The 57,234-nt window shown below is 56.6% G+C and carries 53 protein-coding genes and 4 pseudogenes (2 of these 57 running past the window's edge); 31 read left to right on the forward strand and 26 right to left on the reverse strand.

Translation table 11 applies throughout. The features are described from left to right. The 3 genes and pseudogenes from C2E16_RS12300 to C2E16_RS12310 all read left to right on the forward strand — a co-directional run. On the forward strand, positions 1–345 hold the 3' portion of the coding sequence (locus tag C2E16_RS12300) for a phage tail protein I (protein WP_084970514.1). 264 nt of this gene lie to the left of the window's left edge; 345 of the gene's 609 nt are visible here — the last part of the coding sequence; its start codon lies beyond the left edge, outside the window; its stop codon occupies positions 343–345. Beyond that, positions 342–1,291, forward strand: a pseudogene (locus C2E16_RS12305) (phage tail protein); the annotation flags it as partial. The gene C2E16_RS12300 and the pseudogene C2E16_RS12305, both read left to right, overlap by 4 nt. A 403-nt stretch (positions 1,292–1,694) precedes the next feature. Beyond that, positions 1,695–2,069 carry a tail fiber assembly protein gene (locus tag C2E16_RS12310; protein ID WP_257152220.1) on the forward strand — a complete coding sequence of 125 codons (375 nt, stop codon included), beginning with the start codon at positions 1,695–1,697 and terminating at the stop codon, positions 2,067–2,069. Positions 2,070–2,600: 531 nt separating this feature from the next. Here C2E16_RS12310 and C2E16_RS20575 read toward each other — a convergent pair. After that, complete coding sequence (locus C2E16_RS20575) at positions 2,601–3,002, reverse strand: gp53-like domain-containing protein (protein ID WP_146107478.1); 402 nt, start codon at positions 3,000–3,002, stop codon at positions 2,601–2,603. A gap of 21 nt (positions 3,003–3,023) precedes the next feature. Between C2E16_RS20575 and C2E16_RS12315 the strand changes: the two genes are divergently transcribed. The 10 genes and pseudogenes from C2E16_RS12315 (at position 3,024) to C2E16_RS12360 (ending at position 11,530) form a co-directional block, all read left to right on the forward strand. After that, positions 3,024–3,620 (forward strand): recombinase family protein, encoded by a 597-nt coding sequence (locus C2E16_RS12315; protein ID WP_104951520.1) that lies wholly within the window; start codon positions 3,024–3,026, stop codon positions 3,618–3,620. A 62-nt stretch (positions 3,621–3,682) separates the two neighbouring features. After that, a pseudogene (locus tag C2E16_RS12320) lies at positions 3,683–4,851 on the forward strand (phage tail sheath protein). 12 nt (positions 4,852–4,863) lie between these two features. Next, entirely contained in the window at positions 4,864–5,376 is a 513-nt protein-coding gene (locus C2E16_RS12325; protein WP_104951521.1) for a phage major tail tube protein, read from the forward strand. Positions 5,377–5,436: 60 nt separating this feature from the next. Next, the gene (locus C2E16_RS12330) at positions 5,437–5,733 is read left to right on the forward strand and encodes a phage tail assembly protein (protein ID WP_084970044.1); all 297 of its coding nucleotides are present in this window, start codon (positions 5,437–5,439) and stop codon (positions 5,731–5,733) included. 14 nt (positions 5,734–5,747) lie between these two features. Next, complete coding sequence (locus C2E16_RS12335) at positions 5,748–5,870, forward strand: GpE family phage tail protein (RefSeq protein WP_084970065.1); 123 nt, start codon at positions 5,748–5,750, stop codon at positions 5,868–5,870. Beyond that, positions 5,863–8,312: pseudogene (locus C2E16_RS12340) on the forward strand (phage tail tape measure protein). Before C2E16_RS12335 ends, C2E16_RS12340 begins: the two are co-directional and overlap by 8 nt. 3 nt (positions 8,313–8,315) lie before the next feature. Beyond that, positions 8,316–8,842: pseudogene (locus C2E16_RS12345) on the forward strand (phage tail protein). Beyond that, positions 8,836–10,011 carry a phage late control D family protein gene (locus C2E16_RS12350; RefSeq protein WP_084970047.1) on the forward strand — a complete coding sequence of 392 codons (1,176 nt, stop codon included), beginning with the start codon at positions 8,836–8,838 and terminating at the stop codon, positions 10,009–10,011. Before C2E16_RS12345 ends, C2E16_RS12350 begins: the two are co-directional and overlap by 7 nt. A gap of 92 nt (positions 10,012–10,103) precedes the next feature. Further along, positions 10,104–10,322 carry an ogr/Delta-like zinc finger family protein gene (locus tag C2E16_RS12355; RefSeq protein ID WP_084970048.1) on the forward strand — a complete coding sequence of 73 codons (219 nt, stop codon included), beginning with the start codon at positions 10,104–10,106 and terminating at the stop codon, positions 10,320–10,322. Positions 10,323–10,465: 143 nt separating this feature from the next. After that, a complete protein-coding gene (locus C2E16_RS12360) occupies positions 10,466–11,530 on the forward strand; it encodes a phage integrase (protein WP_084970049.1) in 1,065 nt (354 codons plus the stop codon). A gap of 332 nt (positions 11,531–11,862) precedes the next feature. On the opposite strand, the gene C2E16_RS12365 is transcribed toward C2E16_RS12360, so the two are convergent. Genes C2E16_RS12365 through yobA form a run of 3 tightly spaced genes read right to left on the reverse strand, consistent with a single transcriptional unit; the run spans position 11,863 to position 13,510 of the window. Next, positions 11,863–12,204 (reverse strand): YebY family protein, encoded by a 342-nt coding sequence (locus tag C2E16_RS12365; protein ID WP_038625678.1) that lies wholly within the window; start codon positions 12,202–12,204, stop codon positions 11,863–11,865. A 50-nt stretch (positions 12,205–12,254) separates the two neighbouring features. Beyond that, positions 12,255–13,130 (reverse strand): copper homeostasis membrane protein CopD, encoded by an 876-nt coding sequence (copD, locus tag C2E16_RS12370; protein ID WP_084970050.1) that lies wholly within the window; start codon positions 13,128–13,130, stop codon positions 12,255–12,257. A 2-nt stretch (positions 13,131–13,132) separates the two neighbouring features. Further along, entirely contained in the window at positions 13,133–13,510 is a 378-nt protein-coding gene (gene yobA, locus C2E16_RS12375; protein WP_052133887.1) for a CopC domain-containing protein YobA, read from the reverse strand. A 117-nt stretch (positions 13,511–13,627) separates the two neighbouring features. Between yobA and C2E16_RS12380 the strand changes: the two genes are divergently transcribed. Further along, the gene (locus C2E16_RS12380) at positions 13,628–13,855 is read left to right on the forward strand and encodes a DNA polymerase III subunit theta (RefSeq protein ID WP_038625673.1); all 228 of its coding nucleotides are present in this window, start codon (positions 13,628–13,630) and stop codon (positions 13,853–13,855) included. A 27-nt stretch (positions 13,856–13,882) separates the two neighbouring features. Next, positions 13,883–14,554 (forward strand): exodeoxyribonuclease X, encoded by a 672-nt coding sequence (gene exoX, locus C2E16_RS12385; protein ID WP_038625671.1) that lies wholly within the window; start codon positions 13,883–13,885, stop codon positions 14,552–14,554. On the opposite strand, the gene ptrB is transcribed toward exoX, so the two are convergent. The 3 genes from ptrB to C2E16_RS12400 form a co-directional block, all read right to left on the reverse strand. Next, positions 14,551–16,614: an oligopeptidase B gene (gene ptrB, locus C2E16_RS12390; RefSeq protein WP_084970052.1), complete on the reverse strand. Its 2,064-nt coding sequence runs from the start codon at positions 16,612–16,614 to the stop codon at positions 14,551–14,553. The genes exoX and ptrB overlap by 4 nt on opposite strands. Before the next feature lie 127 nt (positions 16,615–16,741). Then, the gene (locus C2E16_RS12395) at positions 16,742–17,413 is read right to left on the reverse strand and encodes a tellurite resistance TerB family protein (RefSeq protein WP_038625668.1); all 672 of its coding nucleotides are present in this window, start codon (positions 17,411–17,413) and stop codon (positions 16,742–16,744) included. A gap of 273 nt (positions 17,414–17,686) precedes the next feature. Further along, entirely contained in the window at positions 17,687–18,001 is a 315-nt protein-coding gene (locus C2E16_RS12400) for a YebG family protein (RefSeq protein WP_084970053.1), read from the reverse strand. 135 nt (positions 18,002–18,136) lie between these two features. On the opposite strand from C2E16_RS12400, the gene purT reads away from it, so the two are divergent. Beyond that, entirely contained in the window at positions 18,137–19,315 is a 1,179-nt protein-coding gene (purT, locus tag C2E16_RS12405; RefSeq protein WP_084970054.1) for a formate-dependent phosphoribosylglycinamide formyltransferase, read from the forward strand. A 39-nt stretch (positions 19,316–19,354) separates the two neighbouring features. Here the strand turns inward: purT and C2E16_RS12410 are convergent, their stop codons facing one another. Then, a complete protein-coding gene (locus tag C2E16_RS12410; protein ID WP_084970055.1) occupies positions 19,355–19,993 on the reverse strand; it encodes a bifunctional 4-hydroxy-2-oxoglutarate aldolase/2-dehydro-3-deoxy-phosphogluconate aldolase in 639 nt (212 codons plus the stop codon). A 210-nt stretch (positions 19,994–20,203) separates the two neighbouring features. Continuing rightward, a complete protein-coding gene (gene zwf / locus C2E16_RS12415; protein ID WP_038625660.1) occupies positions 20,204–21,679 on the reverse strand; it encodes a glucose-6-phosphate dehydrogenase in 1,476 nt (491 codons plus the stop codon). Between the two features lie 359 nt (positions 21,680–22,038). On the opposite strand from zwf, the gene C2E16_RS12420 reads away from it, so the two are divergent. The 6 genes from C2E16_RS12420 to C2E16_RS12445 all read left to right on the forward strand — a co-directional run bounded on the left by C2E16_RS12420 (position 22,039) and on the right by C2E16_RS12445 (position 31,844). Then, positions 22,039–22,911: a MurR/RpiR family transcriptional regulator gene (locus tag C2E16_RS12420; RefSeq protein ID WP_084970056.1), complete on the forward strand. Its 873-nt coding sequence runs from the start codon at positions 22,039–22,041 to the stop codon at positions 22,909–22,911. Positions 22,912–23,207: 296 nt separating this feature from the next. Beyond that, positions 23,208–24,650, forward strand: a complete 1,443-nt coding sequence (pyk, locus tag C2E16_RS12425) for a pyruvate kinase (RefSeq protein WP_084970057.1) — start codon at positions 23,208–23,210, stop codon at positions 24,648–24,650. A 503-nt stretch (positions 24,651–25,153) separates the two neighbouring features. Further along, positions 25,154–26,710: a pyridoxal phosphate-dependent decarboxylase family protein gene (locus tag C2E16_RS12430; RefSeq protein ID WP_081981775.1), complete on the forward strand. Its 1,557-nt coding sequence runs from the start codon at positions 25,154–25,156 to the stop codon at positions 26,708–26,710. A 10-nt stretch (positions 26,711–26,720) separates the two neighbouring features. Beyond that, the gene (locus C2E16_RS12435; protein WP_038625653.1) at positions 26,721–28,013 is read left to right on the forward strand and encodes a lysine N(6)-hydroxylase/L-ornithine N(5)-oxygenase family protein; all 1,293 of its coding nucleotides are present in this window, start codon (positions 26,721–26,723) and stop codon (positions 28,011–28,013) included. A gap of 1 nt (position 28,014) precedes the next feature. Next, complete coding sequence (locus C2E16_RS12440) at positions 28,015–30,372, forward strand: GNAT family N-acetyltransferase (protein ID WP_038625651.1); 2,358 nt, start codon at positions 28,015–28,017, stop codon at positions 30,370–30,372. A gap of 239 nt (positions 30,373–30,611) precedes the next feature. Then, positions 30,612–31,844 (forward strand): MFS transporter, encoded by a 1,233-nt coding sequence (locus C2E16_RS12445; protein WP_084970058.1) that lies wholly within the window; start codon positions 30,612–30,614, stop codon positions 31,842–31,844. Between the two features lie 72 nt (positions 31,845–31,916). Here C2E16_RS12445 and lpxM read toward each other — a convergent pair whose 3' ends face one another. The 3 genes from lpxM to znuA form a co-directional block, all read right to left on the reverse strand. Then, positions 31,917–32,897, reverse strand: a complete 981-nt coding sequence (gene lpxM / locus C2E16_RS12450) for a lauroyl-Kdo(2)-lipid IV(A) myristoyltransferase (RefSeq protein WP_084970059.1) — start codon at positions 32,895–32,897, stop codon at positions 31,917–31,919. Positions 32,898–33,082: 185 nt separating this feature from the next. Next, complete coding sequence (gene mepM, locus C2E16_RS12455; protein WP_038625648.1) at positions 33,083–34,408, reverse strand: murein DD-endopeptidase MepM; 1,326 nt, start codon at positions 34,406–34,408, stop codon at positions 33,083–33,085. A gap of 13 nt (positions 34,409–34,421) precedes the next feature. Then, positions 34,422–35,369 carry a zinc ABC transporter substrate-binding protein ZnuA gene (gene znuA, locus C2E16_RS12460; RefSeq protein ID WP_038625647.1) on the reverse strand — a complete coding sequence of 316 codons (948 nt, stop codon included), beginning with the start codon at positions 35,367–35,369 and terminating at the stop codon, positions 34,422–34,424. A gap of 77 nt (positions 35,370–35,446) precedes the next feature. Between znuA and znuC the strand changes: the two genes are divergently transcribed. Together znuC and znuB are read left to right on the forward strand one after the other, a co-directional pair. Next, entirely contained in the window at positions 35,447–36,199 is a 753-nt protein-coding gene (gene znuC / locus C2E16_RS12465; RefSeq protein ID WP_038625646.1) for a zinc ABC transporter ATP-binding protein ZnuC, read from the forward strand. Then, the gene (znuB, locus tag C2E16_RS12470) at positions 36,199–36,984 is read left to right on the forward strand and encodes a zinc ABC transporter permease subunit ZnuB (RefSeq protein WP_084970060.1); all 786 of its coding nucleotides are present in this window, start codon (positions 36,199–36,201) and stop codon (positions 36,982–36,984) included. Before znuC ends, znuB begins: the two co-directional genes overlap by 1 nt. Positions 36,985–37,095: 111 nt before the next feature. Here znuB and ruvB read toward each other — a convergent pair whose 3' ends face one another. The 6 genes from ruvB to aspS all read right to left on the reverse strand — a co-directional run bounded on the left by ruvB (position 37,096) and on the right by aspS (position 42,506). Beyond that, complete coding sequence (ruvB, locus tag C2E16_RS12475) at positions 37,096–38,100, reverse strand: Holliday junction branch migration DNA helicase RuvB (RefSeq protein ID WP_038625643.1); 1,005 nt, start codon at positions 38,098–38,100, stop codon at positions 37,096–37,098. An 8-nt stretch (positions 38,101–38,108) separates the two neighbouring features. Further along, a complete protein-coding gene (gene ruvA, locus C2E16_RS12480; RefSeq protein WP_038625641.1) occupies positions 38,109–38,723 on the reverse strand; it encodes a Holliday junction branch migration protein RuvA in 615 nt (204 codons plus the stop codon). Between the two features lie 84 nt (positions 38,724–38,807). Further along, entirely contained in the window at positions 38,808–39,332 is a 525-nt protein-coding gene (ruvC, locus tag C2E16_RS12485; protein ID WP_038625640.1) for a crossover junction endodeoxyribonuclease RuvC, read from the reverse strand. A gap of 36 nt (positions 39,333–39,368) precedes the next feature. Continuing rightward, complete coding sequence (locus C2E16_RS12490) at positions 39,369–40,112, reverse strand: YebC/PmpR family DNA-binding transcriptional regulator (RefSeq protein ID WP_038625638.1); 744 nt, start codon at positions 40,110–40,112, stop codon at positions 39,369–39,371. A 179-nt stretch (positions 40,113–40,291) separates the two neighbouring features. Next, positions 40,292–40,726 (reverse strand): dihydroneopterin triphosphate diphosphatase, encoded by a 435-nt coding sequence (gene nudB, locus C2E16_RS12495; protein WP_038625636.1) that lies wholly within the window; start codon positions 40,724–40,726, stop codon positions 40,292–40,294. Position 40,727: 1 nt separating this feature from the next. After that, positions 40,728–42,506 carry an aspartate--tRNA ligase gene (gene aspS, locus C2E16_RS12500; protein ID WP_038625634.1) on the reverse strand — a complete coding sequence of 593 codons (1,779 nt, stop codon included), beginning with the start codon at positions 42,504–42,506 and terminating at the stop codon, positions 40,728–40,730. A 312-nt stretch (positions 42,507–42,818) separates the two neighbouring features. Here aspS and C2E16_RS12505 point away from each other — a divergent pair, with 312 nt between their 5' ends. The 4 genes from C2E16_RS12505 (at position 42,819) to cmoB (ending at position 46,025) form a co-directional block, all read left to right on the forward strand. Further along, positions 42,819–43,382 (forward strand): hydrolase, encoded by a 564-nt coding sequence (locus tag C2E16_RS12505; protein ID WP_038625633.1) that lies wholly within the window; start codon positions 42,819–42,821, stop codon positions 43,380–43,382. Between the two features lie 40 nt (positions 43,383–43,422). Beyond that, complete coding sequence (locus C2E16_RS12510) at positions 43,423–44,247, forward strand: DUF72 domain-containing protein (RefSeq protein ID WP_084970061.1); 825 nt, start codon at positions 43,423–43,425, stop codon at positions 44,245–44,247. Between the two features lie 72 nt (positions 44,248–44,319). Then, on the forward strand, positions 44,320–45,060 hold the full coding sequence (cmoA, locus tag C2E16_RS12515) for a carboxy-S-adenosyl-L-methionine synthase CmoA (protein ID WP_038625608.1): 741 nt from the start codon (positions 44,320–44,322) through the stop codon (positions 45,058–45,060). Then, a complete protein-coding gene (gene cmoB / locus C2E16_RS12520; protein WP_038625606.1) occupies positions 45,057–46,025 on the forward strand; it encodes a tRNA 5-methoxyuridine(34)/uridine 5-oxyacetic acid(34) synthase CmoB in 969 nt (322 codons plus the stop codon). The genes cmoA and cmoB overlap by 4 nt, the downstream gene beginning before the upstream one ends. A 33-nt stretch (positions 46,026–46,058) precedes the next feature. Here cmoB and C2E16_RS12525 read toward each other — a convergent pair whose 3' ends face one another. Then, the gene (locus C2E16_RS12525) at positions 46,059–46,679 is read right to left on the reverse strand and encodes a LysE family translocator (protein WP_174705316.1); all 621 of its coding nucleotides are present in this window, start codon (positions 46,677–46,679) and stop codon (positions 46,059–46,061) included. A gap of 254 nt (positions 46,680–46,933) precedes the next feature. Here C2E16_RS12525 and C2E16_RS12530 point away from each other — a divergent pair, with 254 nt between their 5' ends. Both C2E16_RS12530 and C2E16_RS12535 read left to right on the forward strand, forming a co-directional pair. After that, the gene (locus C2E16_RS12530) at positions 46,934–47,383 is read left to right on the forward strand and encodes a DUF4385 domain-containing protein (protein ID WP_038625604.1); all 450 of its coding nucleotides are present in this window, start codon (positions 46,934–46,936) and stop codon (positions 47,381–47,383) included. Between the two features lie 110 nt (positions 47,384–47,493). Further along, a complete protein-coding gene (locus tag C2E16_RS12535; protein WP_038625602.1) occupies positions 47,494–48,591 on the forward strand; it encodes a glycerol dehydrogenase in 1,098 nt (365 codons plus the stop codon). Positions 48,592–48,615: 24 nt separating this feature from the next. Here C2E16_RS12535 and C2E16_RS12540 read toward each other — a convergent pair whose 3' ends face one another. From C2E16_RS12540 to C2E16_RS12560, 5 genes are all read right to left on the reverse strand, one after another. Continuing rightward, a complete protein-coding gene (locus C2E16_RS12540; protein ID WP_038625600.1) occupies positions 48,616–49,467 on the reverse strand; it encodes a hypothetical protein in 852 nt (283 codons plus the stop codon). Between the two features lie 73 nt (positions 49,468–49,540). Continuing rightward, positions 49,541–51,241 (reverse strand): hypothetical protein, encoded by a 1,701-nt coding sequence (locus C2E16_RS12545; protein WP_084970062.1) that lies wholly within the window; start codon positions 51,239–51,241, stop codon positions 49,541–49,543. Between the two features lie 410 nt (positions 51,242–51,651). Then, positions 51,652–53,130, reverse strand: coding sequence for a hypothetical protein (locus tag C2E16_RS12550; RefSeq protein WP_146107479.1), 1,479 nt, complete (start codon positions 53,128–53,130; stop codon positions 51,652–51,654). A 352-nt stretch (positions 53,131–53,482) separates the two neighbouring features. Beyond that, complete coding sequence (locus C2E16_RS12555; RefSeq protein ID WP_244555262.1) at positions 53,483–53,752, reverse strand: DUF7940 domain-containing protein; 270 nt, start codon at positions 53,750–53,752, stop codon at positions 53,483–53,485. Next, entirely contained in the window at positions 53,749–54,243 is a 495-nt protein-coding gene (locus C2E16_RS12560) for a lysozyme family protein (RefSeq protein WP_306552669.1), read from the reverse strand. The genes C2E16_RS12555 and C2E16_RS12560 overlap by 4 nt, the downstream gene beginning before the upstream one ends. A 111-nt stretch (positions 54,244–54,354) precedes the next feature. Here C2E16_RS12560 and C2E16_RS12565 point away from each other — a divergent pair, with 111 nt between their 5' ends. Then, positions 54,355–54,993 (forward strand): LexA family transcriptional regulator, encoded by a 639-nt coding sequence (locus C2E16_RS12565; protein ID WP_244947406.1) that lies wholly within the window; start codon positions 54,355–54,357, stop codon positions 54,991–54,993. 1,254 nt (positions 54,994–56,247) lie between these two features. On the opposite strand, the gene C2E16_RS12570 is transcribed toward C2E16_RS12565, so the two are convergent. Next, positions 56,248–56,724 carry a hypothetical protein gene (locus C2E16_RS12570; protein ID WP_133052045.1) on the reverse strand — a complete coding sequence of 159 codons (477 nt, stop codon included), beginning with the start codon at positions 56,722–56,724 and terminating at the stop codon, positions 56,248–56,250. A gap of 463 nt (positions 56,725–57,187) precedes the next feature. Next, positions 57,188–57,234, reverse strand: the end of a protein-coding gene (cutC, locus tag C2E16_RS12575) for a copper homeostasis protein CutC (RefSeq protein WP_038625588.1). 706 nt of this gene lie beyond the right edge of the window; the window shows 47 of its 753 coding nt (coding positions 707–753); its start codon lies off the right edge, out of view; it ends in the stop codon at positions 57,188–57,190.

Below are 57,234 nucleotides of genomic sequence, written 5' to 3' on the forward strand. Positions count from 1 at the left end.
GTGGTGGAGCCGCTCGGTTATCTGATACGCATCATTGAGTGGTGGAAAACCGGCGAGGCGCCCGGCACGTTTCGCCTCGATGTGGGCGTGCTGGATACCGGCATTACACAGGAAATGTATAACGAGCTGGAGCGCCTGATTGCGGATGCAAAACCCTGCAGTCGCCACCTTATCGGGCTGTCGATTAACCTGGACTCAACCGGCGCGCTGCCGGTAGCGGCGGCGGCTTACAGCGGCGATGAGCTGACTGTTTATCCCTATACACCCGAAACCATTACCGTGAGCGGGCCGGGCTATACCGGCGCAGCGGTGCATATTACTGACCAGACGGACGTACACGCATGACAACAAAATTTTATGCCCTGCTGACAAATCAGGGCGCAGCCAAGCTTGCCAACGCAGCAGCGCTTGGCACCAAAATCCAGATTACCGAAATGGCCGTGGGTGACGGCGGCGGCACGTTACCAACGCCTGACGCTTCACAGACCAGGCTCGTTAATGAGAAGCGCCGTGCCGCGCTGAATTCGCTGAGCATTGATGCGGTGAACAGCAGCCAGATTATTGCCGAGCAGGTCATTCCTGAAAATGAGGGCGGCTTCTGGATACGTGAAATCGGCCTGTTTGATGCCGACGGCGACATGGTGGCCGTGGCGAACTGTGCTGAAACCTACAAGCCGCAGCTGCAGGAAGGCAGTGGCCGCACGCAGACCATCCGCATGATTTTAATCGTGAACAGCACGGCAGCCGTGACGCTGAAGATTGACCCGTCAGTGGTGCTGGCAACGCGTAAATATGTGGATGATAAAGTTATCGAGGTGCGGGCTTATGCTGACGGCCTGATGGAAAAACATCTGGCCGCTGCTGATCCACATTCGCAGTACGCACCGAAAGCCAGCCCGACATTTACCGGCACGCCAAAAGCCCCGACGCCTGCAGCGGGCAACAACACCACGCAGCTGGCAACCACGGCTTTTGTGCAGGCAGCACTGGCAGCTCTGACCGGTGCGGCACCTGCCGCGCTCGATACTCTGAAGGAGCTGGCTGATGCACTGGGAAATGACCCGCATTTTTCTGTCACTGTTCTTAACCAGTTAGCCGGGAAATTGGATATAGCGAAAAACGGCAGCGATATCGCGGACGTGGCTGCGTTTCTTAAAAATCTTGGTTTGGGCGAAGCGGCAAAACGGGATGGGACGGCGGCAAACCAGCTGCCGGACATGAGCAGTTTCAAGAACAGTATGTCGGGAACGGCTATATGTGCCTTCCAGGCGGACTCATTATTCAGTGGGGATAGTGTCGTTAGATTATTCAAGTGAGCATAGTGCTTATACGGTTGCAGGTGGTTCCGTAAATAAATATAAGGCGCGGTGTTTACCCTATAGTGTTTCCCAATTCAGCATTGAGCATTACGCGACAAGCAATGACACGCTGAATGCATTTATAGCGACCATATATCCCGCTTAAAGAGTGGTTTTAACTGGTCTTGTCAGTCAACGCAGCCTTACAGCGCCGCCGGTTCGGGAGGTAATTCATTAAGCTGGATTGCTATTGGCTATTAATATGTAACGTTACTTTACTGCCGTCGTTATAAAATAAAATCGTCTTGTGGTTTGGTACATGGCACAACAGTAATTCATTAAAACTAAAGCAAAGTGAATTTAGAATGTAGCTTTATACTTATTGGAGGATGTTTAATGAGTTACTGGTTTAGCCCTGAATACAATGCTTTTTACCCTAAATCTCTTGAAAATGCATATAAGACTGCAGGAACGCTCCCAAATGATTTAAGAGATGTAAGTGACGATGTTTTTATAGAATATTCCGGGATGCCTCCTGCTGGAAAAGTACGAACTTCTGATAATGAAGGCTTCCCCTGCTGGGCTGACATGCCCGTTCCTGAAGTGTCTGAAGATGAATTAAAAGCACAAGCCAGAAAATTACGTGATGAATTTATATTATCAACAGATCGGATGTTAGTTGTGGACTATACAATCAATGACATCCCCCAGTCTGGTCAACAGCGCGAAGAATTGTTAAAAGTTCGTGCCAGCTTCAAAACCTGGGAATGATGAAGGATGGCCGGAAATCGCGCTGCCAGAAATTCCATCGTGGATTCTAATTGAGGCAGTTAATAACGGCTATATTGTTCCTGTCTGCCTGATTAATCTAATTTAAAAAGCCCGAAAGGGCTTTTTACTTAATTATTTATAGCTAATATCCTATCGCAATCCATGAAAACCATCGACCATCTGACGTGTATGACGGCATTCAGATTTACATTGTGCGGACGCTCCTGTTGTCGTTGGTACGCCGATTGATATTGATTGACTAAGCGTCCGGTACCGATTTACGCGGTCATAATCTGTCGCCTGCACGCCAGCAGAACCTATAATCGCCTGACAGCCCCCGGAAATGCGACAGGAAACTTAATATCACATACGTATGACGTAATATCCTTTATTGCTGAAGTCGTACCCCGCCCCAACTGAATGATAATTTTTCTTTCTAAACCAGCGAATTTAACCGGGATCGTTAGCCAGCCGTTAACAGACATATTTGATTCAGCTTAATGAATTACTGCCGCTTCGCCCAAACCAACGTTATATTCCGATCGCCAAATAAAAACCGTTGACGCTACCAATCGACGTGCTTGTAAGGCGCGCCACGGTAAATCCTGCGTTGTTTCGGTCAGTAGTTCCGTATGACAAACACGCAGCGCCTGTATCAGTAACAAATATGGCAAAAATATCTTTTGGAAACACTACGGGGAACAGCACTTTCCCTGTTGCGCTTCCAGCAGGGACAGGAGCATATCCCCACTGCAAAATGAATCCCCCGGCTATTTTCTGCCAGCCGGTTCTTGACAGACCGTTTGAAAAAGCGCCCATGTCAGGGATTTGATTAGTATCGCTCCCGATATCCCGTTTTGCCGCCTCGCCTAAACCAACCAAAAACCGAAAGAAAACCCTGGCCCTGAAAAGCGCCAGGCTGGCACACTCCACGCCATTTATGCGAGGTTTACTGTGCTGATTGGCTACATCAGGGTGTCAACAAATGACCAGAACACTGATTTGCAGCGTAACGCGCTGCAGAGCGCAAATTGTGAACTGATTTTTGAAGACAGAATAAGCGGGAAAAAGTCAGACCGCCCCGGACTGAAAAAGGCACTGCGCTGCCTGCAGGAGGGCGACACGCTCGTGGTGTGGAAGCTCGATCGACTGGGCCGCAGCATGCGCCATCTGGTCATGCTGACTGAGGAACTGCGCGAAAAGGGAATAAACTTCCGCAGCCTGACCGACAGCATTGATACCAGTACGCCAATGGGTCGATTCTTTTTTCATGTCATGGGGGCGCTGGCGGAAATGGAGCGCGAGCTGATTGTTGAGCGTACCCGTGCAGGACTGGCAGCGGCACGGGAGAAAGGCCGCATCGGTGGCAGGCGGCGGATAATGACGCCTGAAGTGGTCAGCCGGGCTGAAAGAATGCTGACGAACGGCGCCACGCTGCATCAGATTGCCCTGGTGCTGGAGGTATCGGTAAAGACGCTTTATCGCTATATTCCTGCCGTAAAACAGCAGCGCCTGCGTGATTCTGTCCGGTCACCGGCCAGCAAACCATGAAAGCATGCACCTGCCAGCCTGAGCTGACAATCTGAGCGCACCCATAACACGGAGTGCATCAGATGTCTGATTATCATCACGGTGTCCGCGTCGTCGAAATCAACGACGGCACGCGCACCATTTCAACCGTATCCACGGCAATCGTGGGAATGGTCTGCACGGCAGAAGATGCCGACGCTGCGGCCTTCCCGCTCAATGAGCCGGTGCTGATCACCAACGTCCTGTCGGCGGTCGGCAAGGCCGGTAAAAAAGGCACGCTGGCCGCCGCGCTGCAGGCCATTGCCGACCAGGCGAAGCCCGTCACCGTCGTGGTGCGCGTGGCGGAAGGCGCCACGCCGGCGGAAACCACCTCGAACATTATCGGCATCACCGACGAAAACGGCCGTTACACCGGCATGAAAGCGCTGCTGAGCGCGCAGACGCAGCTCGGCGTCAAGCCGCGCATCCTCGGCGTGCCGGGCCACGATTCGCTGGAAGTCTCTACCGCGCTTGCTGGCATCGCTCAGCAGCTGCGCGCCTTTGCCTATGTGTCAGCGAGGGCTGCAAAACCCTTTCCGAAGCGATGGCGTACCGCGAGAACTTCAGCCAGCGCGAGCTGATGGTTATCTGGCCGGACTTTATTGCCTGGAACACCACCGCCAACCAGTCCGAAACCGCCTATGCCACCGCCCGTGCGCTGGGCCTGCGTGCAAAAATAGACACCGAAACCGGCTGGCATAAAACCCTGTCGAACGTCGGCGTCAACGGCGTGACCGGCATTTCCGCCTCGGTCTTCTGGGATTTGCAGCAGACCGGCACCGATGCCGACCTGCTCAACGAGGCGTGTGTTACCACGCTTATCCGCAAGGACGGCTTCCGCTTCTGGGGTAACCGCACCTGTAGCGACGATCCGCTTTTTGCGTTTGAAAACTACACCCGCACCGCGCAGGTGATTGCCGACACGATGGCCGAGGCGCATATGTGGGCCAACGACAAACCGCTGACGCCGGTACTGGTGCGCGACATTATCGCGGGCATCAACGCCAAATTCCGCGAGCTGGTCAGCGCCGGTTACCTGCTGGGCGCGTCGTGCTGGTATGACGACACGGCCAACGATAAAGACACGCTGAAGGCGGGCAAGCTCTTTATTGATTACGACTACACGCCGGTGCCGCCGCTGGAAGATTTAACCCTGCGCCAGCGCATCACCGATAAATATCTGGCGACCTTCGCCGCATCCGTTAACAGCTGAGGAGCCGGATAAATGGCATTACCCCGCAAATTAAAAGGGCTGAACCTTTTCAACGATTCAAACAACTATCAGGGCGTGGTGACCGCCGTCACCCTGCCGAAGCTGTCACGCAAGCTGGACGCCTACCGGGGCGGCGGCATGAACGGTGCCGCGTTCGTGGACAACGGGCTGGACGACGATGCGCTGGATATGGAGTGGACGATTGGCGGCATAGACGATCTGGTACTGAAACAGTGGGGCGCCAGCGCGGCCGTACCGCTGCGCTTTGCCGGCTCCTATCAGCGCGACGACACCGGCGAGGAAATTGCCGTGGAGATCGAGGTGCGTGGCCGCCATCAGGCGTTTGATTTCGGCGAGGCCAAACAGGGCGAGGATACCGAGACCAAAATCACCACCAAAAACACCTATTTCCGCCTGACGTGGGACGGTAAAGAGCTGATGGAAATCGACACCATCAACATGATCGAAAAAGTGGACGGCACCGACCTGCTGGAGCAGCGCCGCAAAAACCTCGGCCTGATGTAACCCGGGTGCCGGCGCCCGATGCCGGCCCTGAATGAACCTGACTACTGCGAGTAAAGACAAATGGAACAGAAAGAAAACATGATTGAACTGGAATCCCCGCTGAAGCGCGGCGACACCGAAATCAGCCAGGTGGAACTGATTAAGCCCAACGCCGGCGCGCTGCGCGGCGTGCGCCTGGCTGACCTGTGCGGCTCGGACGTTGACGCCCTGCTGACCGTGCTGCCACGCATCACCGTGCCGGCGCTGACGAAAGCGGAATGCCTGAACCTCGATCCGGTTGACCTGATTGCGCTGGGCGGGAAAGTGATCGGTTTTTTGTCCTCGAAGTCGGCCGACCCGACTGGCCCCGAAGCCTGACCGTGAATGATCTGATGGCCGACGTTGCGGCCATCTTTCACTGGCCCCCGTCTGAAATGTACGACATGCCGCTGGCCGAGCTGCTCGACTGGCGGCATAAAGCCCTGATACGCAGCGGAGTATCCCCGGATGAGTAACAACCTCAAACTGCAGGTGCTGCTGAAGGCGGTAGACCAGGCGACCCGCCCGTTTAAGTCGATACGTAACGAAACGCAGAAGCTTGCCGGCAACATCCGCGAAACGCAGACCAGCATTAAGGAGCTGGATGCGCAGGCGGCCAAAATTGACGGCTTTCGTAAAACCAGCGCGCAGCTGGCCGTTACGCAGCAGAAACTGAAAGAGGCAAAGGCGGAGGTGGCCGCGCTGGCGGTGCAGTTTCGTAACACCGAAAAACCCACCACGGCGCAGGCCCGCGCGCTGGAAAAAGCCCGCCAGGAAGCCGCACAGCTGCAGAGCAAAACCAACAGCCTGCGCCTGTCCGTGCAGCAGCAGCGCGAGGCGCTTAATGCGGCCGGGATCTCCACCAAAACCCTGAGCAGCGAGCAGCAGCGCCTGAAAACAGCCTCGGCACAGGCCACCGTCAGCCTGAGCCGTCAGAAGCAGGAGCTGCAGCGCCTGAATCAGCAGCAGGAGCGGCTGAACCAGGTCAGTGAGCGTTACCGCCGGGGCAGGAGCTGTCCGGCAGGGTACGCAACACGGGCGCCGCAGCGCTGGGTGCCGTCACCGTGGGCGGCATGGCAGCAACATCCGTGCTGCGCCCCGGCTATGACTTTGCGCTGGCTAACTCCACGCTGCAGGCGGTGACCGGACTTGATAAAAAATCAGCGGAGTTTCAGTCACTGCGAACGCAGGCCCGCAGCATCGGCGACACCACGGCCGCGTCGGCCAATGATGCCGCCCAGGCGCAGATTATTATCGCCAAGTCAGGCGGCAACACTGACGACATTAAAGCCGCCACGCCGGTGACGCTGGACATGGCGCTGGCCAACAACCGCACGATGGAAGAAAGCGCGCAGTTGCTGATGAGTACCAAAAACGCCTTTGGTCTCGCCAACAGCCAGGTGGCGCACCTGGGCGACGTGATTTCCGCCACGCTCAACAAAACCGCCGCCGACTTTGACGGTCTGAGCGATGCGCTGACCTATATCGCTCCGGTGGCAAAAAATGCCGGGGTAAGCGTTGAGCAGACCACGGCGATGATTGGCGCGCTGGCGCAGGAAGGCACCACCGGCAGCATGGCCGGGACGGGCGTGCGCGCCATGCTGCTGCGCGTGCAGGCACCGACCGGCGAGGCGGCCAAAGCGATTAAAGAGCTGGGCGTGAAAACGGCGGACAGCAAAGGCAACATGCGTCCGTTTTTTACCATTCTTAAAGAGATGCAGAAATCCTTTGAGAAAAACAAGCTCGGCACGGCGCAGCAGGCGGAGTACCTGAAGACCATTTTCGGGGAGGAAGCCGCCTCATCAGCGGTGACGCTGATGAAAACTGCCTCAAAGGGCCAGCTCGATGAGCTGACCAAAACCTTCCAGAAGTCGGACGGCAGCACGTCCGCCTTGGTAAAGGTGCAGCAGGACAACCTCGGCGGCGACTTTAAGGAATTTCAGTCGGCATCTGAGGCCATCGGAACGGATCTTTTTGACCAGCTCGACGACAGCCTGCGCACGCTCACGCAGGATGCCACAAAGTTCCTGCTGACCGTGGATAAATGGATACAGGCTAACCCGGAACTGGCAGGCGGCATCGCCAAAGCCGCCACGGCGGGCCTGCTGTTTGTCGGCGCGCTGGGTGCCATCGGGCTGATTGCATGGCCGGTCATTGCGGGTGTGAACGCGATTATTGCCGGTGCCGGCCTGCTGGGAACCGCGTTTACGGTGGCGGGTGGCACCATCACAGCAGCGCTTGGTGCGCTGACGTGGCCCATCGTGGCCGTGGGCGCCGCCATCGTGGGCGGTGCGCTGCTGATCCGTAAATACTGGCAGCCGATAGGTGCATTTATATCCGGCGTGGCCGAAGGATTTACGGCGGCAATGGGGCCGGTAAGTGAAGCATTCACCCCACTGAAGCCAGTGTTTGAATGGTTTACCGGCAAGGTAAAAGAGCTGTGGAACTGGTTTGGCAGGCTGCTGGAGCCGGTGAAATCCACGCAGGCAGAGCTGGCCGCTGCCGGGGATATGGGGAAAAAGTTTGGCAACGCAGTGGGTGAGGCGCTGAAATTCGCGGCCGGGAAGCTTGAGCAGTTCATGGGCGGCATCAGCTGGGTGCTGGAAAAGCTCGGCGTCATTGATACGAAATCCTCCGGGCTGAAAGACAGGGTGCCGGAGCATGATCAGCATGATGCCGTGGCGCCGAACGGGCTGCCGTACCTGCTGGGCGACACCGGTGCGCCGTATAAACCGGTCGTGACGCCAGCAGCAAAGGCCGGCTACACCGACCAGAGCCAGAACAGCTACCAGTACGACATTCACATGCATCCGGGCATGACCAAAGACGACGCGCTGGCGCTGATGGCGCAGCATCAGGCGCGCGAACAGCGAAACCGCCAGGCGCAGCAGCGCAGCAAAATGGGCTGGGAGGATTAAACCATGATGATGATTTACGGCATGCTGCCGTTCATGCTGCAGACGCTGCCCTATGACGAACTGCAGCGCAATGTTGACTACCGCTGGCCGACAAACAGCCGCGTCGGACAACGCGCCTCGGCGCAGTTTATCGGGCCGGGGATGAAAAAATAACGCTGAGCGGCGAGCTGCGCCCGGAAATCACCGGCGGCGCGCTGTCACTGCTGACACTGAAGGCGATGGCTGACGAGGGCCGGGCGTGGCCGCTGATAGGCGGTAACGGCACTATTTACGGTATGTACGTAACGCAAAGCCTCGCGGACTCGCACAGCGAGTTTTACAGCGACGGCAGCGCCCGGAAAATTACCTTTAACCTGAGCCTGCTGCGCGTTGATGAGTCCCTGACGGCGATGTTCGGCGATCTGAAAAAGCAGGCGGAGGGGCTGATAAGTGGCGCGGGTAACCTGCCGGGCCAGCTGTCGTCGGCCGTGGACAGCATTAAATCAGCGGCCGGCAGCGTGATTTCTTCTGCAGGAGGGCTTTTATCATGACGGGTATCAGCAGCCTGCCGGTACAGGCAGGCGCCCGCCTCAGCCCCGATTTCCGACTGACCGTGAACGCAAAGGACGTGACCGCGAACATCCGCGACAGGATGCTGTCGCTGACGCTCACTGACAACCGCGGCTTTGAGGCTGACCAGCTGGATATTGAGCTGGACGACGCCGACGGCCAGCTGGCGCTGCCGGTACGCGGCGCGGTGGTAAAGCTGTTTCTCGGCTGGGCGGGCCAGCCGCTCACCGGGAAAGGCGAGTTTACCGTGGATGAGGTGGAGCATCACGGCGCGCCGGACACGCTGATGATTCGCGCCCGCAGCGCGGACTTTCGCGGCACGCTGAACGCACGTCGTGAAGTGTCTTACCACGATACCACCCTGGGCGCCGTGGTGAAGCAGATAGCGGAACGTAACAAGCTGACGCCCGCGATCGCGACTGAATTCACGGATATTGCGGTGCGCCATATCGACCAGACGCAGGAGACAGATGCCAAATTTCTGACGCGGCTGGCCTCGCTGCATGGTGCGGTGGCGGCCATCAAGGCGGGGCGCCTGCTGTTTATCCGGCCCGGCGCCGGCGTGACCGTCAGTGGCAAACCCATCCCGCAGCTTACCCTGACGCGCCAGGACGGCGACCGGCACAGCTTCAGCATTGCCGATCGCGGCGCCTATACCGGCGTGACGGCCAGCTGGCTGCACACCAGAGATCCGAAGCCGAAAAAAGTTAAACTGCAGCGCAAGCCCAAAGAAAAACACCTGCGCGCACTGGAGCATCCTGCCGCGAAGAAAAAGAAAACCACGGCTAAAAAGGAGCCGGAGGCCCGTGAAGGGGAATACCTGGCGGGTAGCGAGGATAATGTCTTTGCACTGACTACAGTTTACGCCACCAAAGCGGCGGCCATGCGCGCGGCAAAGGCAAAGTGGGAAAAGCTGCAGCGTGGCGTTGCTGAATTTTCACTGACGCTGGCGATGGGCCGGGCTGACCTGTTCCCGGAAACGCCGGTCAGGGTGAGCGGCTTTAAATCGGTGATTGATGCGCAGCCGTGGCTTATCAGCAAAGTCACGCACAACCTGAGCGGCAACGGCTACACCACAACGCTGGATTTTGAGGTGCTGCTTTCTGATGTGGAATATGAGGCGGAAGCCGACGACAGCAATGAGATTTAAATTAAACAAAGCAAACTTTAACTTGCAAAAGCAAGTTTAGTTATTAAAATGCAAACATCGTCTCTGTTTCGCTTGTTTAAGGTAGGTTCACCATGATGCATTGCCCGCTTTGCCAGACTGCTGCTCACGCCAAAAGCAGCCGATACATATCGCGTGAGACCAAAGAACGCTATCACCAGTGTCAGAACATTAACTGCAGCTGTACGTTCAAGACGCACGAAACCGTAGCAAGCGTGATCGTATCGCCAGGCGTAGTTAATAAAGTCAGCCTGCACAGCCAATACCAAAACCAGCCTTCTCTGCTGCACTGATACTGCTCTCCCCTCCCCGGCCTACCGATTCAATACTAACCTGCTCCGGCAGGTTTTTTTATGTTTGATAGATTTTAAACAAACATTGAATACTGTTTTTATATACAGTAATTTACTTCGCGTTTCAGAACGTGAGATTGATTATGGCAATAAGGAAACTCAAAACAGGCAAGTGGCTTTGTGAATGCTATCTCAACGGCCGTGAAGGGAAGCGCGTCAGGCGTCAGTTTAAAACGCGTGCGGAGGCCATTGCATTCGAACAGTACACGCAGGAAGAGACCAAAGCCAAACCTTGGCTCGCTGAAAAAGAAGATAACCGTCGTCTTAGTGAACTGGTAGATCTCTGGTATAAATTGCATGGTTGTTCGCTGAATGACCGCAAAGGCAGGCTCGGTAAGCTCAATATTATTTGCAAAGGCATGGGCGATCCTGTCGCTGCCAATATTACCCCGAAGGACTGGGCCCACTACCGTGACCGGAGGCTTCAGGGGTTAATCGAGAATGGTTATAAAACCAGCGCTAAATCCTTAAAAGTTTCACCCGGGACAATCAACTGTGAGCATGCTTTTTTGCGGGCGCTATTCAATGAGCTGGAACGTCTCGGTGAGATCACCTACCCCAACCCGCTTAAAAATATTCGTGAATTTGACCAACCGGAAAAGGAAATGGCCTGGCTGACAGAGCCACAAATAGAGAAGCTGTTTGCCGCCTGCGAAAAGCACGGAAATCCCGATCTGACCCTGATTATTAAAATCTGTCTTTCTACGGGCTGTCGCTGGAGCGAAGCGGCAAATTTGAAAGCCTCCCAGCTGTCACCCAGAAAAATCACCTTCGTTAACACCAAAGGCAAAAAAAACCGCACCGTTCCCATTAGCGCAGCATTGTATGAAGAGCTTAGATACAAAGAAGGACGTTATTTTGCTGAGTGTTACCGCCAGTTCTATCGCGTAATCCGCCTGGCGGGTATTGAGTTACCTGAAGGCCAGATGAGCCACGTTTTACGTCATAGCTTCGCAAGCCATTTTATGATGGCTGGAGGAAACATACTTGTGCTGCAGCGTATATTGGGACACTCGGATATTCGGGTAACGATGCGGTACGCCCACTTCGCACCAGACCATTTAGAAGATGCAGTATCTTGCAATCCACTGGCGCTAATGGCTAAAAGAAGTGGCGACAAAATGGCGGTTGAAGATCCAACAGGGTAAAACAGCAGGTAACAGGATAATGATTAAGTGACTGGTTTTTCAGTAACTTACTGTTTATAAACTATAAACAAAAAAAGACCGAATACGATTCCTATATTCGGTCCAGGGAAATGGCTCTTTAAGAGCCGTGCGCTAAAAGTTGGCATTGATGCAGGCGATGTCGCCTTGCCTTTTAAAGCGTAGAACAGTCGTGTGGATTTTCCAGCCGGATGTAACCAGGCTGCAAAGAAGAGTTGAACTCTGTGAAGTTAACGGCAGAACTGTAAGAGAGGACTATCGCTTAGCGCCATTATTGACTATAGAAGACGGCGCGGCAGGCCGCGCCGATGGTATTAATTGCAGAGTTTTTCCGCACGATCGATTATGGGTTGCAGGCTGGCCTTCTGCCCCGGATGTTGCGGATCGTCGTTTTGGATAACGGCGACAGGCTGAGCCTTAGCCTGGCCCGACGCCACTTTCTGCGCCGCTTTATCATTCAGCGGATATTGCATCAGGGTGCTGGGGTTAATGGCAAACAGCGCATGCTCTTTCGTACAGGTAAGCATCACCTCTTCACGGTTGAACGGCCATTTATCTTTGCCGATCTCAAAACGACTAACCGTGATCACTTCCGACGCCGCCAGCGCGTTGGCGCAGCATCCCATCGCCAGTACCAATCCGATGATTTTCTTCATTGCGTTACCTTATTGTCTTGCTCGTGCCCAAAGCTCAGGGCTTTCTGTTATTACGGCTGCAGCGTGGCGAAAAAACTGACTAAAAAGACCACCAACGCCGCAGTCAGTACTTCAAACTGCGTTGCGCGCACAAACCACTGCTGCGCCCTGCCATCCGGCCGTTGAAAACGCGGCACCAGCCAGTAGCGGTTAAACAACGCGGTAAAAACCATTAACGCCACCAGCCCGACTTTCATCAACAGCAGCAGCCGATAATTATTCTCCACTGGCCAGGGCCAGCCGACAATCAGTGCGGTATTAATCACGCCGCTGACCAGGGTCAGCGCCACGGCCAGATGTCCATAGCGCGAAAAACGCATCATGGCGCGTATCGCATCGCCGCGCAACGCCGACTGACGCGCATCGCGCATCAACCACAGCAGCGGCAGCAGGCCGCCGGTCCAGAACGCGGCGCCTGTAAGATGCACCGCATGGTTAAGACGTTGCAACGTCCCGCACCAGCCGCTTAGCATCGCGGCGTGCCCCACCAGAGCCAGACCGCAGAGCTGAGCCAGGCCGCACAGCAGCAGCAAACGCTGACGCCAGACGCCGCGCATCGCCAGGCTCAGACAGGCCAGCAGTGCGAACAGCAGCTGGATGCGCCAGGCCTGGCCGAAGCCGGTATGCAGCACGGCGCGCCAGATGGCGGGCTGAACGATATTACGTCCGTCGCCGCTCATCAGGCCGGTCTGTAGCGCCAGCATCGACACCGCACTCAGCAAAGCCAGCAACGTACTGACGACCAGCACCGGCATCAGGCGTCGGCTGAGCAGAGGCCGATAGCGGCGCGGCGCCAGCAGCGCGCTGTAGAAGGCGCTGCCGGACAACAGCATCAACGCGCTGAAGTGCAGCCAACGGCAGAAAATATAGAGCGATTCCAGCGTCATGGTTACTTCACGCTGAAAGTGTAGCTTCCTTTGGTTTTGTGACCATCGACCGACAGCACATGCCAGTTAACCTGGTAGCTGCCGCCCGGAAGCGGTTTCTCCAGCGGCACGATCAGCTGGTTATGCTGCTGCGGCGCGCGTTCCACTTCGGCGGTCGGCATTACCTGCTGGCCTGCGCCAAGGATTGTTACGCCGCTGAACGCGGGCTCGATATCTTCCGAGAAGGTTAGCGTCAACGCCTGCGGAGACGCTTCAACGTTGGCATTCGCTGCGGGATATTGTGATTTCAGATGGGCATGGGCCAACGCAGCCGGAGAAAAGGCGACCGCCAGTACCAGGAGGGCTGCGCCAGGTAAAGCAGAGATGCGGTTTTTCAACATGATTTCATCCTGTAAACTATCGTGGTTGTCACCGACGAGGCCGCAGCATACTCTCCGTACCGGGAGCTGTCGAGGCAATAACGGCGGCCGCGTCGTGATTATACAGAGGAGCAAAAAATGAGTAACAATCTGGCAACACTGTCGCAGGAAGAGAAGGATAAAGTGAACGTCGATTTAGCCGCAGCGGGCGTCGCGTTTAAAGAACGTTACAATATGCCGGTGGTGGCAGAAATCGTCGAACGCGAGCAGCCGGAAGCGCTGCGCGACTGGTTCCGTCAGCGCCTGATGCATCACCGACAGGCATCCCTTAATCTCTCCCGCCTGCCCTGGGAACCGAAGAAATAACAGTGCGCCCATGCGCTAAGAGGCTTTATGCTACGCGTTATTGATACTGAAACCTGCGGTCTGCAGGGCGGTATCGTTGAGATCGCTTCCGTCGACGTGATTGACGGACAAATCGTCAATCCCATGAGCGATCTGGTCTGTCCCGACCGCCCTATCAGCCGTCAGGCGATGGCGGTACACCGCATTACCGAAGCGATGGTGGCCGATAAGCCGCCAATTGAGGCATTGATCCATCGCTATCACGGCAGCCCCTACTACGTCGCCCATAACGCCAGCTTCGATCGTCGCATGCTGCCGGAAATGCATGGCGAATGGATCTGCACCATGAAACTGGCGCGTCAGCTCTGGCCGGGTCTGCGCTACGGAAACCAGGCGCTGCGCGAGCATCTGAAGCTGGAGGTGACAACGCCCGCCGATCTACATGCGCACCGCGCGCTGTATGACTGCTACGTCACCGCCGCGCTGCTGATCCGCATTATGGAAACCTCCGGCTGGGACGCGCCGCGCATGGCGGGCGTCGTGAGCGCCCCGACCGCTGCCGGGCAGGATGTAATGCCCTTCGGCAAATATCGCGGACGCGCCATCGCCGAGGTAGCGAAACGCGACCCCGGCTACCTGCGCTGGATGCTGAATTCTATCCCGGATCTGAAACCTGCCCTGCGCACTGCGCTGCAAAAGCAGGTTAATCAGGAGGATTAGTAGCCGCTGCCGCTGTGCAGCGTGCCCTGTGCCAGGCCGATGATAAAGGCGAACTCCAGCGAGACGCCCTCATAGGATTTAAAGCGGCCCGATTTGCCGCCGTGACCGGAATCCATATCGGTACAGAGCAGCAGCAGGTTCTCATCCTTTTTCTGGTCGCGCAGCTTCGCTACCCACTTGGCCGGCTCCCAGTACTGCACTTGCGAATCATGCAGCCCGGTCGTCACCAGCATATGCGGATAGTGATTTTCACTCACGTTGTCGTAAGGGCTGTACTGCTTCATATAGTGATAGTACTGCGGATCGTTAGGGTTGCCCCACTCATCATATTCGCCGGTGGTCAGCGGAATGGTCTCATCCAGCATGGTGGTTACCACATCGACAAACGGCACCTGCGCCACCACGCCGTGAAAACGATCGGGCTGCTGGTTGATGACCGCGCCCATCAGCAGGCCGCCCGCACTGCCGCCCATGGCGTACAGCCGCTGCGGATCGCCGTAGCCCTGCTGCACCAGCGCGTCAGTTACGTCCAGAAAATCGTTGAAGGTGTTCATCTTGTTCAGCAGACGGCCATCGTCGTACCACTGCTGCCCTAACTCGCCGCCGCCGCGCACATGCACCAGCGCATAGATAAAACCGCGATCGAGCAGACTGAGTCGGCTGGAGCTGAAGTCCGCGTCCATAATCGAGCCGTAAGAGCCGTAGCCGTATACCAGCATAGGGTTTTTACCCGGCTGATAGTGCTGGCGGTGATAAACCAGCGATACCGGCACCTCGACGCCGTCGCGCGCTTTAATCCACAAATGCTCGCTTTTGTAGTTGGCGGAATCGAAGCCGTTAATCTGCGTCTGCTTCAGCACGCGCCGCTCGCCGGTATCCATATCCAGTTCAAACAGCGTGGTGGGCGTGGTCATGGAGGAGTAGCCGTAGCGCAGCTTGCTGGTCTCCGGCGAGGCGTTAAAGGCAAGCCAGGTCACATAGGCGGGATCGTCGAAGGCGATGCCGAAGGTTTCGCCGGTGCGCCAGCAGATCTGCCGCAGGCTGGAAAGCCCGCGCTGGCGCTCTTCCACCACCAGCCAGTCGCGGAACAGCTGGAAATCCTCCATCACCACATGATCGCGCGGCGCGATAATGGTTTCCCAGCGCGACTCATCCAGATAGCTGGTGCGGTAGAGACCGAAGTTTTTGCCGTCGCGGTTAGATCGCAACCAGAAACGGTGATCGTAGTGGTCGAGCGTATATTCATGCCCTTTGCGGCGCGGCACGAACACCCGCGGACGCGCATCGGCATACTCCGCGTCAAGCAGATGAATTTCTGTAGTCGTCGTGCTGTGCAGCGCGATGAGAACAAAATGCTCCGAGGTGGTTTTATGCACGCTGAGGTAAAAGGTATCGTCTTTTTCCTCATAGACCAGTTCGTCATCCCGCTGCGGCGTGCCGACATTGTGCCGCCACACCTGATAAGGCAGCAGCGTCTGCTTATCTTTACGCACGTAATAGAGCGTTTTTGAGTCATTCACCCAGGCAAAGCTGGGCGAGACGTTCTCCAGCACTTCCGGGTACCAGTTGCCGGTCTCCAGATTGCGAAAGCGGATGCCATACTGACGGCGTGAAAGAAAATCTTCCGCCAGCGCCATAATGCGGTTGTCCGGGCTGATATCCAGCGCGCCCATAGTATAGAACTCGCTGTGTGCGGCGCGCTGGTTGGCGTCGAGCAGCGTCTCCCACTCGTCCGGCGTCCCGGTGTCCGCTGGCTGGCGCAGGTAGATGGCGTATTCGTTGCCCGCTTCATAACGGCTTTGATAGCGGTAGCCGTTTTTCACATAAGGCACGCTGTAGTCCTGCTGCGATATGCGCCCGACCATCTCTTTTAACAGGCGATCCTGCAGGGCCTTCTGCGACAGCATGACCTTATGACCGTAGTCATTTTCCGCGTGTAGATAGTCGAGCACTTCTGGATCTTCGCGCTGATCGTCGCGCAGCCAGTAGTAATTATCGACGCGAGTATCGCCATGCAGCGTCATCTCATGGGGAACTTTTTTTGCTTTTGGTGGCATCATAACGGTTACTGTTTCCAGACAAACATCCATTAAGGGTGGCAGCTAAGGCCATGATTGCCAAGCGGTGAGCGGTAAAAACCAGCATGCAGCCTGTCGCCAGGCGGCGTCAGGCCTTAACTTAAGGAAATCAGGAAGGCAGTTTCTCTTTTTCCTGACGGATATCTTTTTCAATCTCTTCGCGTACGTCCGCCGGAATTTTCAGCGCGTCGCCCAGCTCTTTCAGATAGCTGCGCTCCATAAAATGATCGACATCGATCGTCGCGCAGCTGAGAAAGTAGAGTTCCAGCGCCTCTTCTTCGTTTTTAACGCCCTGCGCCAGCCAGTGCGGATCGAGCGGACGATTGATCGCCTGCTGAATCAGCGCTTCTGCCTGTTCACCATAGCCCGCCTGATGGATATTTTGCTCAATCGCCTTACGCTCCTCACCATCAATATGGCCGTCGCTTTTAGCGGCGAAGACCAGTGCGGTGATCAGACGCTCAGCCCGCTGATCGACCGGCGTCGCCTGCTGGCCAAACTGCGGCTCATCCTGATGCGCTTCACGCACGCGCTGTTTGTATTTGTTCCACAACAGGGTGCCCGCCGCCGCGCCGCCGCCGATAATCAGCGCGTTTTTGCCATATTTCGCCAGTAAGTTGCGCGAGGTCTTGCTGGATATCAGCAGTCCCGCCAGGCTGCCAAGCGCGCCGGGCGCCAGCATTTTATTTAAGGCTTCGCTGCCGCCCTGCGCTTTCGCGCCTGCGTTGCCGAGGTTCTTGTTGCCTAACATTTGTTGAAGTTGCTGCAGCCAGTTACTCATAGTCTCTCCTTTCGCAATGTGCGTCATAGTCTGAAGTACCGGACGTCAAGAAGCGTAAGCGGAAGCAAACAGATGAAAACGCCGCGCCGGAGAACCGGCGCGGCGTCAGGCCGGGCAGACAAGATAAGAATATGGCGGACGCGATGTCGCCTGAAACGATACGGACACACAATAAAAACGCGACCGCAGCTTTGCCTGACCAGCGGAGAGCCCCGCTCTGCTCAACTTCTTATGAACAAAGTGTGGCTGATATTCGTCAGGCTGCAATATTGATCAGGCCGCCTTAACGGCGCGCATCTTTTTACTGCTTTCTGTATCAGCCGCTTTCGGCACGGCGTTATCGGACTGCGCCTCCGGCAGTTTACTGGTGCGCAGAATATGCTGAACCGCATCTTTCTGCTCGGCGAGGAACAGACCCAGATTTTCAAACTGCGCTTCATCCAGCGGCAGTTCGCTCTGCAACAGCCAGTCAGTAAAGGCCTCCGCCATATCGAGCATCTTGTCGTATGCGTCTGCTTCTTTCTTGCTGGCAAATGTCATTTTTTCTTCACCTTTTCTGACCACTACAAATTTGGTTTCAACAGCCATGACTCACCTCGATTACTGTATTTTTATACAGTATAGCAGGCCAAATTTTCAGATCAAGCTTTCCTGACGGCTGCGTACGCAAACGTTTTCGTATATACTGCGCGCGTTTTTCTTCCTCACTTTCAGGTAGGTACTATGACGACTCTTGGAACAGCGCTGCGTCCGGGCGCGACGCGCGTAATGCTGTTAGGCTCCGGCGAATTGGGTAAAGAAGTGGCGATTGAATGTCAGCGGCTGGGCGTAGAGGTTATCGCCGTCGATCGCTACGCCGATGCGCCCGCCATGCACGTCGCGCATCGCAGCCATGTGATCAATATGCTGGACGGCGAAGCGCTGAAAACATTGATCGCCCAGGAGCGTCCCGATTATGTGGTGCCTGAAATCGAAGCGATCGCCACCGATACGCTGATCGCCCTGGAGCAGCAGGGGCAGCGCGTGGTGCCTAATGCGCGCGCCGCGCGTCTGACCATGAACCGCGAAGGCATTCGTCGCCTTGCGGCGGAAACGCTGGCGCTGCCGACCTCCTCCTATCGCTTCGCCGACAGTCAGGCGTCATTTATCGCGGCGGTGGAAGAGATCGGTTTTCCCTGCATCGTCAAGCCGGTAATGAGCTCCTCCGGCAAGGGGCAGAGCTTTATCCGTGAGGCGGCGCAGCTGCAACAGGCGTGGGACTATGCGCAACAGGGCGGCCGCGCCGGCGCCGGAAAAGTAATTGTCGAAGGAGTAGTGAAATTCGATTTTGAGATCACTCTGCTCACCGTCAGTGCCGTTGACGGCATTCATTTCTGCGCGCCGATAGGCCACCGTCAGGAAGATGGCGACTACCGCGAATCCTGGCAGCCGCAGCAGATGAGCCCGCTGGCGTTACAGCGCGCTCAGGAGGTTGCGGAAAAAGTGGTGACGGCGCTAGGCGGTTTCGGCCTCTTTGGCGTAGAGCTGTTTGTCTGCGGCGATGAGGTGATATTCAGCGAAGTGTCGCCGCGCCCGCACGACACCGGCATGGTGACGTTGATCTCGCAGGATATGTCTGAGTTTGCGCTGCATGTGCGCGCCTTCCTGGGTCTGCCCGTTGGCGCGGTGCGTCAGTATGGCCCGGCCGCCTCCGCCGTGATCCTTCCGGCGCTCAGCAGCAACAACGTCAGCTTCGGCAACGTTGAGCAGGCGCTGGGCGCGGGCTTGCAGCTGCGGCTGTTCGGCAAGCCGGACGTGGACGGTAAACGTCGGATGGGCGTCGCGCTGGCGACCGGAGAGAGTACGGAAGAGGCGGTAGCGCGTGCGGTTGCCGCCGCTGCCGCCGTGAAGGTCAGCGGCTAAGGCTGCCGGCTCTCCCATGGCGGGAGAGCCGGTGATGACTTAACGCGCGCCAGCGACGGCTTCGCGCGCCAGTTCAGTAATGCGCTGATAGTCGCCGGAAGCCAGCGCATCGTTCGGCACCAGCCAGGAACCGCCGATGCAGAGCACGCTTTTCAGCGCCAGGTAGTCGCGGTAATTTTTCGGCGAAATGCCGCCGGTCGGACAGAAGCGCACCTGTGGGAAAGGCCCGGCGATCGCCTGCAATGCCTTTACTCCGCCATTGGCTTCCGCCGGGAAGAATTTAAACTCGCGCAGGCCATATTGCATCCCGGTCATCAGTTCAGAAACGGTGCTGATGCCGGGAATAAGCGGAACGGTGTCTTCCACCGCCGCCTGCAGCAGCGGCTCGGTGATGCCGGGGCTGATAACAAACTGGGCGCCTGCGGCGGTCACTTCCGCCAGCTGCTGGGTATTGATCACCGTTCCGGCGCCAACGATGGCGTCCGGCACTTCCTGAATGATCGCCTTCAGCGCATCCATTGCCACCGGCGTGCGCAAGGTTACTTCCAGCACGCGTACGCCGCCCGCCACCAGCGCTTTAGCCATCGGCACCGCATGCGCCAGATCGTTGACCACAATCACCGGCACCACTGGGCCTGTTGTCAGAATCGCCTCGGCGCTTGTTTTCCAGTTTTTCATCGTTCTACTCTCCTGTCAGGCCAGCGAACCCATCCGACCACTGGCAATAATGGCGCGCATCCGCGCAGCAAAGAAAACGCTCAATACCATACCCGATTTTATTCGCGGTCGTCCACGCCCTTTAACGTTTTTTGAAACTGCGGTTCAATTTTCTATGCATCCGCTTCAGCGCGAAAAAAAGCCCGCATTTCGCGGGCTTAGTTGTTGTGCTTATTCAAACTCGTTCCAGGAACGGCCGTCGCGCGTGATCATGGCGACAGAGGCGACCGGCCCCCAGGTGCCTGCCTGATACGGCTTCGGCGCCTCGTTGTCGGCGGCCCAGGCGTCAATAATGGAATCGACCCACGTCCATGCCGCTTCCACCTCGTCGCGGCGCACGAACAGCGCCTGAATGCCGCGCATGCTTTCCAACAGCAGGCGCTCATAGGCATCCGCCAGGTGAGACTGGTTAAAGGTCTCGGAGTAGCTCAGGTCAAGCTTGGTGGTTTGTAGGTTGTGTTTGTGATCGAGGCCCGGCACTTTGTTCAGGATTTCGATATCCACCCCTTCGTCCGGCTGCAGGCGAATGGTCAGCTTGTTCTGCGGCAGCTCTTGCCAGGATTCTTTAAACAGGTTCATTTCCGGGTTTTTGAAGTAGACCACCACTTCAGAACACTTGGTCGGCAGACGCTTGCCGGTGCGCAAGTAGAACGGCACGCCCGCCCAGCGCCAGTTGTCGATATCGACGCGGATAGAAACGAAAGTTTCCGTATTGCTGGCTTTGTTGGCGCCCTCTTCTTCCAGGTAGCCCGGCACTTTTTTGCCCTGCACAAAGCCGGCAGTGTACTGGCCGCGCACGGTTTTTTCGCGCACGTTGGTATGGTCGATGCGGCGCAGCGAACGCAGCACTTTGACTTTTTCATCGCGAATGCTGTCGGCGCTGAGATCGGACGGCGGTGACATAGCGATCATGGTCAGCACCTGCAACAGGTGATTCTGGATCATATCGCGCATCTGACCCGCTTTATCAAAGTATCCCCAGCGGCCTTCGATGCCCACTTCTTCCGCGACGGTGATCTGTACGTGGTCGATAGTGCGGTTGTCCCAGTTGTTGGCGAACAGCGAGTTGGCGAAACGCAGCGCCAGCAGGTTCAGCACCGTTTCTTTACCCAGGTAATGGTCAATGCGGAACACCTGGCACTCTTCGAAATATTCACCGACCTGGTCGTTGATTTCCTGCGACGTTTCCAGCGAGGTGCCGAGCGGTTTTTCCATCACCACGCGCGCCGGTTTAGCGTTCAGCTTCGCCTGGCCGAGGCCTTTGCAGATAGCGCCGAAGGTGCTGGGCGGCATAGCGAAATAGTTGATGGTGACGCGGTTTTTTTGATCGAGCATTTTGCCCAGACGCGTAAAGTGCGTCGTATCGTTAACGTCCAGGTTGCAAAAATCGAGACGATTGCTGAGACGATCCCACAGCGCTTCGTCGATTTTCTCTTTCATGAAGGTTTCCAGCGCCTCACGCACCACTTTGGTGTAGGCCGCCTTGTCCCATTCCGCACGTCCGACGCCGATAATACGGGTCTGCTCATGGATCTGCCCGGCCTTTTCCAACTGATACAGGGAAGGCAGCAGTTTCCGGCGCGCCAGATCGCCTTTGGCGCCAAAAATGACCAGATCGCATGCCTGGGCTGTTTGTGTTACCGCCATTCTTATCTCCTCGTTGCAGGATGAGTTGAGCCAAAAATTCCCGACAGGCTCAGCTCTTATTGTAATTTTCTTTCAGCACAATGTACTGTGTTTAACCGGCGCGGGTAAACCGGCGCCCGCCTCTTTTGCCATAACCGGTTACTTTAGCGACGCCATGGTCCAATAGCGCGTCGTTTTCACCCCACTTTTCTTATGGCTTTCCTTCGGTGAAAATCAGACACAGCTCATATTCTGGCAAAAAACGTCAGGATGCGTTTTACCTGCGCTGCCATGTTGCTGTCGCGACACGGTATATTCTCAGTAAATGACCATCGGATGCACCTGTAAATGAAATCGACGGAAGTGATGAGCGTAATCAAATGAACAACATGCTGGAGAGAATTCACACGCAGCTTCCCCACCTCAGCAAATCTGAACGTAAAGTCGCCGAAGCGATCCTCGCCGCGCCGCAAAACGCCATCCGCTCCAGCATCGCCCAGCTGGCCAGTCGCGCAGGCGTCAGCGATCCCACGGTAAACCGCTTCTGCCACCGCATGCAGACTAAAGGCTTTCCCGATTTCAAACTACAGCTGGCGCAGTGCCTGGCGACCGGCACGCCCTGGGTCAGCCGCCATATCGACGAAAATGACGCAGTGGATATCTACGCCGATAAAATTTTTCATTCGGCGCTAGCTGGTCTTGAGCAGGTGCGTCAGCGGCTGGATATGTCGGCGATACAGCGCGCCGTCGAACTGCTGGCGGCGGCGAAAAAGATCAGCTTTTTCGGGCTGGGCGCGTCAGCCGCCGTGGCGCATGACGCGATGAATAAATTCTTCCGCTTCAATGTGCCGGTGATCTATTCAGACGACGTGGTGATGCAGCGCATGAGCTGCATCAACAGCGGCGCGGAGGATGTGGTGGTGTTGATCTCTCATACCGGGCGCACCACATCGCTGACCGAGCTGGCGCAGCTGGCGCGCGAGAACGGCGCGACGGTGCTGGCGCTTACCGCCTCCGGCTCGCCGCTGGCGCGCGAAGCGACGTTGCTGCTGGCGCTGGACGTGGCGGAAGATATCGATATCACTATGCCGATGGTGTCGCGGATGGCGCAGCTGATGCTGATTGACGTGCTGGCCACCGGTTTCACGCTGCATCGCGGCGCCCACTTCCGCGACAATCTCCGGCGAGTGAAAGAGGCGCTCAAGGCCTCGCGGCTCGACAAGGGGATCGACGTCTTTTCCGCGCCGCGCTAGCCGTGCCCTGCCGTTCTGTATTCAGCGCTTCCGACGCCCCGTCACAGCGGCGCGCCGCTTAAATATTGTCTGTTATCAATGAAGTTTTTCTTCTATGTGCAGGAAGAGTGACTTTAGCAGCAGGTGTCAGTATTGTATTTGGCGAACAGATTATCTTCACTCGCCGCCGGGAAAATCGCGCGAATGAGAACAACAAAGAGGAAAGATTACTCGCGGCAAGCCGATAAATAATCATAACCAGAACATTCATGCTTACTCTGTGCATCACTCAGGTTTCTACACCTTAAGGAAAACCCATGACCCGACGTCTCAGAAGAACCAAGATCGTTACCACTTTAGGCCCTGCTACCGACCGCGATAACAACCTGGAAAAGATTATTGCCGCCGGGGCTAACGTAGTGCGACTGAACTTCTCACACGGCACGCCAGAGGATCATCAGCTGCGTGCGGATAAAGTACGCGACATCGCCGCCCGTCTGGGCCGCCACGTCGCCATCCTTGGCGACCTGCAGGGACCGAAAATCCGGGTGTCGACCTTTAAAGAAGGCAAAATTTTCCTCAGCGTCGGCGATCGTTTTCTGCTCGACGCCAGCCTGGGCAAGGGCGAAGGCGATAAAGAGAAAGTCGGCATCGATTATAAAGGCCTGCCGGAAGATGTGGTGCCGGGCGACGTGCTGCTGCTTGACGATGGCCGCGTTCAGCTAAAAGTGCTGGAAGTGCGCGACAGCAAAGTTTTTACCGAAGTCACGGTCGGCGGCCCGCTTTCCAATAATAAAGGCATCAACAAGCTGGGCGGCGGCCTTTCCGCCGAGGCGCTGACCGAAAAAGACAAAGCGGACATTCTCACCGCGGCGAAAATCGGCGTCGATTATCTGGCCGTCTCCTTCCCGCGCTGCGGCGAAGATCTCAATTACGCGCGCCGCCTGGCGCAGGAAGCAGGCAGCGATGCGAAAATCGTGGCGAAAGTGGAGCGCGCCGAAGCGGTCTCTACCCAGGCGGCGATGGATGACATTATCCTGGCGTCCGACGTGGTGATGGTGGCGCGCGGCGATCTGGGCGTGGAAATTGGCGACCCTGAACTGGTCGGCATCCAGAAGGCGCTGATCCGCCGCGCACGTCAGCTGAATCGCGCGGTGATTACCGCCACGCAGATGATGGAATCGATGATCACCAATCCAATGCCGACGCGCGCCGAAGTCATGGACGTGGCGAACGCCGTACTGGACGGCACCGATGCGGTGATGCTCTCGGCGGAAACCGCCGCCGGTCAGTATCCGGCAGAAACCGTCAGCGCGATGGCGAAAGTCTGTCTTGGCGCGGAGAAAGTGCCCAGTATCAACGTCTCGAAGCACCGTCTGGAAGTGCAGTTCGATAACGTTGAAGAAGCGATTGCGATGTCGGCGATGTATGCCGCCAACCATTTACAGGGCGTCACGGCGATTATCACCATGACCGAATCAGGGCGCACCGCGTTGATGACTTCGCGCATCACCTCCGGCTTGCCGATCTTCGCGATGTCGCGTCACGAGCGTACGCTGAACCTGACGGCGCTCTATCGCGGCGTCACGCCGGTCTACTTCGACAGCAATAACGACGGCGTGGCCGCAGCGCACGATGCGATTAACCTGCTGCGCGACAAGGGTTTCCTGGTCTCCGGCGATCTGGTTATCGTTACCCAGGGCGACGTGATGGGCACCACCGGCACCACCAATACCAGCCGCGTGCTGCTGGTCGATTAACGCCTGCCGCCGCAAGCTTTCTTCTGCGGCGTTTTCGTTGACGCAATAAAAACGGCGCGCGATCGGTTCGCGCGTTTTTTCCTTCTTTTTTCTCCTTTTCAATGACCGCCTGCCGACAATCATTTCACTGCCCTGCTCCTTTTCCCTGCTGTTTGTAGTAATACCCCCAATAAAATGTGACATAAATCACATTTTAAATATTAATGTTGCTTATAACTCACTTGTCACAAAAATCCTATTGAATGATAATGATTGCTATTTATAATCGCATTCACATTATCAGTTGCAGCATACATGCAACATAAACGGATTTATCCTCATAAAATGGGAGGTTTACCGCTGAAAAAGGTTATCTCTCTCGCTTCGCTTTCTTGTCGGGCATTATGACTATACCGGTAATACATTAAATAAATTTAACTGATGCCGTGACGCATCAGGCGTACAGGGCCGTCATAAATTTGATGACGGCACGGGGTTCTTACGTCCAAAATAAGGTCAAGGAAATGGGATTGGTTTCCGCAACAACACAAAATAGCACGCCAGCAGATCGCAATGCCGCCTGCGCCAGCAGCGCAACATTTTTTTTCAATGAGGCGCAGCTGGAACAGTATGCACAGCAGACCCTGAGCGCGCTGGCTTTGGTCCGCCAGCAGCTGCAGCAAACTGAAAAGCCATTTAGCGGCATTTTGCCGCACGAGCTGGCGCCGGCGCTGCGCGCTATCGATCTTGATGCGCCGCTGGGCGACGAGCAGGCGGCGCTGGAAGAATTATCTGAAGTTTATCTGCGCGACGCCGTCTGGTTCCACCATCCTAAATATGTGGCGCATCTCAACTGCCCTGTCGTTCTGCCCTCGCTGCTGGCGGAACAGATCATGAGCGCGGTGAACAGCTCGGTGGATACCTGGGATCAGAGCGCCGGCGGCACGCTGATCGAGCAGAAGGTGATCGACTGGACGCTACAACGCATCGGCCTGCCCGCCGGCTCAGACGGTATTTTCACCAGCGGCGGCACCCAGTCCAACCTGATGGCGATGCTGCTGGCGCGTGACAGCTGGTGCGCGCGTCAGCATCCGGGCCACCTGATCAAGCAGCGCGGTCTGCCGCCGGAAGCCGGCAAGTGGCGAATTTTTACCTCAAAGATGAGCCACTTCAGCATTCAGAAATCGACCGCGATTCTGGGCCTTGGCTACGACGCGGTGATCGCCGTCGATCATGACGACCATTACCGCATGGACGCCGCCAAACTTGAGCAGGCGATCCAGCAGTGCCGCCAGCAGGGGCTGATCCCGATTGCGGTGGTCGCCACGGCGGGCACCACCGACTTTGGCAGCATCGATCCGCTGCGGGCGATAAGCGATATCTGCCATCACTATCAGCTGTGGATGCACGTCGACGCCGCTTACGGCTGCGGCCTGCTGGTGTCGCCGCTGCATCGCCAGCGTTTGCAGGGCATCGAACGCGCCGACTCCGTGACCGTCGATTACCACAAATCCTTTTTCCAGACCGTCAGCTGCGGCGCTTTTTTTGTGCGCGAAAGCCAGCATCTTGGTCACGTTACGGTGCATGCCGACTACCTTAACCCGCTCAGCGCGCAGCAGGAAGGTACACCCAACCTGGTGAACAAGAGTATCCAGACCACGCGCCGCTTCGACGCGCTGAAAATGTGGATGACACTGCGCATTATGGGCGCGCAGCAGCTGGGCGAAGCCTTTGACAGCGTGCTGGCGCTGGCGCAGCAAACCCACCGCCTGCTACAGGCGCATCCGGCGATTGAAGTGCTGCACGCGCCGGAGCTGACCACCCAGGTCTTCCGCTTTATTCCGCGTCCGGGCCTCAGCGACGAGATCACTGACGAAATCAACGCGCAGATCCGCAAAGCGCTGTTCCGCTCCGGCAACGCGGTCGTGGCGGGCACCAAAGTGAACGGTCGTCAGTACCTGAAATTCACCCTGCTCAATCCGGCTACCCGCGTCGCCGACATGGAAGATGTGATCGCCCTGATCACCCACTATGGGCGCGAGCTGTCGCACAACCTGTCACTCAACGCAGCGAATCAGTAAGGGCATAATGATGAACGACACCATTTATGACTTTATCGGCATCGGCGTCGGTCCGTTTAACCTCAGCCTCGCCTGTCTTACGGCGCCGCTGAATGAGATCAACGGCCTGTTTCTCGATCAGAACCCCGGCTTTGACTGGCACACAGGCATGATGCTGGAGAGCGCGCATCTGCAAACGCCGTTTATGGCCGATCTGGTGACGCTGGCCGATCCCACCAGCCGCTTCAGCCTGCTGAACTATATGAAGCAGAAAGGAAAGCTTTACAGCTTCTATATCCGTGAAAGCTTTTTCCTGATGCGCAAAGAGTATAACCAGTACTGCCAGTGGGCCTGCTCGCAGTTGGACAACCTGCGCTGGAACACGCGCGTGGAGTACGCCAGCTACGATGAAGGCCGCGCCTGCTATCAGCTGCACACCGTCGATACCCGCAGCGGCGAACGCCGCACCTGGCTGACGCGCAAGCTGGTGCTGGGCACCGGCCCGGTCTCCTGGCTGCCGGAGTGCAGCCGTCCGCTGCGCGATCGGGTGGTGCATTCCAGCGACTACCTGGTCAACAAAGCGAAGCTGCAGGCGCAGCGCTCAATCACCGTGCTGGGCAGCGGCCAGAGCGCGGCGGAAATTTTCTACGATCTGCTGAGCGACATCGACCAGTACGACTATCAGCTGAACTGGATCACGCGCGCGCCGCGTTTCTATCCGCTGGAGTACACCAGGCTGACGCTGGAGATGACCTCGCCGGAGTGGATCGACTATTTCCACGCCCTGCCTCCTGACAAGCGCGACCAGCTGAATGCGAGTCATAAAAACCTGTTTAAAGGCATCAACAGCAGCCTGATTAACGATATTTACGACCTGATGTACATCAAGCAGCTGGATGGCGACCTCAAGGTGCGGCTGTTCACCAACTCGGCGCTTACCGGTCTGCGCCGTCTGCCGAACGATGAGCTGGAGCTGTCGCTGCATCAGCGCGAGCAGGATCAGCACTATACCCGTCGCACTGAAGGGCTGGTGATGGCGACCGGCTATCACTATCAATCGCCGCAGTTTATCGAAGGCATCGCCAGTCGCCTGCGCTGGGATGAAAAGGGACGCTACGACGTGCAGCGCAACTACAGCATCGATCGTCATAACGCGGTGTTCGTGCAGAACGCTGAACTGCATACGCACGGTTTCGTGACGCCCGATCTCGGCATGGCCTGCTACCGCAACTCGGTGCTGATCCGCGAGATCGCCGGACGCGAAATCTATCCGATCGAGCAGCGCATCGCCTTCCAGACCTTCCCGGCAGAGACGGAGCTGTAACATGACGACGTTATATCAATGCACTCGTCCGGCCGGCGAATTTACCCTGCGGCCGATGACCGCCGCAGACGTCCCGCTGATCCACCGCTGGGTGACGCAGGACTACGCCCGCTTCTGGGGAATGCAGAACGATACGCTGGAACAGGTCGCCGCCTTCTATCAGCAGCTGACCGCCGACAATCCGCAGGCGGCGATTATCGGCCTCTGCAACGGCGAGCCGGTTTTCCTGATGGAATGTTATCAGGCACAGCAGGATGAGGTGGGCAAACACTATCCGGCGCGCCCTGACGATTACGGGATGCATATCCTGATCGCGCCGGCGGAAAAGCCTGTCGCACAGTTCAGCTGGCAGGTGTTCAGTACGGTAATGGATTACCTGTTCAGCCTGCCGCAGGTGCGGCGCGTGGTGGTTGAGCCGGACGTACGCAATGAGAAGATCCATCGTCTGAACCAGCGCGCCGGTTTCCGCTACCAGCACACCATCGATATGGGACATAAAACCGCGTGGCTCGCCTTCTGCCAGCGCGAAGATTATCAGCATGCTCAACAGCAGGAACAATCACCAATGACGACATCTACCTCCCTCGCGCACGGCCACCACCTTACCGGCGACAACTGGGCGCTGGCTAACCGGCTGCTGGTGCGCAAGGCAATAGCCGAGTTCGCCCATGAAAAACTGATCGCCCCGCAGCCCGATGGTCGCGACGGCTGGCTGCTGGCGGTACCGGACGGAGAAGCGGTTTATCGATTCCGCGCCCGCAGGCTGGCGCTCGATCACTGGCAGATCGACGCCGATTCGCTGGAAAAAAGCGAAAACGGCGTGCCGCACACGCTGGACGCGCTGCAATTTATTATCGAGTTCAGACAACAGATCGGCATCCCCGCCGCCATGCTGGCGATCTATATGGAAGAGATCACCAGTACGCTGTGCAGCAGCGTCTATAAGCTGCAAAAAGGCAACCCGGATAGCGCGGCGCTGGTGAAGGCGGATTTCCAGACGGTGGAAGCCTCGATGACCGAAGGGCATCCCTGCTTTGTCGCCAACAACGGCCGCATCGGCTTCGATGCGCGCGACTATCTCGCCTGGGCGCCGGAGGCGGCCGCGCCGATCCGTCTAATCTGGGTGGCGGTGCATACGCGCAACGCCCACTTCTCCAGTCTGGATACGCTGAGCTACCAGCGGCTGATGCAGGAGGAACTGGGCGACAGCACGCTGGCGGCGTTTAACGATCGGCTGCGCGCGCTGGCGGTCGATCCGCAGGATTATCTGTTTATGCCGGTGCATCCCTGGCAGTGGCAGAACAAGCTGTTGACGGTGTTCGCGCCCGATATCGCCGCGCGCGACATTATCTGGCTGGGCGAAGGCGAAGATACATATCAGGCGCAGCAGTCGATCCGCACCTTCTTTAACCGTAGCCAGCCGACGAAGCGCTATGTGAAAACCGCGCTGTCGGTGCTGAATATGGGCTTTATGCGCGGGCTGTCGCCTTACTACATGGCCACTACGCCAGCGGTCAATCAGTGGCTGGAGAGCGTCGTCAGCCAGGATGCCTGGCTGAAGCGGTGCGATTTCCGCATCCTGCGCGAAGTGGCGGCCATCGGCTACCACAACCGCTACTATGAACGCGCCATTCAGGGCGATTCCGCCTGGAAAAAGATGTTCGCCGCGCTGTGGCGCGATAATCCGGTCGCGCAGCTTAAGCCGGGCCAGCGTCTGATGACCATGGCGTCGCTGCTGCATATCGATCAGTATCAACAGCCGCTGCTGCCGGCCCTGATCGCCGATTCCGGTCTGGCCCCGGAGGCATGGATCGATCGCTACCTGACCTGCTATCTCAGCCCATTGCTGCACTGTTTCTATCAGCACGATATCGTGTTTATGCCGCACGGCGAAAACCTGATCCTGCTGCTGGAGAACAACGTGCCGGTCAGCGCGTATATGAAGGATATCGGCGAGGAGATCGCGGTGCTGAACCCGGACGCGATACTGCCGGAGAAGGCGCAGCGGCTGGCGGTAGACGTACCGGACAACCTGAAGATCCTCTCCATCTTCACCGACGTCTTCGACTGTATTTTCCGCTTCGTGTCGGCGATTCTGGACGACAGCGGCACATTGCCGGAGGCGCGTTTCTGGCAGCGCGTGGCGCAGTGCGTGCATGACTATCAGCAGGCGCATCCGCAGCTGGCGAGCAAGTTCGCCCGCTACGATCTTTTTGCGCCCACTTTCGCCCTCTCCTGTCTGAACCGGCTACAGCTGGCGAACAATCAGCAGATGATCAACCTGTCCGATCCGGCGGAAAATCTGAAGTTCGCTGGCGAGCTGACGAACCCGATAGCCGTTTACGCGCATCAAGAATAATTCATCTGTAGTATTATTTTGATCGCTATACTGACGCAACCGCGTCAGCGTGCTGACAAATTTAAAATATGGGTGACAGAGACCAGAGAGCAAAGCGTCCCGCGCCGCGGGCAGAGCTGGCATGGATGCTCTCTTTGCGGCTTTGCGAGCGGGCGATGTCACCCACGCCGCACCTTTAGCTATCATCTGACGCGACTGCCTTTTCGGTCGCGTTTTTTACATTTCTGGAGCATACCTGCATGGCTGCATATACCCCGGTTTCCCGCCTGACCTTCAGGCATTTGATGTTTCCCCTTTCGCTGGTGCTGTTTGAATTCGCCACCTATATCGCACACGATATGATCCAGCCCGGCATGCTGCTGGTGACCAGCGAATTCCATGTTGGAGCCGAGTGGGTCTCCACCTCGCTGACCGCCTATCTGATCGGCGGTATCCTGCTGCAATGGCTGCTTGGCCCGCTCTCCGATAAATATGGCCGTCGCCCGGTAATGCTGGCGGGCGTACTGTTTTTTATCGTCTGCTGCGCGATGACGCACTGGGTCGCTTCGATCGAGCAGTTCGTCGCCCTGCGTTTTTTCCAGGGCGCCAGCCTCTGCTTTATCGGCGCGGTGGGCTACGCCGCCATTCAGGAAGCCTTTGACGAAGCGCGCAGCGTGCGCATTATGGCGCTGATGGCGAACGTCGCCCTGCTGGCGCCGCTGGCCGGGCCGCTGGCGGGCGCCGCGTTTCTTACCGTGGGCGACTGGCGCACCATGTTCTGGCTATTCGCCCTTCTTGCCGCCGTGGCGCTGATCGGTCTCTGGCGCGCGATGCCTGAAACCGCAGGCGACCGCAGCGTTTCCATCAGTCTGAAAAGCCTGGGACGCGCCTATCTGGCGCTGGCGCGCGATCGGCAGGTGATGAGCGGCTCGCTGGCGATTGGCCTGGTGTTTATTCCGATCCTCGCCTGGGTCGCCCTGTCGCCGGTGATCCTGATTCATGATGAAGGATTGACGCGCATGGACTATGCGCTGCTGCAGCTGCCGGTGTTCCTGGCGATGATAGCCGGCAACCTGACGCTGAGTCGGCTGGCGAGCCGCCTGCCGATTGAAGGGCCGCTGCGCTTCGGCGCCTGGCCAATTCTTGCTGGCTTAATGCTGGCGACGCTCACCTCGATTATCGATCGTCACAGTTATCTGTGGCTGACCGCCGGGCTGAGCATTTATGCCTGGGGCGCGGGGATGGTGAACGCCGGACTCTATCGTCTGACGCTCTTTTCCAGCACCGCGGGCAAAGGCAGCGTCGCCGCGATGTTAGGCATGGTGAGCATTCTGGCGTTTGCGCTGGGGATTGAGCTGTCGAAATATGGCTATTTTCACGGCGGCGCCGCCTGGTTCAGTCTGATCAATCTGGCGAGCGGCCTGCTGTGGCTGGTGCTGGTGACCGCATTCCTGCGCGAACGCAAGCGTCGCAGCAAAATCGACCCAGCCTGATGAACTGGCGGGCGCGGGCATCACGTCTGCGCCCGCCAAAAAACAGCCGCCCGCTGGCGCAGGCAGCGGGCGTTATTTTTTGCGCGGAAACAGCTCTTTACGCTTATAGGGTTCAATTTCTCCTTCGCGTCGCGTTTTCAGCAGCTTGAGAATCCAGGTATATTGTTCAGGGTTCGGACGCACAAAAATCTCCACCTCTTCATTCATCCGGCGCGCCAGCGTGTGGTCGTCCGCCTCCAGCAGATCGTCCATCGGCGGGCGGATAAAAATATCAAGCTGATGCGTTTTGCCGTTATAGACCGGGAACAGCGGCACCACGCGTGCGCGGCACACCTTCATCAGGCGGCCCACCGCCGGCAGCGTCGCTTTATAGGTCGCGAAGAAATCGACGAATTCGCTGTGCTCCGCGCCATGATCCTGGTCGGGCAGATAGTAGCCCCAGTAACCCTGACGCACCGAGCTGATAAAAGGTTTGATGCCGTCGTTGCGGGCGTGCATGCGGCCGCCAAAACGGCGACGCACGCGGTTCCAGATATAGTCGAAAAGCTGATTGCTTTGATTATGGAACATCGCCGCCATCATCTGCCCTTCCGAGGCAAGCAGCATCGCCGGGATATCTACCGCCCAGCCGTGCGGCACCAGAAAAATGACATTCTCTTTATTCGCCTGCATCGCCTCGATGATCTCTTTTCCGTGCCAGCGCACGCGTTCGCGCACCCGCTCCGGGTTGCGCAGCGCCAGCTCGGCCATCATTACCATCGACTGCGGCGCGGTGGCGAACATCTCATCAATAATCGCCTCGCGCTCCGCTTCAGAGCGTTCCGGCAGACAGTAAAGCAGATTAATTTGCGCACGACGGCGAGCGCTTTTCGCCAGGCGTCCAGCCAGACGACCGGCCGCGCCAAGAATGGGATCGCGCAGCGCCGGCGGCAGCAACGCCATACCGGCAAACGCGCCGATGCCCAGCCAGGCGCCCCAGTATTTCGGCAACAGAAAGGACTTCTGAAAGACGGGAATAAATTCGATATTGCTTTTTTTCTTGCTGGTTTCCATGCACTCGCCTCGGTCAATAAGCGGCTAATGATAGTGCGGGCAGGTAAATTTGCAACGGTTACCGCAGGCAGGCGCTAAACCGCAGATAAATCGCAGATAAATCGCGGGGAAATTGTACGAATTCAGATAAAAAACGGCAATACGGGCGGCGTTTATGTGCGCCGCCCGCGTTGCTGGCGTCAGTCTTAATTCAGCTTCAACTGCGGCAGAACTTCTCTGACCTGCGCCAGGTAGGTAGAGCGGTCTTTGCCGGTCAGCCCTTCGGTGCGCGGCAGTTTCGCCGTCAGCGGATTCACCGCCTGGTTGTTGATCCAGATTTCATAATGCAGATGCGGCCCGGTCGAGCGCCCGGTGCTGCCGGAAAGACCGATGCGGTCGCCGCGCTTCACTTTGTCGCCCGGTTTCACCAGCAGCTTTTTCATGTGCATATAGCGCGTCATATACTGACGACCATGGCGGATAGCGATGTAGTTGCCCGCGCCAGCGCTGTGTTTTGCCTGTACCACTTCGCCGTCGCCCACCGCCAGCACCGGCGTGCCGATCGGCACGGCGAAATCGACGCCTTTATGCGGCGCGATGCGGCCGGTCACCGGATTCAGACGGCGCGGATTGAAGTTAGAGGAGACGCGGTACTGCTTCACCGTCGGGAAGCGCATAAAGCCGCGCGCCAGGCCAGAGCCGCTGCGATCGTAGAATTTGCCGTCTTCGGCGCGGATCGCGTAGTAATCTTTGCCGCCGGTGCGCAGACGCACGCCCAGCAGCTGACTCTGTTCCTTTTTACCGTCCAGCTCCTCGCGCGACATCAACACGCTGAACTTATCGCCAGCGCGCAGCTTGCGGAAATCCATCTGCCACTGTAACGCTTTAATCACGCTGCTGATTTCGGCGCTGTTCAGCCCCGCGCGCTGTGCGCTGGTGACGAAGCTGCCGTTGACCACGCCGGTCAGCACGCTGTTTTTCCACTCGCCTTTTTGCAGCTCGCTGGACATTTTAAAGCCGTTGTCGACGCGGTCGTAGGTGCGGGTTTCGCGGCGCGACATCTCCCAGGTCAGGCGCTGCAGCTGACCGTCGTCGGTCAGTGTCCAGGAGATTTGCTGGCCAACCTGCAGGTTGCGCAGATCTTTATCCACCTTCACCAACTGGCTAATGTCACCCATTTCGATGCCGTACTGGTTGAGAATGCTGCTCAACGTATCGCCGCTGGAAACCACGTAGTCGTGGGTGCCGGCTTCCGCCGTCACATCTTCGTCGATTTCATCTTTCGGCAGATCGTCTTCCGGCGCGGGAGAAGACTGATCGAGCGGCTCGCTGGCTTCGGGCAGCAGCGTGCGCAGCTCGTTTTTATCAATTTCGATGGTTTTAACAATGGGCGAGGTTTCGCCCGGATGATAAACATAAGGCCGCCAGACTGCGACGGCCAGAGTAACAACGGTGAGCGACCCGAGCATAACGCGGTGGGGTCGCGGCAGATTATTAAATGCCAGGGCGACAGAGCGGGCTATCTGTTGCACTTTAAGTAATTCCTCATGCTCCTTTCAGGCAGCTTTCATACTGGCTCGACAGCTGTGAGAGGAATTTCACATAGCTGTCTTTTCCTAAGCTGATGCCCATTCCCAGCGGATCGAGCGTACCTTTACGCACCTGAGTCCCCCTGGCAACGGCATCGATGACGGCCGGCCTGAACTGTGGCTCAGCAAAAACGCAGGTCGCTTTTTGCTCAACCAACTGTGTTCGAATTTGATGTAAGCGCTGCGCGCCCGGTTGGATCTCAGGATTTACGGTAAAATGGCCAAGCGGCGTGAGACCGTAGTGTTTTTCAAAGTAGGTGTAGGCATCATGAAAAACGAAATATCCTTTCCCTTTAACGGGCGCCAGCTGACGCGCTATCTGCTCATCATTTTTCGTCAATTGTGACTCAAATTGCTGCAGGTTAGCGTCCAGTTTGTCTTTGCTATGCGGCATAAGTTCCAATAATTTTTCGTGGATTGCAACCGCAGATTGGCGCGCTATTTCCGGGGACATCCATAGGTGCATATTATATTGCCCGTGATGATGATGCTCATGCGCTGCATCATGATGATCGTCATCGCCGTCATGATGCTCATCTTCCTCTTCAGCGCCGGTAATAAGTAGCGGTTTTACCGTCGGTAAACTGGCCAGTTCAAGATTTTTCTCAGCGGGAAATGCGCTGGCGGTTTTGCTGATAAAGGCCTCCATTTCCGGCCCTATCCAGACCACGAGATCCGCGCCCTGCAAGCGTTTGACGTCAGACGGACGAAGCGCGTAGTCATGTTCGGATGCGCCGTCGGGCAGTAAAACCTCCACCGGCGTCACGCCATCGGCGATGGCGGCGGCGATAAAGCCGAGCGGCTTGATGGAGGTAACAACCGCTGCGCTGGCGGGCGCGCTAAGCGAAGCGGCAAAACCGAGGGGTAATAACAGGGAAAATAATGCCTTTTTATTCTGTAACATAATGCTTCAATCCATCGTGACAGGGTTATGGATTGTGATATTATAACATTCGATAACTTCTGCAAGTCTTAATAATTATGAGCTCACTGATTAGTCTGGAAAATATTTCAGTCAGTTTTGGCCAGCGCCAGGTATTATCCAATATCTCATTATCGCTGGAGCCGGGACGGATTCTGACTTTGCTTGGCCCCAACGGCGCCGGAAAATCGACGCTGGTGCGGGTGGTGCTTGGGCTGATCGCGCCTGACAGCGGCACGCTGAAACGCGATGCAAAACTGCGCATCGGTTATGTGCCGCAGAAGCTGCATCTCGACGCGACCCTGCCCCTGACCGTCGAGCGCTTTTTGCGTCTGCGCCCCGGCGCGCGTAAGGCGGATATCCTGCCGGCGCTGAAACGCGTACAGGCCGGACACTTGCAGCATGCCCCGATGCAAAAACTCTCCGGCGGCGAGACGCAGCGCGTACTGCTGGCGCGCGCCCTGCTTAATCAGCCGCACGTGCTGGTGCTGGACGAACCGACGCAGGGCGTTGATGTGAACGGCCAGGTTGCGCTGTATGATTTAATCAATCAGCTGCGCCTTGAGCTTAACTGCGCGGTGCTGATGGTGTCGCACGACCTGCATCTGGTGATGGCGAAAACCGATGAGGTGCTCTGCCTGAATCACCATATCTGCTGCTCCGGCACGCCGGAAGCGGTCTCCCGCCATCCAGAATTTATCGCCATGTTCGGCCCGCGCGGCGCGGAGCAGCTGGCGATCTACCGTCATCACCATAACCATCGTCACGATTTGCAGGGACGAATTGTTTTGCGTAAAGGACAGGGACAATAATGCTCGAACTCTTACTTCCCGGCTGGCTGGGCGGCGTGATGCTGGCGCTGGCGGCCGGTCCGCTCGGTTCATTTGTCGTATGGCGCCGCATGTCCTATTTCGGCGATACGCTGGCGCACGCTTCGCTGTTGGGCGTCGCCTTCGGCCTGCTGCTGAACGTCAATCCTTTTTATGCGGTGATCGCCGTCACGCTGCTGCTGGCGCTGGGTCTGGTCTGGCTGGAACGACGCCCGCATCTCGCTATCGACACCCTGCTGGGGATTATGGCGCACAGCGCGCTGTCGCTCGGTCTGGTGGTGGTCAGCCTGATGTCCAACGTGCGCGTCGATCTGATGGCTTATCTGTTCGGCGATCTGCTGGCTGTGACGCCGGAGGATTTAGCGATTATCGGCGGCGGCGTCGCGCTGGTGCTGGCGGCGCTCGCCTGGCAATGGCGTCCGCTGCTGTCGATGACCATCAGCCCGGAACTGGCGCAGGTGGACGGCGTGAATATCGCCCGCACCCGTATGCTGCTGATGCTGATCACCGCGCTCACGATCGGCGTGGCGATGAAATTCGTCGGCGCGCTGATCATCACCTCGCTGCTGGTGATCCCGGCAGCCACCGCGCGACGCTTTGCCCGTTCGCCGGAACAGATGGCGCTCCTCGCCATCGGCGTCGGCATTATCGCAGTAACCGGCGGTTTGACCTTCTCCGCCTTTTACGATACGCCAGCCGGCCCGTCGGTGGTACTGTGCGCCGCGCTGCTGTTTATTTTCAGCCAGCTGAAGCAGCCGCCGACGTAACTTTTTGCTGATATTCGCCCATAAAAAACGCCAGCCGCAGCTGGCGTTTTTTTATGGGCTGCGCCGCAGACCGCAAGGAACGCGGCACGGCCCCCACACCTGTCGGCGAGGTTATGTCTCGCGGCTAATGCCGAAGTGCTTATAGGCGTGCTGCGTGGCGATGCGGCCGCGCGGCGTGCGCTGAATAAAGCCCTGCTGGATCAGATAAGGCTCCAGCACATCCTCAATGGTTTCGCGCTCTTCGCCAATCGCCGCCGCCAGGTTATCAAGACCGACCGGGCCGCCGGTGAATTTGTCGATAATCGCCAGCAGCAGCTTGCGGTCCATATAGTCGAAGCCTTCGTTGTCGACGTTCAGCATATCCAGCGCCTTCGCTGCCACCTCGCCGTTCATCACGCCTTCGGCGCGCACCTCGGCGAAGTCGCGCACGCGGCGCAGCAGACGGTTAGCGATACGCGGCGTGCCGCGCGCGCGGCGCGCCACTTCCAGCGCCCCTTCCGGGCTGAGATCCAGACCCAGACAGGCGGCGCTGCGGCCGACGATATGCTGCAAATCTTTCACCTGGTAGAACTCCAGGCGCTGCACGATGCCGAAACGATCGCGCAGCGGCGACGTCAGGGAACCGGCGCGCGTCGTGGCGCCAATCAGGGTAAAGGGTGGCAGATCGAGCTTAATCGAGCGCGCGGCCGGACCTTCGCCAATCATGATATCCAGCTGGTAATCTTCCATCGCCGGATAAAGCACCTCTTCCACCACCGGCGACAGACGATGGATCTCATCAATAAACAGCACGTCATGCGGCTCAAGGTTGGTCAGCATCGCCGCCAGGTCGCCCGCTTTTTCCAGCACCGGACCGGAGGTGGTGCGCAGATTGACGCCCATTTCGTTCGCCACGATATTCGCCAGCGTCGTTTTACCCAGCCCCGGCGGGCCGAAAATCAGCAGGTGGTCCAGCGCGTCGCCGCGCATTTTGGCCGCTTTAATGAAAATCTCCATCTGCTCGCGCACCTGCGGCTGGCCGACATATTCTTCCAGCAGGCGCGGACGGATGGCGCGGTCAATAATCTCTTCTTCGCTGACGTTGCCAGGGGAGACCAGGCGATCGGCTTCAATCATGGTTTACCTCAGAGCGCGGCACGCAGCGCTTCACGGATCAGGGTTTCACAATCAGCATCCGGGCGGCCCACTTTGCTGACCATCCGGCTGGCTTCCTGCGGTTTATACCCCAACGCCACCAGCGCGGCAACCGCTTCGGCTTCGGCATCGTTGCTTTCCGGCGCCGCGTTTTCGCTGGTCAGCGTAAAGGTTGCGTCGCCGCCGAACAGATCGCCATGCATGCCTTTAAAGCGGTCTTTCATCTCCACCACCAGGCGCTCGGCGGTTTTCTTGCCGACGCCAGGCAGCTTCACCAGCGTCGCCACCTCTTCGCGCTCGACGGCGGTGACGAACTGCTGCGCCGACATGCCGGAGAGGATCGCCAGCGCCAGCTTCGGCCCGACGCCGTTCACCTTGATCAGCTCGCGAAACAGCGCGCGTTCCTGCTTGCTGGTGAAGCCGTAAAGCAGCTGGGCGTCTTCGCGCACGATAAACTGCGTGAAGATGATCGCTTCCTGGTTAAGTTCCGGCAGCTCGTAGAAGCAGGTCATCGGCATGTGGACGTCATACCCCACTCCGTTCGCTTCAATTAACACCAGCGGCGGTTGTTTTTCCAGAATGATGCCTCGCAGACGACCTATCACAGTAGCTTCCTTTGATACAGGGGGGAGAAAGTGTCAGAGTTATAACATAAAAAAGGCTGGATGAATATCCAGCCTGATAATGGGTTACGAACGCAGCCTGCCGCGCGCCAGGTTCAGTCGGGTGTCGCTCAGCTTGCTGGCGTTCTGACTGACGTGGCAGTGGGTAATGGCGATCGCCAGCGCATCGGCGGCGTCCGCCTGCGGATTAGCCGCCAGCTTTAGCAAGGTGCGCACCATATGCTGCACCTGGCTTTTTTCCGCGCTGCCGATGCCGACCACCGTCTGCTTCACCTGGCGCGCCGCATATTCAAACACCGGCAGGTCCTGATTGACCGCCGCGACAATCGCCGCGCCGCGCGCCTGTCCCAGCTTCAGCGCCGAATCGGCGTTTTTCGCCATAAACACTTGTTCGATGGCGAAAAAGTCAGGCTGGAACTGCGTGATAATTTCACTGACGCCGGCGTAAATCAGCTTCAGACGGGTCGGCAGATCGTCGACCTGGGTGCGGATGCAGCCGCTGCCCAGGTAAGTTAGCTGTCGTCCCACCTGACGAATCACGCCATAGCCGGTGATCCGTGAGCCTGGGTCAATGCCCAGAATAATCGCCATCAGGCTACTCCGTCAGGTTGGCGGTCGCGATCGCCCTTACAGGGTGGCCGCGACCTCGTCGGAAATCTCACCGTTATGGTAAACTTCCTGCACATCGTCACAATCTTCCAGCATATCGATCAGGCGCATCAGCTTCGGCGCCGTCTCCGCATCCATATCCGCTTTGGTGGACGGAATCATGGTCACTTCCGCCGTTTCCGCTTTCAGACCGGCCGCGTCCAGCGCATCTTTCACTTCGCCAAAGGTTTCCCACGGGGTGAAGACGTCGATCGCGCCGTCGTCATAGGTCACCACGTCGTCCGCGCCCGCTTCCAGCGCCGCGTCCATCACCGTGTCTTCATCCAGGCCCGGCGCATAGGAGATCACGCCTTTTTTGGTGAACAGATAGGCGACGGAGCCGTCGGTGCCGAGGTTGCCGCCGCATTTGGTGAAGGCGTGACGCACTTCAGATACGGTGCGGTTGCGGTTGTCGCTCAGGCATTCCACCATCACGGCGGTGCCGCCGGGGCCGTAGCCTTCATAAATGATGGTTTCCATGTTGCTGTTGTCATCGCCGCCAACGCCGCGGGCAATGGCGCGATCCATGGTGTCGCGCGTCATGTTATTGGACAGCGCTTTATCCATCGCCGCACGCAGGCGCGGGTTAGAGGCCGGATCGCCGCCGCCCAGCTTGGCCGCGGTGACCAGCTCACGAATAATTTTGGTAAAAATCTTACCGCGCTTGGCATCCTGTGCCGCTTTGCGGTGTTTGGTGTTGGCCCATTTACTATGCCCTGCCATAACTCTGCTCTCTCCAGTTTGACACCGGTCAGACACCTCAAGATCAGCTTCCCCGCGGGAAACGTGCGCCTGATGCCTGACGCTGTTGATTTCGTATCAGTCAGTGACTGACGGCTTCAGCGCGCTCGCCGGGTAACGGCGATGCACTTTGCAGTGCGGCGCGCGGCTGTCGGCAGCGGTTAGCCGACGAATTCTTCAATCGCCTGGCGATTACTCCAGGACTTGGTAAGACGGGCGGCCTCAGGGGCGTCCAGCCATCGCCAGGCGAGGTGCTCGCTGAGAACAATGCTGCGCTCGCGCGGCAGCGCCAGGCGAAACCAGTGCTCGGTATTATGCGTGACGCCGGGCGCGTAGCGGTGACGAAAGTGCGGAAAAATTTCAAATTCAATCTGACGCCGGCAATCCTCCAGCGTCAGCCCTTCCGCCGCCACATCAATGGCCAGCTCCTCTCCCACTTCGCGCCGCGCGGCCTCTGCCGGCGTTTCACCTCTTTCCAGGCTGCCAGTGACCGACTGCCAGAAATCGGGATCGTCGCGCCGCTGCAGCATCAGCACCCGCCCGGTATCCTGAGCATAAATCACTACCAGTACCGAAACGGGATGCTTAAAGCTCATCTTACAGACTCTCTGGCTTATCCTTTTTCACCACCTGAATCGCCAACTCTTCCAGCGAAGCCGGATTGGCGAAGCTCGGCGCCTCGGTCATCAGACAGGCGGCGGCGGTGGTTTTCGGGAAGGCGATAACGTCGCGGATATTGTCGGTGCCGGTCAGCAGCATCACCAGCCGATCCAGACCAAACGCCAGGCCCGCATGCGGCGGCGTGCCGAACTTCAGCGCGTCGAGCAGGAAGCCGAACTTCTCGCGCTGTTCAGATTCAGTGATGCCGAGAATGCCGAACACCGTCTGCTGCATCTGGCCGTTGTGGATACGCACGGAACCGCCGCCCACTTCATAACCGTTGATCACCATATCGTACGCGTTGGCGATAGCGGTTTCCGGCGCGGCTTTCAATTCTTCCGGCGTCATATCGCGCGGCGCGGTGAACGGATGGTGCATCGCCGTCAGACCGCCTTCGCCGTTGTCTTCAAACATCGGGAAGTCAACGACCCACAACGGCTTCCACGCTTTGTCGTCGGTGATCTTCAGATCGCGGCCCAGCTTCAGACGCAGCGCGCCCATCGCATCCGCCACCACGCCCGCTTTATCGGCGCCGAAGAAGACCATGTCGCCATCCTGCGCGCCGGTGCGCTCAAGGATCGCTTCGACGATCGAAGCATTCAGGAACTTCGCTACCGGGCTCTGGATGCCTTCCAGACCCTGCGCGCGCTGGTTGACCTTGATATAAGCCAGCCCTTTCGCGCCGTAGATTTCAATAAACTTGCCATATTCATCGATCTGCTTACGGCTCAGCCCTGCGCCGCCCGGTACGCGCAGCGCCGCAACGCGGCCTTTCGCATCGTTCGCCGGACCGGAAAAGACCTTGAACTCCACCGCTTTCACCAGATCGGCGACATCCACCAGCTCCATCGGGTTGCGCAGATCCGGCTTATCGGAGCCGTAGCGGCGCATCGCTTCGGCGAAGGTCATCTGCGGGAACTCGCCGAGGTCGACGCCTTTCACTTCCAGCCAGAGCTGACGTACCATGCGCTCCATCACTTCACGCACCTGCGGCGCGGTCATAAAGGAGGTTTCCACATCGATCTGAGTAAATTCCGGCTGGCGATCCGCGCGCAGGTCTTCATCACGGAAGCACTTAACGATCTGGTAGTAACGATCGAAGCCGGACATCATCAGCAGCTGTTTGAACAGCTGCGGCGACTGCGGCAGCGCGTAGAATTTGCCTTTATGGACGCGGCTCGGCACTAAATAGTCGCGTGCGCCTTCCGGCGTGGCCTTGGTCAGCATCGGCGTTTCGATGTCGAGGAAGCCGTTGTCATCCATAAAGCGACGCACGAAGCTGGTAATTTTCGCGCGGGTTTTCAGACGCTGCGCCATTTCTGGACGACGCAGGTCGAGATAGCGGTATTTCAGGCGCGCTTCTTCGCTGTTTACCTGGTTGGAGTCGAGCGGCAGCGGCTCAGCGCGGTTGATGATGGTCAGCTCGGTCGCGAACACTTCCACTTCACCGGTGGCCATATCGGGGTTTTTATTGCGCTCGTCGCGCGCGCGCACCACGCCGGTCACCTGAATGCAGAACTCGTTGCGCAGTTCAGAGGCGCGGTTAAAGGCCTCCTGACGATCCGGATCGAAAAAGACCTGAACGATGCCTTCACGGTCGCGCATATCGATAAAGATCAGGCTCCCAAGATCGCGGCGACGGTTAACCCAACCGCAGAGAGTCACTTGCTGACCAACATGAGACAGATTGATCTGCCCGCAATATTCTGTACGCATAACGCTATCCTTTTAACTTCGCCGCTGCAGCATGGGCAGCCTGGTTGTGTCGTCGTGTAGTGAGATTATCCGGCGGATAACCGCAGGCAGACGCTGCCGCAAAAAGGCAGGCATTATAATGTAAAAAGCAAGGCGCGATAAGGGGGAACGGCGCGCGGCGCGTAAAGCGCGCGCATTTGTTATCCATCGCAGGCTAATGTTAGCGCTATGCACATATAAATTCACAAAATTCATGAATTAACGACATTTTTCCCCTTGCCTGCCATCGGTCCGCTGGCCCAGGCTTAACCTCTTTTTTTCGCGGAGAGCAATATGAAACTTAATCCCACATCGACCGCCCTGGTGTTAATCGATTTGCAGGAGGGCATTTTGCCTTTCGCCGGCGGGCCGCACAGCGCTGAACAGGTGGTGTCAGGCGCGGCGCAGCTGGCGGCGAAGTTCCGCGCCGTCAACGCGCCGGTGGTACTGGTGCGCGTGGGCTGGTCGCCCGATTTCGCCGACGCGCCGAAACAGGAAGTGGACACCGCGCTGATGCACGGCGCGCTGCCGGATAACTGGTGGGATTACCCCACCGCGCTGGGCGTCGACTCAGGCGATCTGCACGTGGTGAAACATCAGTGGGGCGCCTTTTACGGCACCGATCTGGAGCTGCAGCTGCGCCGTCGCGGCATCGATACTATCGTGCTGGGCGGCATTTCCACCAATATTGGCGTAGAATCTACCGCGCGTAACGCCTGGGAGCTGGGCTTTAACCTGGTGATTGCTGAAGATATTTGCAGCGCGGGCAGCGTGGAGCAACACAACAGCAGCCTGGAATGGATTTTCCCGCGCATCGCGAAAGTGCGTCGCGTCGAAGAGATTATCGCCGCGCTGTAACCTCATTCGGACGGGTTCGCCCGTCCGCTACGGGAGCAACATGTCGACATTTCGTCTGGGATTGCCGCAGTGGCAACATCCCCACTGGAAACGTTACGGATTGGAAACGCTGGCCGACTATGCGCGCTACTTCAACTGCGTCGAGGGCAACACCACGCTCTACGCTCTGCCAAAGGCGGAGGTGGTGCTGCGCTGGCAGGCGATGACCCACGATGATTTCCGCTTCTGCTTTAAGTTTCCTGCCAGCATCACCCATCAGTCCGGCCTGCGCCACTGCGACGATCTGGTAGAGGAATTTTTCCGCACGCTCGATCCGCTCAGCCCGCGCATCGGCCAGTACTGGCTGCAAATGCCCGCCGCCTTTGGGCCTGATTCGCTGTCGGCGCTCTGGGCGTTTCTCGATAAGCTTCCCGCCGCTTTCCGTTACGGGGTGGAAGTGCGTCATCCTGCTTTCTTCGCTAAAGGCGAGGCGGAACGCGCGCTAAACCGCGGGCTGCATCAGCGTGGGGTTAACCGCGTGATCCTCGACAGCCGTCCGGTGCATGCGTCCACCTCCACCAGCCCGGCGTCGCTGGACGCCAAATCTAAAAAGCCGAAGGTGCCGCCGCACGCCATCATGACCGCCAGCGATCCAATGGTGCGCTTTATCGGCAGTGATTCGCTGCGGGAGAATCAGGCCTGGTTTGAGGACTGGCTCAGCAAACTGCCGGGCTGGCAGGCAAACGGCACGCCCTGGCTGTTTCTGCATACGCCCGATATCGGCGAGGTGCTGGATCTGGTGCAGACGCTCTGGCCGCGTCTGCAACAGGCGTTGCCCCAGGTCGGCCCACCGCCCGACTGGCCGCAACAGAGCGCGCTGTTTTAATCAGTAATGATGCAGCGCGCCGCGCTTTCTGACAAAATATGCGCCTTTCCGTAGTTGACCGGATTTACCCCTATGTCTAATCGAGATACGCTGTTCTCCGCGCCTATTGATAAACTGGGCGACTGGACCTTTGACGAGCGCGTAGCTGAAGTTTTCCCCGATATGATCCAGCGCTCGGTGCCGGGTTATTCCAATATCATCTCCATGATCGGCATGCTGGCCGAGCGCTTCGTCACGCCGAATACCCAGGTGTACGATCTCGGCTGTTCACTCGGCGCCGCCACGCTGTCGGTGCGCCGCTCGGTGCAGGCCGACGGCTGCAAAATCATTGCGGTCGATAATTCCCCGGCGATGGTTGAACGCTGCCGCCGCCATATCGACGCCTTCCGCGCCAGCACGCCGGTAGCGGTGATCGAAGCCGATATTCGCGATATCCCCATCGAAAACGCGTCAATGGTCGTGCTGAACTTTACCCTGCAATTCCTCGCGCCCGCCGATCGGCTGACGCTGCTGGCGCGCATTTATCAGGGCCTGAATCCGGGCGGCGCGCTGGTGCTGTCGGAGAAATTCAGCTTTGAAGACGCCGACGTCGGCGAACTGCTGTTTAACATGCATCACGATTTCAAGCGTGCCAACGGCTACAGCGAGCTGGAGATCAGCCAGAAGCGAAGCATGCTGGAAAATGTGATGCTGACCGACTCGGTGGAAGCGCATAAGGCGCGTTTGCGTCAGGCAGGCTTTGAACACAGCGAACTCTGGTTTCAGTGCTTTAACTTCGGCTCGCTGGTGGCGCTGAAGGCGGGTGCGGCATGATCGATTTCGGTAGATTTTATCAGCAGATCGCCCAGGGCCCGCTGGCAAGCTGGCTGGAAGTGCTGCCAGCGCAGCTGGCGGCATGGCAGCGCGAAAACCTGCACGGCCATTTTCGCCACTGGCAGAAGTCGGTGGACAACCTGCCGCTGCTGACGCCGCAGCATATCGATTTAATCAACAGCGTCACCGCCGACAGCGATACGCTCAGCGAGCGTCAGCGTCAGGGCATTGAAAAGCTGCTGCGCAACCTGATGCCGTGGCGCAAAGGCCCCTACTCGCTTTATGGCACTTATATCGATACTGAGTGGCACTCCGACTGGAAATGGGATCGCGTGCTGCCGCATATCTCTCCGCTGACCGAACGCACAGTGCTGGACGTCGGCTGCGGCAGCGGCTATCACATGTGGCGCATGCTCGGCGCCGGCGCCAGGCTGGTCGTAGGCATCGATCCCATGCAGCTGTTCCTGTGCCAGTTTGAAGCGGTACGTAAACTGCTGGGCGACGATCGGCGCGCGCACCTGCTGCCGCTGGGCATCGAGCAGCTGCCGGAGCTGAAAGCGTTCGACACCGTCTTTTCCATGGGCGTGCTTTATCACCGCCGTTCGCCGCTCGATCATCTCTTTCAGCTGAAAAACCAGCTGGTGAGCGGCGGCGAACTGGTGCTGGAAACGCTGGTGATTGAGGGCGACGAGCATGATGTGCTGGTGCCGGGCGAACGCTATGCGCAAATGCGCAACGTCTGGTTTATCCCTTCCGCCGCCGCGCTACAGTGCTGGCTGGAAAAGTGCGGTTTCGTTGATGTGCGCATCGTCGATTTTTCCCGCACCAGCACAGAAGAACAGCGCCGTACCGACTGGATGACCACCGAATCGCTGGCGGACTTCCTCGATCCGCACGACAGCGGCAAAACGCTGGAGGGCTATCCCGCCCCGCTGCGCGCCGTGCTGGTGGCGCGCAAACCGTAATCTGACAAGGGCGCCCGACGGCGCCCTTTTTGATCAACGCCGCGACAGCGCCAGCTTCGCCGCAAAGCCGATAAATACGCAGCCGGTCAGACGATCCATCGCTTTCATTACCGCCGGGCGCCGCAGCTTCTCGGCGAAATAGCGCGTCCCCATAATCAGCATCCCGCTCCACAGCAGGCCGATCAGCGCGTGCGTAAAGGCCATCGCGCTGCTCCAGAGCGCCACCGACGCATTAGCGGGGATAAACTGCGGTAAAAACGATACGTAGAAAATTCCGACTTTCGGGTTAAGCAGATTGCCGAACAGTCCTTTAACGAACAGCGCCATCCAGCCCGGCGGCGTTTCCAGCGCCTGACTGCCAGGCAGCGCGCTGCGCGGACGCAGCAGCAGCCCGACGCCGAGCCAGAGTAGATACGCGGCGCCGGCCCATTTCAGCAGGTTATAGGCCGCCTCTGACGCCAGCAGCAACGCCCCCAGCCCGAAGCTGACCGCCACGCCCCAGACGAAACAGCCGCTGGAGACGCCCAGCGCCGAGGCGAAAGCCCGACAGCCGCCATGCGCCGCCGAGGTGCGCAGCACCAGCGCGGTGTCAAAACCGGGCGTCAGCGTCAGAATGACAATCGCGACCAGAAAAGCCAGCAGAGAAGAGATCATAACGCGTTCCTTTTTGATGAAGCGGACTATTCCTGACCTGACGACAGACGGCGCGGCATGCGTCGGTCGTCATCTAGTCATCGCGCCTCCTTGCAGAAACGCCCTGGCGTCAGGCCTGTGTTAAGCCGCCCAGTGTAAAATCATTGTAAACAAAATGAAATCCTTGCCTGCTGACCTCTGTTCTGCCGCAGGAGCGCGTTACGCTAACTTCCTCCGCAGCGGCTAAACTTATCGCAGCGGCCGCAGGAGGAAGAATGAGAGAATTTGATTATCAGCAGGACTTCAGCCAAATCGATTTTCGCCAGCATCCAGAGCTGTACCAGGTGGGACGCGGCGAACAGGGCGTGCTGCTCGTCGAGCCTTATAAATCGGAAATTTTGCCGCACTGGCGTTTTCGTACCCCGGCCATCGCCCGCGAATCGGCGGAGAAAATTATGGCGCTGTTTGAGGAATACCGACAGCAGGATGATTTCGTCGGCATGGATATGGCGCGCAAGTTTATTCAGATGGGCTTTACCCGCGCGCGTCGCTACGCCAATCATCCCGGCGGCAAAAAATATGATGCCCAGCGTCAGGTGCTGCCGCAGCAGCTTGACCCGGAAAAGGTGGAATCGGCAACGATCTTCAAGGCGTACTGGGATAAAATCCGCGCAGACGCCGATTATCTGCGGCGTAAAAAAGCCCATCAGCAGCGCTATGGCTAACCGCCCTGCGCAAGAATTTGCCTTTTCCCCACGGATCATCAAGCCAGCCCGCAGAAACCTGCCAGGCTTTAAGCCATCACGTAAAACCCGTAGCTTAAAGGAGAGCTGGTATGAGTAAGTTTGTTTTTTCCTCACCGCGAAAATATGTTCAGGGCGCCGGCGTGCTGGCCGAACTGGGCACGTACCTGAAAGAACTGGGTGACAGCGCCTTCCTGATCGCCGATGAGGTGGTCTGGGGGTTAGTCGGCGAGCAGGTGCAGAATACGCTGCGGCAGGCCAACGTTCAGCAGCGCTACGAGAAGTTTAACGGCGAGGCCTCCGGCAATGAAATCAGCCGTCTGGCAAGCGTCGCTCAGGAAAGCGGCTCCGCCGTGGTGGTGGGTCTGGGCGGCGGTAAAACGCTGGATACGGCAAAAGCGGTCGCCGACGAGCTGCATGCGCCAGTGGTGATTGTGCCCACCGCCGCCTCAACCGATGCGCCCTGCAGCGCGCTGTCGGTGATCTATTCCGACAGCGGCGTGTTTGAAAGCTACCGTTTTTATAGCAAAAACCCCGATCTGGTGCTGGTGGATACCTGGGTCTGCGCGCAGGCGCCGGTGCGTCTGTTCGCCTCTGGCATCGCCGATGGTCTGGCGACCTATGTCGAGGCGCAGGCGGTGCTGCGCTCTCACGGCAAATCGATGGTGAACGGCGATCCGACGATTGCCGGCATGGCCATCGCCCGCGCCTGCGAAGAGACGCTGCTCACCTGGGGCTACAGCGCCTGGACCGCCGTGGCGCAAAAGCGCGTGACGCCAGCGGTGGAAGCTGTGGTGGAAGCGAACACGCTGCTTTCCGGCCTGGGGTTTGAAAACGCCGGGCTGGCGGGCGCGCATGCCATCCACAATGGCTTTACCGCTATTGAAGGGGACATTCATCACCTCACCCACGGCGAAAAAGTCGCCTATGGCACCCTGACGCAGATGGTGCTGGAACAGCGGCCCGATGAGGAGATCGCACGTTATATCCGCTTTTACCGCGCCATTAATATGCCGACCACGCTGGAAGAGATGCACCTGGAAAACGAAAGCTGGGAGAATCTGGTGAAGGTGGGCGCGCTGGCCAATAGCGAAGGGGATACGTTGAAAAACCTGAATCCTGGCCTGACGCCGGAAGCGGTGGCGAACGCCATTCTGGCGGTAGACGCGTTTAGCAAAACGGTGAAATAATGTTCAGGCGCCTGCGGGCGCCTGTTACTCCGTTTTCGCCGCACTGTCCCAGTATTCAAATCGGTAGGCGGTGCTGAGCTGGCGCTGTACCGTTTCCTTACCGTCGGTTTCCGTTTCTTGCGAATAGCTGAGCGTGCAGTTTCCCACGTCATCCCAGCTTTGACACTCATCCAGCGTCACCGTCGTGCCGTTGCGGTTGTTGCTTACCGCGCGCAGACCTGATTCGCGCTGCTGTTTATCATAGCTGTAACTTTCTTTTCCCTGCTCCGAACTGCTGCCCAGCAGCAGGCCTTCCGGGCTCCAACGGTAGTGATATTCGCCGTTGGTCAGCGCGTCCGAACCGCGCGATACGCTGCTGCTCAGGCGCAGGTGTTTATCATACTGGTAGGTGGTTTCCGTGAAGCCTTTATTGCCCATCAGGATAAAGCTGTCGCTGGCGCTGATGATATTGCCTTTTTCTCCCACCATATAGCTGATAACGCCCTGCTTATTATTTACCTCTACCAGCGCATTCTCCTTCCTTACGCTAACAGAGATCTGGTATTGCGCCAGCCAGCCATGACTGACGCGCGCTACATGCTGCTCCATCGCCAGCACCACGTTCCGATCGTCTTTGTCGTAGCTGATATCGGCAACGGTAAGCTGGCCGCAGCGGTTAAACTGCCCCAGCACGCGCTTTTGCGAATTGACGTTTTTACCGAATTCTCCCATCACGACCTGCTTAATCTGCCCTTTCGCCGTGCCGCCTAATAAGATCACGCTGTTGCTGTTATTGATCGCATCGCCGACGCGACGGCAGGTTTCTGCCGCCAGCGCCGCGCCGCTGCTCCACAAGCCAGCCGCGCCGATCAGTAACAGCAAATATCCAGGCTTCATCATCTCTTCTCGTGAAAATATATCGGCACACGACATAAATCGGCCTTCCGACAGAAGCGGAAGGCCGCTGGCGTCAGGCAGGGGTTACCGAACCGGTAGTTTCCAGAGCAGCCCAGGGCGCGGTCGCCGAACTGCCTGTGGCATAATAATAGCGTAGCTGTTTATTCGCGTCATAGCCCAGCACCATTTTTCCGGTCACCTTGCCGGTGGTATTAATGGCACCGTCCCTGGCCGCCAGCTGCGCCTGCGAGTAGATGAAGCCGCTGTTGATGCCGACGTTATCGTTAACCAGCCAGGCGATATTCGGCACATCGCCCGCTTCCCTGGCAACGGGGCTGCTGGTGCCTTCCCTGGCGCTGTAGCGCAGACCCAGCAGAACATCAGTGTTCATGTTGTAGCAGTCATTTAGTACAAACTTTTCTTTGATATCCTGAAGGTCAACGGCGAGTTTTGCCGCTCTCAGACCGCTATTCGCGATATGCACATTGGCCAGCTCGATCAAATGGATAGCAATGTTATTGGCGCCAACGTCGATAATGCAGTTGTTTATCGACAGGTTCCCTCCCAGAGTGCCGCTCGGCTTATTAAACAGAATGCCGGTAGCCGTGCCGTTGCCAACAAAGCGGCAGCTGGTAAGCAGCAGATTGTTGTGCTCCGCCGCGCCCGATCTAATCTGCATGCCGAAGCCTTCGGCATAGCAATTGTTGAGATGCAAATCCTCCGCCGGTACCAGATCAAAAGCGGTATTGGTTTCCAGTCCGCGGTTCTGCATCGAAACCTGCAGCGTGAGTTTATGGTCGCCCTGCACGGTGGAGGAGCGCGTCAGCACCACCCCGGCGCCGGCTGATTTCTCATCCATCAGCACCATCGAGCGGATATTGACGTGCTTTGACCAATTTTGTATGCAAATAGCGCCGCGTATCGGATGCCACTGCTCCTCGCCGTTTTTGATATCGGCGGTGCGGGTATATTTGATGGTATTTTCCACCAGCACGTTGGAACACATAATATAAGCTTCACCCCACCAGGTCGCGCCGCCAATTGAGATGTTGCCGATCGAAACGCCGTTGGTGATGCCCTCAAAGGCGAAATGGCGCCGAAAGGGTCCCCAGGCGAGATTATTGGTCATAATGGTGTGCTGGGCATCAAACTCCGGTCGTCCATCATTGTTGGTAACCGGCGCTTCAGCATGGAAAGCCAGGCGCCCGTCGGTGCCCTCTTTGCAGGAGGCGTAGTTGCCGTCGATCACCGTTCCCGATCCCCAGATGCTGACCGCATCGCCGCGATCCTCCAGGCCGACGCCCAGACAGTCGAAAAAGTTATTTTCCAGAATACGCGAACCGTGAGCGCGATAGTTTGAACCGGCAATCACCGCATTGACCTGATTCACCATGGTGCAGCCTTGTATAAGGCAAAAGTCGGCCTGAATATCGATGGTTCCCTGACGGCCGCCGCCTTTATTGCTGGCAAGGTTGCTTTGTAACAGCAGAGGATTGGTTGAGTGCAGATTTAATATTTTACAGTTGGGATGTTTTAAAACGATCATCGAATGCGTTTTCATCTTCTCCCCAATCGGCCTGATCTCTCCGGTTTCCGTACCCTCAATAACCTGCCCTTCGAAAGAGGTTTTAACCTGATCGGAAAGGTTTATTACCGTATCGATAATAATATGCGTCGCCTGTTGAAGTAATGCCTGTAACGCTTTCGTATTGTCGGTTTTATAATCTGTTGCCGTTGTAACCCTGATATTGAGCGATGATGTGAAGACTGGCATAGCAATCCTCTCTATTTCATAAAATAAATGGACCTGTCCTTTACCTGGTGCGCTCCAGCTTGCTCGCTCAGAGTAGTGAAATAGTTTCATATGTAAAATATTACATTATTAATTTTCACAGGCTTGTCTTAAAACCTGGCCATTCATTACTTGACTACCGTTGTGAGTTAATCGGGGTATTCTGAAAGTGAATATTGTCTAAAAGAAATTGCATTTTAATTTCAATTAAATAAACAGAGGCGTCATATCAATCGCGGCAGTAATATTAATGGCGCCAACAGCGGAAGATGGATCTTATCGCGCGGAGCATAAATGCAAATATGGCCTTTACAGGCATCAATCTGGAGGAGTTACAAATATTAAAAAAACTAATAAAAAAGACCTTCCGGCCAGGCCGGAAGGTCATACGGTTACGCTGGCGTAATGGTTTCGCTATTGTCGAAAGATACCCAGGCCCCCTTGGTATCAGGCGCAGTTGCGTAGTAGTAACGCAGCTTTTTATCAGCGCCATAGCCCAGCACAATTTTACCCATCGCCTTGCCCACGGTATTCACCGTTGACGCGGCCGACTTCAGTTGATCCTGCGAGTAAACGAAGCCGCAGGTAATGCCGTCGTTCTCGTTAAACAGCCATTCAATATCGGGCACGTCGCCTCCAGAAGTGACCACCGGCGCTCCTCCTGTGGTGCTGGTTTTGGTATAGCGCAGGGTCAGCGGCACGGCGGAGTTCAGGTTATAACAGTTACTCATAACAAATTTCTCGCCAATATTCTGCATGCCGACGGCGAATTTTGCTGCAGAATAGCCGGTACTGGTAATATGCACCTTCGCCAGGTTAAACAGGTTCATGGCAAAGTTATTTGTGCCTACATCAATAATGCTGTGGTTAATAGAAAGCGTACCGCCACTACCGCCCTGAATAAGGATGCCGGTAGCCGATCCATTACTGATTAAACGGCAGCCGGTTAACAGCACGGTATTATAATCGCTGGTCGTTCCTTTCAACAACGCGGAGAAGCCTTCGGCATAGCAGTTAACCAGATGCAGATCTTCCGCCGGCACTAAATTAAAAGCGTTATTTTTCGGGTCGCCTTTATTCAGCATAGAGAGCTGCAACGTCAATTTATGTTCGCCTTTCACCGTTGAGGATCGATCCAGAATAAAACCATCCCCCACAGAACCTTCGTCCATTACCACCGTTGAGCGAATATTAACGTTGTATGACCAGTTCTGAACACAAATGGCTCCCCGCTTCGGCGCCCAGTTCGCCCCCTGTGTATCAACCGGCGTACGGGTATATTTGATGGTGTTTTCCACCACCACGTTGGTACACATAATATAGGCTTCACCCCACCAGGTCGCGCCGCCGATAGAAACGTTGCCAATCGAACTGCCGTTGGTGATGCCTTCCATCACAAAGTGACGACGGAACGGACCATAAGCCAGGTTATTCGCCATGATGGTGTGCTGCGCGTCAAACTGCGCACGCCCGCTGTTTGAGGTGACCGGCGCTTCAGCATGAAACGCGATGCGTCCGTCGGTGCCTTCTTTACAGGAGGCGTAGTTATTGGCAATTACCGTACCCGATCCCCAGATGCTGACCGCATCGCCGCGCTCTTCCAGCCCGACGCCAATACAATCAAGGAAGTTATTGCCAATAATACGCGAACCGTGAGCGCGCTGAATGGAGCCAGCGATTACCGCGTTTACCTGGTTAATCATGGTACAGCCTTCAATAACGCAGAAGTCCGCCTGAATATCTACCGTCCCCTGACGGCCGCCGCCGTTATCGCCGCTGGCGTTACTTTGCAGCAGTAACGGGTTGGTTGATTTCAGGTTACGCAGCCGACAGCGCTTGTGCTTCAACGCGATCATTGATCGAATACTCATATTCGTGCCGATCGGCCGAATTTCGCCCGTTTCGGTACCTTCGATAATCTGCCCTTCAAAGGCAGTTTTAACCTGCGCAGATAAATTAATAATGGTGTCGACGATAACATATCGTTCCTTATTAAGTAGCGCCTGAAAAGCAGCGGTATTATCAGTGGTATAATCCGTTGCGCTATTTGCGGCGATGTTTTGAGAAGATGTAGTTAAAGACATAAAAACCTCCAGAATAAATGATTTGATAAGTTTATTTTTTACTTACGGATATATTCACACTACGAACGACCTAAATTCAGGTTGCGGAATTCCCTTTCCGCTTGTATTACGGAAATTATATTTTTGCCGTTTTTATTATTTAGCCCTGGTGTCTGTCTATCGTGTCGTCACCTTGTGACACTGTCTGCCCTCCTTCTGGCGCTTTTTGTCGGGTAATACGTGAAAGCATGCCCAGCACCATCACGATGAAAGAGGCAATTTGCAGCCAGTGCGACGGGATTAATGTCTTCCATTCCGGCGGCATTTCTAACCAGATGGTAGGTAACAGACCCAGCAACACCAGCGCTTTCGTAGAATGCCAGCGCCACCAGTCCCGCCAATCCCTAACCAGCTTTAGTTTCATTGTCATATAATTACCCCTCTGTAGCTTTCATAACTGCCGCTACGCATGACATCTGCGTGGCGTTTTGCCCGATTAGGCGTTTGGCGCGCCCACTTACTCATCAACATGCTGCTGGCGGCGGCGGCGAAGTTTTCCTGAGAAATCAGGGCCAACGTATTCTTGAATCCTGCCAGCCCTTCAACGCCCATCTGCCAGGCCATGCTGTATAAAATATCGCTACGTGGTTCGTTGCAGTGTCGCAGCGCATCGACAATGCCTGGTACGCTATTCATTTGTAACCTGTTATTGCTCAACAGGGTTTCCAGCCAGACGCTGCCCACCACCTCAGGAACGGTAAAGGTATAATGACTAATGGGGCAGCCGCGCGGCCCAAGCTTGATGCCGTAAGCCACGGTTGGAAAACCTTCGGTATCGATATAAGGTTTCGCCCGGTAACCCTCTTCAAATTTAAGAATTTTTATAACTTCACTCATAGACAGCTCCTTTTTACGACTCACCCGTGACCTTGTTAAAAATTGGCTCTGCTACATTGGTGGTTTTCGTTCTGTTATGTATAATGCTGAGAACCCATAACAAAACGTATCGAAACAGGCCATAGCAAAGCGTGTTTGACGAACAATACGGCACGCTATAAATTTTCGTTTATGAAAACAGATTCTCTTGCTACGCGGCTCAATATAGCGATGACAATGGCCGGGATGACGCAGGGTGCTTTAGCTAAAGCATCCGGCGTTTCGCAGCCTACCATCTGGCGCCTGACGAAAGGTCAGGCCGCTGGATCGCGTAAACTGGTCGACATCGCGGCCGCCCTCAACGTTAACGTTGAATGGCTGGCCAAAGGTCAGGGAGAGATGCAGGGGCCTTCAACTAAAGAAGGCTTTATGCAAGCTCCCGCGGCCAGTGACGTGCCTGTCTGGACGTTGGCGGGTAAAACCAGCGAAACCATCGCCACGCCTAACGGCGTCCGCGCCAAAAAAACCTGGCGAGCCTATTTAATCGATCGAAACAGCGGTTGCGCCGAGGCCACAGCGGGCAGTATCGTCATTGTCGATACGGATATTCAGCCCGAATCCGGCGACCTGGTCATCGCTCGCGTAAACGAGCGCATCAGCGTCTATCGTTATCTCGAAGGCCCATCTAACGGCTTTTTAACCGTGGACGATCCACGTTTACCAGCAGTCGAACTCTCTCCCTCCGCCGAACTCATCGGCGTCGCTATCTTTTTAATCCGTGATTTGCGCCGGTAAGCCGCCACATCTTCATCCGGTAAGGTGAACTCGCAGTACTGCCCACCGGCGACACGATATAAGACATAAATCATGGCGAACCTCTTCAGCTACTCAGCCCGTCAGTTATCCAACTCCCCATCGACGCCGAGGCGCCGCTCCGTGGGTTAACTATGCTTCAACACGCCCCTGAAGCATGAATGCGGCTTATTAGTTCGCTGACGAGGCGGTTAACATATTCACCACACTCCATAACTTTTGTTATTAAAAATACTATTAGGTATTAATAAACTGTCAAGTTTGTTTACTGAAAAAATCAGTAGCAAAATCGCTGTTTCCGATAACTAAACGTAGGATCAACGATGCCTGACGATGGGCAGGAGGAGAGCTAACTTTTTGACAGCTAATCATTTTTTCTTACGAAATGGTTAAGCAAGCTTAACGGTAACCAGTTGCTTCAAAGCAGCAATTTTTTTTCAGCGGGAACGAAAAAAATTTTCTCGCTACAGCCAGCGCTGGTACGGAAAGGTCATAAATTCCTTACATATCAATAAAATAATCAAAACATACATTTCTCCTGTTCTGGAGCTTTTCATTGATTGAAAAATGAACAAATTTTGTGGCAGAGCGTTGTTTCTTTTTATTAGCTATTAATCAATAAGTTACAAAAAAAAGGCATCATCGCGTAGCATTACCGCCCGGCTTGATAAAGCAGGGCTTATGTTGTTAGTAAAGGTTATCAATGCTGTAACATTAAATGCTTATCTTTCGTCAGGCTTGCTACTGAGTTGTTTTATTGATGAATCAAAACGTATTAACATTAATAGCTAACGGATGCATTAAGCATCCATAGAACGCTCCCCAATGAAAGCGTCAGGAAATTACAGGGGATAAAACGGCATTCAAAATGGTTGAAGGCTTAAGGAAGGTAAGAGGTGCTTTAACGCTGTGCAACGAAGAGATGATAAAGAAAAGGCAATACGCACGTTTCGACGGCACGCATTAGCGATCGGGGAAATAAGTAACACGCATTTGGTGTTATCTGATACCGAGAAAGAGAGGTGTGTTACGCCGACTGACTGGTCGGCGTAATTTCATCTGGCCGGTTTAGCATCGCGCCGGTTTGCGTTATGCGTTATGCGTTATGCGTTATGCGTTATGCGTTATGCGTTATGCGTTATGCGTTATGCGTTATGCGTTATGCGTTATGCGTTATGCGTTATGCGTTATGCGTTATGCGTTATGCGTTATGCGTTATGCGTTATGCGTTATGCGTTATGCGCCGGCCAGCGCATCATAAGCCTGTTGCAGGCTATCAACGTTAAGCGCGGCATAATCATTCTCTTTTGGCTGCGCTATCTGACGCAATAACACGTTTTGATGTGTATATTTTTTTGCCTGTTGATTAACCGCCGTGGCAGCAAAACTCTCTCGTAATGCTTCATTTTCTCTGATGGAATAGAGCATAAACGGCGCCTCGCTTTTTACCGGCTTACAGCCGACGAACCAGTTGGCCTCACGGTAAAGCAACTTACACTGCGCGCTGAAAACACTCATCGACAAACCACTCTCGATCTCGCTGCGCGCGACGGTGGCCCAGCCTGGCGGCACTATTTTTTCTGCCTTATTATCAGGATCTTTGACAAAAGTCACACCCTCTTTTTCTTTACATCCTGTCAGGGTCAGTACCAGTACGGCAACTGCTGCTCCTGTTAGCCTGTTTTTCATTTTTGTACATCCCGCACTTTTCATTTATCTACTGCTTTACCGCTATCGTCTTAAGGAAAGGTGAAGATTATATAATGATATTGCGCTATATACTAAGAATAATCTTAACAAAATAAGGACCAACCGAAACAGGTCAACGACACAGGATCGGCAGAGTCAAGGATGCGATGGACCAGACGAGGCGATGCGTCTTTGATGGGAAAGGCTTCATCCCAGCCAGGGCGCGATCGGTACCAGATGCTCTTGCAGCGAATATCCTTAGATACGTTCTTATGACAGATATAGTTTTCATCGTATCTGTCCTTAAACCCTAAACGCGCGGTTGCGGAGCGGGAGTCGCCCTTGCCGGGCGCGCAGCTGCGCCCTGCCGATATCTTTTTTACACGCATATTTCAGACAAAAAAAACCCCAACAAAGTGCTGGGGTTTGGTACTTGCAAACATCACGTCTGAGGAACGGCGTGCTGCGCGGCAAAAACTGTCTGGGTTCAGGCGACCCGAACGCTGTTCATCTGCATAATGCTTTTCATCGCCT

Origin of the sequence: Mixta calida (assembly GCF_002953215.1) — a bacterium.
GTDB classification, from domain to species: domain Bacteria; phylum Pseudomonadota; class Gammaproteobacteria; order Enterobacterales; family Enterobacteriaceae; genus Mixta; species Mixta calida.

Excerpts from the sequence above, each read along its gene's own strand:
- C2E16_RS12435 (WP_038625653.1), top strand. The coding sequence starts at position 26,721 with ATGAACGACACCATTTATGACTTTATCGGCATCGGCGTCGGTCCGTTT.
- C2E16_RS12555 (WP_244555262.1), bottom strand. The coding sequence starts at position 53,752 with ATGACAATGAAACTAAAGCTGGTTAGGGATTGGCGGGACTGGTGGCGC.
- C2E16_RS12440 (WP_038625651.1), top strand. The coding sequence starts at position 28,015 with ATGACGACGTTATATCAATGCACTCGTCCGGCCGGCGAATTTACCCTG.
- C2E16_RS12410 (WP_084970055.1), bottom strand. The coding sequence starts at position 19,993 with ATGAAAAACTGGAAAACAAGCGCCGAGGCGATTCTGACAACAGGCCCA.
- ptrB (WP_084970052.1), bottom strand. The coding sequence starts at position 16,614 with ATGATGCCACCAAAAGCAAAAAAAGTTCCCCATGAGATGACGCTGCAT.
- znuB (WP_084970060.1), top strand. The coding sequence starts at position 36,199 with ATGCTCGAACTCTTACTTCCCGGCTGGCTGGGCGGCGTGATGCTGGCG.
- pyk (WP_084970057.1), top strand. The coding sequence starts at position 23,208 with ATGACCCGACGTCTCAGAAGAACCAAGATCGTTACCACTTTAGGCCCT.
- C2E16_RS12380 (WP_038625673.1), top strand. The coding sequence starts at position 13,628 with ATGAGTAACAATCTGGCAACACTGTCGCAGGAAGAGAAGGATAAAGTG.
- C2E16_RS12570 (WP_133052045.1), bottom strand. The coding sequence starts at position 56,724 with ATGAAAAGTGCGGGATGTACAAAAATGAAAAACAGGCTAACAGGAGCA.
- C2E16_RS12310 (WP_257152220.1), top strand. The coding sequence starts at position 1,695 with ATGAGTTACTGGTTTAGCCCTGAATACAATGCTTTTTACCCTAAATCT.
- cmoB (WP_038625606.1), top strand. The coding sequence starts at position 45,057 with ATGATCGATTTCGGTAGATTTTATCAGCAGATCGCCCAGGGCCCGCTG.
- znuA (WP_038625647.1), bottom strand. The coding sequence starts at position 35,369 with ATGTTACAGAATAAAAAGGCATTATTTTCCCTGTTATTACCCCTCGGT.
- exoX (WP_038625671.1), top strand. The coding sequence starts at position 13,883 with ATGCTACGCGTTATTGATACTGAAACCTGCGGTCTGCAGGGCGGTATC.
- C2E16_RS12445 (WP_084970058.1), top strand. The coding sequence starts at position 30,612 with ATGGCTGCATATACCCCGGTTTCCCGCCTGACCTTCAGGCATTTGATG.
- aspS (WP_038625634.1), bottom strand. The coding sequence starts at position 42,506 with ATGCGTACAGAATATTGCGGGCAGATCAATCTGTCTCATGTTGGTCAG.
- C2E16_RS12420 (WP_084970056.1), top strand. The coding sequence starts at position 22,039 with ATGAACAACATGCTGGAGAGAATTCACACGCAGCTTCCCCACCTCAGC.
- C2E16_RS12335 (WP_084970065.1), top strand. The coding sequence starts at position 5,748 with ATGGCCGACGTTGCGGCCATCTTTCACTGGCCCCCGTCTGAAATGTAC.
- lpxM (WP_084970059.1), bottom strand. The coding sequence starts at position 32,897 with ATGGAAACCAGCAAGAAAAAAAGCAATATCGAATTTATTCCCGTCTTT.
- C2E16_RS12545 (WP_084970062.1), bottom strand. The coding sequence starts at position 51,241 with ATGCCAGTCTTCACATCATCGCTCAATATCAGGGTTACAACGGCAACA.
- C2E16_RS12365 (WP_038625678.1), bottom strand. The coding sequence starts at position 12,204 with ATGAAGAAAATCATCGGATTGGTACTGGCGATGGGATGCTGCGCCAAC.
- znuC (WP_038625646.1), top strand. The coding sequence starts at position 35,447 with ATGAGCTCACTGATTAGTCTGGAAAATATTTCAGTCAGTTTTGGCCAG.
- C2E16_RS12535 (WP_038625602.1), top strand. The coding sequence starts at position 47,494 with ATGAGTAAGTTTGTTTTTTCCTCACCGCGAAAATATGTTCAGGGCGCC.
- C2E16_RS12330 (WP_084970044.1), top strand. The coding sequence starts at position 5,437 with ATGGAACAGAAAGAAAACATGATTGAACTGGAATCCCCGCTGAAGCGC.
- ruvC (WP_038625640.1), bottom strand. The coding sequence starts at position 39,332 with ATGGCGATTATTCTGGGCATTGACCCAGGCTCACGGATCACCGGCTAT.
- C2E16_RS12505 (WP_038625633.1), top strand. The coding sequence starts at position 42,819 with ATGAAACTTAATCCCACATCGACCGCCCTGGTGTTAATCGATTTGCAG.
- zwf (WP_038625660.1), bottom strand. The coding sequence starts at position 21,679 with ATGGCGGTAACACAAACAGCCCAGGCATGCGATCTGGTCATTTTTGGC.
- C2E16_RS12540 (WP_038625600.1), bottom strand. The coding sequence starts at position 49,467 with ATGAAGCCTGGATATTTGCTGTTACTGATCGGCGCGGCTGGCTTGTGG.
- C2E16_RS12490 (WP_038625638.1), bottom strand. The coding sequence starts at position 40,112 with ATGGCAGGGCATAGTAAATGGGCCAACACCAAACACCGCAAAGCGGCA.
- C2E16_RS12430 (WP_081981775.1), top strand. The coding sequence starts at position 25,154 with ATGGGATTGGTTTCCGCAACAACACAAAATAGCACGCCAGCAGATCGC.
- nudB (WP_038625636.1), bottom strand. The coding sequence starts at position 40,726 with ATGAGCTTTAAGCATCCCGTTTCGGTACTGGTAGTGATTTATGCTCAG.
- C2E16_RS12325 (WP_104951521.1), top strand. The coding sequence starts at position 4,864 with ATGGCATTACCCCGCAAATTAAAAGGGCTGAACCTTTTCAACGATTCA.
- copD (WP_084970050.1), bottom strand. The coding sequence starts at position 13,130 with ATGACGCTGGAATCGCTCTATATTTTCTGCCGTTGGCTGCACTTCAGC.
- cmoA (WP_038625608.1), top strand. The coding sequence starts at position 44,320 with ATGTCTAATCGAGATACGCTGTTCTCCGCGCCTATTGATAAACTGGGC.
- ruvB (WP_038625643.1), bottom strand. The coding sequence starts at position 38,100 with ATGATTGAAGCCGATCGCCTGGTCTCCCCTGGCAACGTCAGCGAAGAA.
- C2E16_RS12550 (WP_146107479.1), bottom strand. The coding sequence starts at position 53,130 with ATGAGTATTCGATCAATGATCGCGTTGAAGCACAAGCGCTGTCGGCTG.
- purT (WP_084970054.1), top strand. The coding sequence starts at position 18,137 with ATGACGACTCTTGGAACAGCGCTGCGTCCGGGCGCGACGCGCGTAATG.
- C2E16_RS12525 (WP_174705316.1), bottom strand. The coding sequence starts at position 46,679 with ATGATCTCTTCTCTGCTGGCTTTTCTGGTCGCGATTGTCATTCTGACG.
- C2E16_RS12355 (WP_084970048.1), top strand. The coding sequence starts at position 10,104 with ATGATGCATTGCCCGCTTTGCCAGACTGCTGCTCACGCCAAAAGCAGC.
- yobA (WP_052133887.1), bottom strand. The coding sequence starts at position 13,510 with ATGTTGAAAAACCGCATCTCTGCTTTACCTGGCGCAGCCCTCCTGGTA.
- C2E16_RS12360 (WP_084970049.1), top strand. The coding sequence starts at position 10,466 with ATGGCAATAAGGAAACTCAAAACAGGCAAGTGGCTTTGTGAATGCTAT.
- C2E16_RS12510 (WP_084970061.1), top strand. The coding sequence starts at position 43,423 with ATGTCGACATTTCGTCTGGGATTGCCGCAGTGGCAACATCCCCACTGG.
- C2E16_RS12395 (WP_038625668.1), bottom strand. The coding sequence starts at position 17,413 with ATGAGTAACTGGCTGCAGCAACTTCAACAAATGTTAGGCAACAAGAAC.
- C2E16_RS12530 (WP_038625604.1), top strand. The coding sequence starts at position 46,934 with ATGAGAGAATTTGATTATCAGCAGGACTTCAGCCAAATCGATTTTCGC.
- C2E16_RS12400 (WP_084970053.1), bottom strand. The coding sequence starts at position 18,001 with ATGGCTGTTGAAACCAAATTTGTAGTGGTCAGAAAAGGTGAAGAAAAA.